This window comes from Puniceibacterium sediminis, from assembly GCF_900188035.1.
GTDB classification, from domain to species: Bacteria; Pseudomonadota; Alphaproteobacteria; order Rhodobacterales; family Rhodobacteraceae; genus Puniceibacterium; species Puniceibacterium sediminis.
Map to the genome: position 1 here is coordinate 1 of NZ_FZNN01000011.1, position 57,671 is coordinate 57,671.

Sequence of the window (57,671 nt, forward strand, 5' to 3'; positions counted from 1 at the left end):
TGTACATCACGATCCATAAGACACCTCCTGCTATGCAGGGCGCATCTCAGACAGTCGGCAGCTTCAAACAATGAGGGCGATGGCGCGGCGCTTACGATCGACGCGCCGCAGGTCGTTGTAGCGTTCCTTGTCCGTGTGCGGCTGGTTCTTCCAGTCGGCCAGCGGGTGGCAGGATGCCGCGATAGGGGACAGATTGAATGTCGCGGCATGTTTTGACACGGCACTGCGCAGACGCCGGAGATCATCGCGGGCTTCGGCAACACCGGCGCAGACCTTGGTGCCGATCTCAATCTGGCATTGCAGGAACTCCGGGCTCACCTGACCTTCGAGTTCGCCCGCACAGGCCTCCATAAGACCCTCGGGCGCGTCGGCGAGGGCGTAGGTCTCCAGATCGACGAGAAGATACTCCTCTTCTATGCCAATCGAAAATGCTGGTTCCTGCATGCCGCCCTCCCGTTCGACCATATCCAGTCAATCGCAAGAACGTTCACAGGGCAAGCGGAGTGCATGTGACGAATCAATACCTCCACGGTGCCCGGAATTGTGGTTCGCGCAACACTTAGATGCACCAATACGATGATTGGTTCCCCAAAAATCAGTAATTTTTCTGAAATAAACGCGAAGGTTGGTTGGCTTGCGTGAACTATTCTGTCGCCGTCAATAACGCGGGCCAAATATCGATAATTTACGTGGGGTAACTAAATAAAACGGTTTGGGTTTTCGCTGATCGCTCATATATGCGCCACAGTTAAGTTTAAGTTGCGATGATCGCGATTGTTGCGAGTAACCAGTGTAAAGTAGTCAGTGATCTAATCGACGTGAATAACAAAAGCGTCAGTTGGAGTGTTTGTGTCGACCTACAGGGAATGTTTCGAGAGTACGGTAGTTGGTAATCGTGTGTAAAGAAAACGGTTAACGAGTTTACCCTAGATGGTTAAATTACGTAGAATAAAAGGTTAATAGTATGAAAATAGGACCCTTGATTAAAACCCTCTCCGTTACTGCTGCCTTGATGTGTGCGGCCGGAGTGGTACAGGCCACAACAGTACAATCCACTAGTGGCTCGGGGTATCCTTCGGTCTCGGGTGGTCATGGATCATCTGACAGTTCATCGGGCTGGGATAGCTCTGTCCGTTCGGGTTCGGGTAGTTCCGACCGTTCCGGTTCGGGTAGTTCCGACCGCTCGGGTTGGGGTAGTTCCGACCGTTCCGGTTCGGGTAGTTCCGACCGTTCCGGTTGGGGTAGTTCTGATCGCTCGGGTTCGGGTAGTTCCGATCGCTCGGATTGGGGTAGTTCCGATCGCTCGGATTGGGGTAGTTCCGACCGCTCGGGTTGGGGTAGTTCCGATCGTTCCGGTTCGGGTAGTTCCGGCCATTCCGGCAGGGGTGGCTCCGACCATTCCGGCCCCGGGCATTACGGTTCTGGCGGCACCTGGGGCGACGGCCCCTCGGGATCGCACGGGGGCAGCAGTTCTGGCGGCGAACTCGGCGGAATTCCGAGCGGCGGTCTAGCATCGGCTGTACCGATTCCTGCGGCCTTATGGATGTTGCTTGCGGGAATCGGGGCACTTGTCGTCGGGCTCCGTCGTAAGTCTGCCTGAAACACCTCGTATTGATATGACAAAGGGCGACGCATCCGCGCCGCCCTTTTTGCTGTCCGCCTGCAAAAGCCGGGCTAGGGTTTTTGTGAATCACTTGCCGTGAGACGCCCTGTGACACGGGACAGCGCAGATACCTGCAGGCGCAGCACGCGAGCTATGCCTGAAAGTTGGTGACGGCGTGATCAGGCGGCTTTTTGAAGTTGCTTGATCCCGTCCTTGAATTCACCCCCCCCCGGATGATCTCAGGCATGCGGTTTGCGCCGTCGAGTTTGCGCCATTTGGTTTGGGCTGACATCATCAGCTTGAACGCCATGGCAAGGCCCGTTTTGCGGCTGAGGCAGCCTTTGGTTTTGCCGGTGCGATGACGAACCGTGGCGAAGGTGCTTTCGATGGGGTTAGTGGTTCTGATGTGTTTCCAATGCTCAGCCGGGAAATCATAGAATGCCAGTAGCACGTCGCGGTCTTTGGTCAATTTGGCGACGGCCTTGTCGTATTTCACACCATATGTCGTGACGAAGAAATCGAATGCAGCCTCAGCGTCGACACGGGTTTCAGCCTGCCAGATGTCGTGCAGATGGCCCTTTGCCTTGACCTGAACCGACCTCGGCATCGCGTTCAGCACGTTGCCCGTTTTGTGGAACCAGCAGCGCTGCTCTTTCGTCGCGCCAAAGACCTCGCGCAGGGCATTCCAGAAGCCCAGGGCACCATCGCCAATGGCCAGGTCAGGCGCATGGGTGAGCCCGCGTCGTTGCAAATCAAGGAGCAATTCGCGCCAGCTTTGGGTGCTTTCACGATAGCCGTCGGCCACGCCGATGATCTCTTTGCGGCCCCATTCATCCGCCCCGATCAGCACCAGCACGCATTGCTTTTCCTCGGCCATTCGGGGCCGGAAATAGACGCCGTCCGCCCAGATGTAGACGAAGCGACGCGCACTCAGGTCGCGCCGTTGCCAACGGTCATACTCATCCCACCAATCGGCTTTGAGCCGCGATATAGTGGTCGAGGACAACCCTGCGGCATTGGGGCCAAGCAGGGCTGCAAGCGCTTCGTGAAAGTCGCCGGTGGAAATACCTTTGAGGTAAAGCCAGGGCAGAAGCTCCTCGATGGATTTGGCTTTCCGCAGGTAGGGCGGCAGGATTGTAGAGGTGAACCGAACTTTCTCGGCGTCGTCGCCCCGGTCCCTCACACGGGGCACCTTGACTGGCACCGCCCCGATCCCCGTGAGCACTTCGCGTTCTGGCAGGTGACCATGGCGCACAAGCCGCGCGCGGCCATCGTCCGTTTTGTCAGAGGCATCCAGCAGAACAGCAAGTTCCGCCTCCACAGCTTGCTCAATCAACCGCTGTGCGCCGGATCGGAGGAGTTCCGTCAGTGGATCAGGCGCAAATCCCTGTGGATCGGGCAGTTGGGTAATGGTATTTGTCGTCATGTGGCATATCCTTTTCTCAGATGAGAATTGCGGCGCGTGAACAACACCATGATATGCCGCCCCTCAGGGCCATCACCAACTTACAGCTATATCTCGCAGCACGCCTCGTCGAGACCATCGCTGGATAGGGACAAGATCTGGGGGGGGGCGTAGCGTGAGTGGAAGTCGTTTTGAATGTCTTTCAACGAGCGGTCTCAAGTGTCTTGGAGCGCTGATTTGAAGCAAAAGTCGCCACTTTTCAAAAAAACACGTAGAAGGCTGCCAAACCGATTGCATTTTGACGTGCTATGCAGTTAACCAAGTTGAGAGTGACATTACTTAAGCGTGTGTTGCGCGCCACGCTTAAGTAATGTCGGCTAGCTGAGGCAATCTGACTAAAATCCACTGTGAAAGGTCGCATGTAGTGAACATTCTCTCCCCTCTTAAGACCATGTCGGCCGCGTTGGCATTTGTCGTTTGCACCGATGCAGCGCTAGCAGCAACAGTCACAACAACTGACTGCGTGGTTGGCAGCGTGAGCGGGGCAACCAGCTGTGAGGGTGTCTTCTCGGGGAATAACTCCAACAGTGATCTGAACGGTCTGTTCGGTAACGCAGACTGGGGAACCGAGTACAAGATCGACGCCAGTTCCGGGTCTGTGTTTTTCGATGGCGCGACTTTGACCGTCTCAGACAGTGATAAAAGCTGGTCCCTGGACACGATTGGCGGTTATGCCAGCCTGATGTTTGTTCTTAAGGGCGGACCGACATATTCGGCCTTTTTGATGGACGTTAGTGTTTTGTCTGGAACGTGGGACAATCTGTCCATGCTGAAAGGCAACGGCAGGGCCGGCGCTGGACTTTCGCACTGGTCGGTTTACACGCAAGGCGCTGCTTTGCTATCGGCAGTTCCACTGCCTTCCAGTATCCTTATGCTGCTGTCGGCATTTGGCGCTGCAGTATTTATGCGTCGTCGCAAAGCGGCTTGAGCCGCGCAGCTATCTGATTTTTGAACTGACAAAGGGCGACACGTTTGTGTCGCCCTTTTTGTTTATTCATAAGAAGGTCGGGCAGGGGTCTCTTGTGAAACCCCTGCCTAGATACGCTTCACTCCATCGGTTTGAAGTTGAACTCGCCGCCATCCTTGATGCCCGAGAACCAGCGCGCCGTGACGGTCTTGGTCTTGGTGTAGAAGCGGAAGGCGTCAGGCCCGTACTGGTTGAGATCGCCAAAGGCCGACTTTTTCCAGCCGCCAAAGGTGTGATAGCTCAACGGTACCGGGATCGGGAAGTTGATGCCGACCATGCCTACATTCACCCGGTGCGCAAAGTCCCGCGCCGTGTCGCCATCGGCAGTATAGATCGCCACGCCGTTGCCGTAGGGGTTGTCGATGACAAGGTTCAGCGCCTCTTCGTATGTTTCCGCACGCACCTGGCTCAGCACCGGGCCAAAGATCTCTTCCTTGTAGATGTCCATCTCTGGCGTGACGTTATCGAACAGCGACGGGCCGACGAAAAAGCCATCCTCATAGCCCTGCAGGCTGAAGCCGCGACCATCGACGACCAGATCCGCACCCTGATCGACGCCCGAATTCACCAGACCTTCGATCCGCTGCTTGGACGCGGCGGTGATGACGGGGCCATAGTCAACATCTTCGCCGGATGTATACGGCCCAACCTTCAGCTTTTCCACACGCGGGACCAGCTTTGCCATCAGCTTGTCGGCCGTTTCCTTACCAACCGGAACGGCAACGGAAATCGCCATGCAGCGTTCGCCTGCCGCGCCGAAACCGGCACCGACAAGCGCATCGGCAGCCTTGTCGAGGTCCGCATCCGGCATGATGATCATGTGGTTCTTGGCACCACCAAAGCATTGCGCGCGCTTACCGTTGTTGGCTGCGCGGCCATAAATATACTGCGCGATCGGGGTCGATCCGACAAAGCCAACAGCCTGAACCGTTTCGTTGTCCAGAATCGCGTCCACGGCTTCCTTGTCACCGTTCACAACCTGCAACACGCCATCGGGCAGGCCGGCCTCGGTCAGCAGTTCGGCAAGACGGAGTGCAGTCGAGGGGCAGCGCTCGGACGGTTTCAGGATCATCGCATTGCCGCAGGAAATCGCCGGGGCCATTTTCCATAGCGGGATCATCGCCGGGAAGTTGAAGGGCGTGATACCTGCAACGACACCCAGTGCCTGGCGCATGGAATAAAGGTCGATGCCGGGGCCGCCGTCATCGGTGAATTCGCCCTTGAGCATCGCAGGCGCGCCCATGCAGACCTCGACCACTTCAAGGCCGCGCTGCACGTCGCCGCGCGCATCCGGAAGCGTCTTGCCGTGTTCGCGGCTTACCAGTTCGGCCAGCTCGTCCATGTGCTCGTTGATCAGGGCTCCGAACTTCATCATGACGCGGGCGCGGCGCTGCGGGTTGGTGGCACCCCAGGTTTTCTGCGCCTCGGCGGCCTTGGCCACGGCCTCGTTCAGCTCGGCTACGGTAGCCAGCGGCACCTTGGCCTGCACTTCACCAGTCGCAGGGTTGAAGATCTCGGTGAAACGGCCAGACGTGCCTTTGACATGGGCGCCGTTGATGTAGTGGGTCAGTTCTTTCATGGAATGGTCCTCCTGGGTTCGCGATACTCTAGCCTTGCAAAAATGTGTCCAAAAGGGGAAATCTGCCAAATAGGCTTTGCAAAAACGCAAGATGGGGGGGCGTCGTGGCCGAAATCTGGGACGATATGCGCATCTTTCTGGCGGTCGCGCGCAGTGAAAGCCTTTCGGGGGCGGGCAGAGTGTTGCGCATGGACCCGGCCACAGTGGGGCGCCGCGTCGCCCGGCTGGAGCAGTCGATGGGCGCGCCTTTGTTTGCCAAGTCGCCGCAGGGTTACGCAATGACCGAGGCCGGAGCGCGCATGCTGCGCCACGCCGAAGAAGCCGAGCAGGCGATGCAGGCGGCTTCGGAATCCGTGGCGGGCGTGACGGAAAGCCTGTCGGGTCAGATTCGTATTGGCGCGCCGGATGGCTGTGCCAACTTTCTGCTGCCGCAGGTCTGCGCCGCCATCGCTGATGAAAACCCCGAACTTGAGGTCCAGATCGTCGCCTTGCCACGGGTTGTGAACCTTTCCAAACGAGAGGCGGATATGGCGATTGCGGTCTCTGCGCCGACGGCCGGACGGCTGAGCGTCCAGAAGGTGACGGATTACCGCCTGCATCTGGCGGCGAGCGAAAGCTACCTCGCGCAACATCCTGCGATCCGCACGCTGGCAGATCTGAAGGGGCACCGCATCGTCGGCTATATCTCGGACATGATCTTTGACAAGGAGTTGGACTATCTCTCAGACCTTGGAGTCACGCGGCATGCGCTTGCGTCGAATTCGGTCGCGGTGCAGTTTCATTGGCTGCGGCAAGGCGCGGGCCTGGGCATCGTGCACGACTTTGCGCTCCCGTCCGCGCCCGGCATGGTCAAGATCCTGCCTCATGAAATCAGCCTGACCCGGAGCTTTTACCTCGTCCGCCATGCCGATGATCGCCGACTTGAACGCATGAACCGTTTTGCGACCGCGCTGGCTGATGGCTTGCGCCACGAGACGGCTCGCCTCGAAGGTCTGACTTGACAGACTCGCCTCCTACGGTGGACGCTGGAAAAAATCGGTTATTTAAGTGGAGGAGCAGAGTGATGCAGGTACACCATATTCTGAAGAGCAAGGCGGATGACGGCGTGATTACCGTCAAACCGGCTGCGCTTGTGTCTGAGGCCGCTGCGATTCTGGCGGAAAAACGCATCGGAACTGTGGTGATCTCCGCCGAAGGCACCACAGCAGACGGTATCCTGTCCGAACGCGATATCGTCCGCCAGCTGGCCAAACATGGCGCCGCCTGCCTGACGGCAGCAGTCAGCGACTACATGACAACCAAGCTGCAGACCTGCACCCGGGATGAAGAGGCGGATGCCATTTTGACACGCATGACCGAAGGTCGGTTTCGCCACATGCCAGTGGTTGAGGACGGCACGCTGATCGGACTCATCACCATTGGCGATGTGGTCAAGGCGCGGTTAAGCGAGTTGTCGATGGAAAAAACCGCCCTCGAAGGCATGATCATGGGGTATTGAGCAGCCGGATTTCAGCGGTGAAGTCCCCTATGGTTCGAATGGGGGTTGCAAAGGTCGGCGCAATATTGTTGCGTGCGCCGAACCAATGACAGGGGGCACCCCATGCAAATCGGTCTGTATCCGGGGACATTCGACCCCATAACTCATGGGCATATCGACATTATCCGTCGTGCCACCGTTTTGGTGGACCGGCTGGTGATTGGCGTTGCGATCAATCGCGACAAGGGACCGCTGTTCCGTCTCGAAGAGCGGGTCAAGATGATTCAGGACGAATGCGTCAGCCTTGCCGAGCAGACTGAAACCGAAATCGTCGTGCATCCCTTTGAAAATCTGCTGATCGACTGCGCCCGCGACGTGGGTGCGCAGATCATCGTCCGCGGACTGCGGGCGGTGGCGGACTTCGAGTATGAATTTCAGATGGTTGGCATGAATCGCGCGCTGAATGACCAGATCGAAACCGTGTTCCTGATGGCCGAAGCGCGCCACCAGGCGATCGCGTCAAAACTGGTCAAGGAAATCGCCCGGCTGGGAGGGGATGTCGGAAAATTCGTGACACCCCCGGTGCGGGACGCATTGCGCGCCCGCTATGAGGCGTCTCAGAAGCCGTAGACGGCGTTACGGGCAACGCGGCGCTCGATCCCGGCGATGTCCAGATCAATACGGCTGTGCAGCGACAGGGCCCGCAGTGCGGACAGAGTCTGGCGATACGTGATTTGCTGGCGGATGCTGGTGAAAAGGGTGGAAAGTACGTTTTTCATTTTTCTGGTCCTATGAGCGGTCTGATCGGTTCTGATCCGCATTGAGTCTGTTCCGTAAGGCGCTGTTTCAGCGGCCGTAAACGGCTTGTTTGGCGATTTTTTCTGCATCGCCCGGATGGATTTCTAGGTCGAGTGCCACATCAAGCGGCATCTGGCGCAGCGCCTTGACGGTGCGGCGGTATTCGGCACGTTTTGCTACGCGGCTCTGAAGGCTGGAGAGCAGGTTCATGGTGTGTCTCCTTGGGTCTGTGTTGTTTCTGTTGCCGCTAACATAGGCTTGCTGCGCTGCAGCACAACTGACGTATCTCCAAGGCCGCCATGCACCAAACGCAAAGCTAAATTTAGAATTTGGTAAAACTTTGGGAGTAATACCGTCGCCACTACGCACAGGAGAATCCTGATGGACAGCTTAAAAATAGGCGAAAGCGCAGGACGGTCGGGTAAAAGCCTGCCCCCCGCGCAACCGGTGGCTCAAACGGCTACCTTTAACCATGAAATGAATTCTATGCAGCCCGCTCGCGGGCTGACGGGCCGAACGCCCGCTGCACACGAACTGCAGTCTGGCGCCGCGATGGCCGCGCAACTCTCCGCTCCTCCAGCAGTTTCCATCACCCCACTCTCCGTTGCGGCGGCAGGGTATGGATCGGCGCGGGCGGCGCTTGGCATCGGCATCGACTAGTAGTCGCGGGGGCGCCCTGAAAGCTTTCATTCATCAGGATCAAAGATCGGATGCATGAGGCTGTTCCGCAAAATGCGGGGCGCAGACGGAACGCTGACGGCGCAAGAGATACTGAAATGGTCGGCGGATGCGTGGAAATCACGTTTCCGCCGATTTTTGATGGGATCACAGGCCAGCGTGAGGTGCCAGCGCACCGACGCGAACCAGCCCGCCCAGCACGGCATCCACGGCGACGGCCGCCAGTATCATGCCCATCACGCGGCTTATGATCGATGCACCGGCATGGCCGATCACCCGGAAGATCGGGTTGGCCAGCAGCAGCATGGCCAGAGTCGCCAACAGCACCAGCGTCATGATTGATGCAGTTACGGCCTGATGCGCGATGGAAAATCGGTCATTATCGGTGAGTACGACCACGGCGAGCATGGCACCGGGTGATGCAATCGACGGAATCGCTACGGGGTGAATTGCGGTCTGGGTGGAAGAGGCGCTATCAGCCAGGTCGGTTTCGGGCTTGGCCGGGCCAAAGATCATGCTGATCGCAAACAGGAAAAGCACCATGCCACCGGCGATCTGAAACGAGGCAAGGCTTAGGCCAAGCGCCTCGAGCACGATCTGACCGGCGAGGATGAAGATGAGAAGGACCCCAAAGGACACCGCGACTGCCTTGAACGCCACCGCCCGACGGGCGGTGGCGCCCATCCCGGCCGTGACAGCCAGAAAGACAGGCAGTGTGCCGATGGGGTCGATCACCACCCAGAGGGTGATGAGTTCGCTTAGAATCTGGTTGTACGACAGCAACGAAGGTCCTCCTGTACTGCCGCACCTGTAATCAGATCAGTTTGCCCATCGCAACGGCGGTATCTGCCATGCGGTTGGAAAAGCCCCATTCGTTGTCATACCAAGTAAGGATGCGGCACAGCGTGCCATCCATGACCTTGGTCTGGTCAGTGGCAAAGATCGACGAATGCGGATCGTGGTTGAAGTCCATGCTGACCAGCTTGGAATCGGTTACGCCCAGAATACCCTTGAGCGGACCCTCGGCAGCTGCGGCGTGGATCGCCTCGTTGATCTCGGCCACGGTGGTTGCGCGCGATGCCTCGAAGGTCAGATCAACGACGGACACGTTCGGTGTGGGGACGCGAATGGCGACGCCGTCGAGTTTGCCTTTCAGTTCGGGCAGCACCAGACCAACGGCTTTGGCGGCACCGGTCGAAGTCGGGATCATGTTCAGCGCCGCGGCGCGTGCGCGATAAAGATCACTGTGCATCGTGTCCAGCGTCGGCTGATCGCCGGTGTAGCTGTGGATCGTGGTCATGAAGCCGCGGTTGATCCCGATCAGGTCATTCAGCACCTTGGCGACGGGCGACAGGCAGTTGGTTGTGCAGGACGCGTTCGAGACGATGATATCGTCCTTGGTCAGAGTGTCGTGATTCACGCCGTATACGATCGTCTTGTCCGCGTCGGTGCCGGGTGCCGAAATCAGTACGCGCGACGCGCCGTTTTGCAGGTGGGCCTGACATTTTTCCTTGCTGGTGAAGATGCCGGTGCATTCCATCACTACGTCGACGTCAGCCCAGGGCAGGTCGGCCGGATTGCGCAGTGCCGTCACCCGGATCGGACCGCGGCCTACGTCGATGGTATCGTCGGTGGTCTTCACCTCAGCGGGGAAACGGCCGTGCACGCTGTCATAGCGCAGCAGGTGGGCGTTGGTCTCGACCGGGCCGAGATCGTTGATCGCGACGACCTCGATATCGGTGCGGCCCGATTCAATGATAGCGCGCAGTACGTTGCGGCCGATACGTCCAAATCCGTTGATGGCAACCTTGGTGGTCATGGAAAGACTCCCTCTTTCTTTCGTTTTCGCGGCCAGATCGGACGGTCCGAATTTCTGTTACCGCTCGCAATCAAAATGGTCCGCACACGCTGGGTGGCGGCCATGCGTCCTCATGTCCGGAACAGCGCCGGAACGCGATCCGGTCCAGTTGGACAAGGCACTTCTTGCCAAGAAACAGCAGATGGTCCAGTGCGTAAAGCGCATAACCCCAATTGATCAGCGCAAACATTGCAATAGCCAGCCATCAGAGGCGTCCTGTCGGCCATTTTTTCCAGATCAAAGGTAAATTGAGCCAAAGGTTGCCAAGAGGGCAGCCCGTTGTCAGGTCTGGGCTGTCGCCGATCGTTCCATCAGGGGTTCGCCCAGAAGATCCTCGATCAGCAGGCTCAACAGGCCGCCGCGACCTGTCACCCCGGCTTTGCGATAGATTGCATTCAGATGCGATTTCACTGTGCCCTCGGCTGATCCTCGCAGGGCGGCAATTTCGCTGATGCTCATGCCCTTTATGGTGAACTGCGCCACATCCTGTTCTGAGGGGGTAAGTGCCCAGAGGCGAAAATGCTCTTGAATGACGTCATGAAAGGCGCCAGCGGCGACGCTTACCTGCCGTTCCAGATGGGCCTTGCGGCGTAACAGATCCATCAGGAACCACGTCTCGATGATCACTGCGACGACAAGGGCAGCTGCGGCGGTTGCCTCGAAGAAGAAATCGCCTTTGATCAGGTTGGCCCAACTGTCCCCTATGCCGTCAAACACGACATCCGCGACGTAAAACGCCGCGCAAAGACTTTGCACGGCGATCACGAGGACCAGAGTGGCCGAAGCGTTGATATCCTTTGGCGTCATGGGACGATGTTAGCATCCTGCGGAATATCTTTGACACCCGTAATCATCGCCCGGGGCAGATTGACGCCGGTACGCAGACTTTCCCAGATCACCGCGCCCACATGAATGCCAGCTGATACACCCGCCCAGATCACCAGAGTCTCGTGCAGACTTTCGACCCAGCCCGCGCCCCAATAGGCATCGGTCGTCAGCATGTATCCGGTGACAGCGATCAGGGCGATGCTGAGCAGCAGGTTCAGGATCATCAGCGCGCCCAGCGGCGAATGACCCAGATGCACCTTCTTGCGGCCCGTGGCGATGTCGGACAGGTGCCCCATGAGCGCGGCGGGAGATGGTATGAAGGATGAGAACTTTGCCGAGCGTGGCCCGAATACCCCCCAGACCAGCCGGAGTGCGATCAGAGCGGCCAGCACGTAGCCCAAATCGTGGTGTAGGGCGCCTTCTGGGTTTGTATACAGAGCGTTGGCGATGAAGCCGACCACAAGCGCCCAGTGAAAGACTCGTAGGAAGGGGTCCCAGATACGGTGATGCAACATGGAGCGGGCTCCTAAACGGTGGGAAAGGCAAAAGGTGGCGTGGCCAGAACCGGGAAGTACGCCCGGTCCCGTGCCGTCGTTCAGTTGCTGATCTTGGCGCGTACAACGGTCAGCGCGGCATCAAGATAAAGTTCCATCTTCTTGCCGTCCTTCATCGCATACACTTCGAACATGCCGTCCTCTACATCCACACGGCGCACCTCATATCCCTGTGCGGTCAGGGTCGAGGTAATCTCGTCAGATTTTGCAGTATCCAGAACGACCGCGTCGGAAGCATGGGCCGCGCCGACCGCGAGCAAGAGAACAAGAGTAAGTATACGTGTCATGAGTGGGGTCCTTTCCCAAATGGGGCCTGCGGGGCGCTTGGCCTTCCGTTGCCTGACATCTGCGCCCACATTGCCAGCCCGCAAATAGGCCCGAAGTTTCAGGAGTGCCTGAAACATGCAGTCTATAACCTGGGTTCAGACCTGCCGGACCCGGGGCCGACCCCATGCGATCTATTCGAGGTTCATGACAAATCGGCTACACAGCGGTCAGTTGCCAGCTCTTCACAAAGATACTCATCTTCCAGGTGTCGTCGGGCGGCTTGTGCTGGCGGCCCACGGCCCGGGGCGTTATGTGTCTTTGGGAACCCGCGCCCCTTGCGAGGGGTTGATCCCAAAGTGGGACAAGAAAGGATTACGCATGAGCGGTTTGCTGGCGCTACTCGATGACGTGGCGGGAATTGCCAAAATCGCTGCAGCGTCAGTCGATGACGTGATGGGGCAGGCAATGAAGGCCGGATCCAAGGCTGCCGGTGCGGTGATAGACGATGCCGCCGTTTCGCCAAAATACGTTCAGGGTTTCCATCCAGCCCGCGAACTGCCGATGGTCTGGAAGATTGCCCGCGGGTCCCTGATCAACAAATTGGTATACCTTCTGCCTGTCGGCCTGCTGCTCGCCAACTTTGCGCCCTGGCTGATATCGCCACTGTTGATGCTGGGCGGCGCCTATCTTTGTTTCGAAGGGGCCGAAAAGATTTTTCACGCTCTGTTTCCGGGCGATGGACATGTCGGGACAGATGGCATGCAGGCCGATGATCCTGCTCATCTTGAGGAACAAAAGGTACAGGGGGCCATCAAGACCGATTTTATCCTTTCCGCCGAGATCATGACCATTGCCCTGTCGGCGATCCCCGAAAGCGGGTTCTGGATGGAAGCGGCGACGCTTGCCGTCGTTGGCGTGATGATCACGGTTGCGGTCTATGGCAGTGTTGCGCTGATCGTAAAGATGGATGACATGGGGTTGTGGCTGGCGCAGGACGGACGGTTTGGGATTACCCGCGCGTTCGGCAGGGGCACCGTCAAAGCCATGCCGGCGCTGATGCAGACGCTCACCGTCGTCGGTACGGCTGCGATGCTTTGGGTAGGCGGTTCGATCATCCTGCACGGTCTGGGTGACCTTGGCTGGCATCTGCCCAAAGAGATCATCCACCACGCAGCTGTCACTGTCGCCGACATGACCTCCGACACATTTCACAACGCTGCCGAATGGATGGCAACTGCCGCGATGGACGGGGTGTTTGGCGTGCTTCTGGGTCTGGTGCTTGTCCCCATCGGGACAAAACTGGTCTCACCACTTTGGGGTGCGGTTTTCGGTGGCAAGAAGAAGAGCGTGACTTCGGGCCATTAGGTTCTGTCGTCGTTCACGCGGGCAAAGCATTCGCGCAAGCGGAGTTACCTGCCGAAGTTTTCACCCGTGGTGACGAACACATGGCCGGGACCTTCAAAGGCAAGGCGCGTTAGCTAGTGCTCCGGAGGTAGGATGGGGATGTCCATCAGGCGTCATCCGGCGTCTTCCTCAAGCTGATCCAACCTTTGTTCGAGCTGGGCCATCACCCGGCGCACTGCCGGGCTCGGCTCGGATTCCCGTCCGCAGATCAGAGAATATGCGGCAACCTGAATATCTTGTGCCACATCCAAAATTCGGATGTTGCTGCCCAGCCGGGATGCACTGGTGTATAGCTCGGCCACCGAGGTTGCGATCGGCGCGATGGCATTGGTGTCGCTGATCAACCCCAGCGTCAGAAGCAGCGATGATGTACTGAGCACCCGGGCGGGCGGGGGCAGACCGCGTTCCAGAAGGTAGGTTTCTGCCGTCAGCCGCATCAACCCCCCCGGCGGTTGCATCACCCAGTCATAGGCAAGACAATCGGCGAGGCTGATGGGCGCGCGCCGCAACAGCGGATGTCCCTGACGAACGGCGAGCGAAATAGGTTCGGTCCCGATCCGGCGCAGCGTCACGGCGCGCGGATCGAGCGCGGCGGGCAGGCGGCCCAGATAGAAGTCCAGATCGTGGCTCAGCAGCGCCTCGGCCAGTTTGTCAGAAGTATCGACCAGGACGTTGAATTCGATTTCGGGATAGGTCACTCGGATTTCGCGGATGATCGGCAGAACGATCTCCAGCCCCGGACCGGTCACCGTGCCGATCCGCACAAGGCCCCGCGCACCTGTTGTCAGCAGCGCGATTTCGTCAAAAGCGCCGTTCAGATCCTGCAGTGTGGCCCGTGCGCGCCGTGCCAGAAGTCGCCCGGCCTCGGTCAGAATGACCCCGCGGGCGTGTCGTTCATACAGCTTCGCGCCCGAGGTTTTTTCCAGTTCACCAAGCAGCCGCGAGGCGGCCGGCTGCGTCATCCCCATCTGTGTCGCAGCAGCCGAGATCTGGCCGGTTTCTTCGATCGCAATCATAAGGCGCAACTGAGGAAGGCGCAGGCCGCGCTGGATCAGTCTTGCGGTGGTGCCTGAACTCATTGTCAGCGTGTTCATCGTCTCGTCCTGAGAAACTGCATATCATTAATGATATACCACTAGGCGAAATGCTGATTTGATTGCAATGGCATTGCTTGTCATCTTTCGCCCAGCAGAGTGCCGGTCAGGGAATCGTATTCAGGATTCGCCGGAACACTTTGCACATAAGGATTGCGCAGGACGAACCGATGGAGACGGTCCGTGACTGCGCCAGGGAGGAAGACATGAACGGATTCAAGACACTACTGGCGACCACAGCTCTGGTTGCCCTCGGCTCGGCTGCCTTGGCGCAGGACGCGGGCTATGTCGGCATTGCGATGCCCACCAAATCCTCGGCCCGTTGGATTTCCGATGGCGAGAATATGGTAAAGCAATTCGAAGCGGCCGGTTACACCACGGATCTGCAATATGCCGAAGACGACATCCCCAACCAGCTGGCCCAGATCGAAAACATGATCACCAAGGGTGTGGATGTTCTGGTGATCGCCGCCATTGATGGCACCACCCTGTCGAACGCTCTGGCCAATGCTGCGGCGTCGGATATCGACGTTGTTGCATATGACCGTCTGATCCGTGACAGCGGCGACGTCAGCTATTATGCCACCTTCGACAACTTCAAGGTGGGCGTGCAGCAGGCGACAACGCTGGTTGACGGGCTGAATGAACGTTTTGCCGACCAGAAACCCTGGAACGTCGAACTTTTCGGCGGCAGCCCGGACGACAACAACGCCTATTTTTTCTATGATGGTGCGATGTCTGTGCTGCAGCCCATGATTGACGCGGGTGATGTGGTCATCGGCTCGGGTCAAATGGGCATGGACAAGGTTGGCACCCTGCGCTGGGACGGCTCGGTCGCTCAGGCGCGGATGGATAACCTGCTCTCGGCCAATTACACCGACAAAAAGGTGCACGCGGTCCTGTCGCCGTATGATGGCCTTTCGATCGGGATCCTTTCGTCGCTCAAGGGCGTCGGTTATGGTTCGGGCGATATGCCGATGCCAATCGTGTCGGGTCAGGACGCCGAGATCCAGTCGGTCAAGTCGATCATCGCGGGCGAACAGTATTCCACGATCTTCAAGGACACCCGCGAATTGGCCCGTGTCACTGTCGGCATGGTCAATGCGCTGCTTTCAGATGCAGAGCCTGAGATCAACGACACGACAACCTATGACAACGGTGTGAAGGTCGTGCCGTCCTACCTGCTGGAGCCACTGCCCGTGACCGTGACCAACTGGGAAGAACGTCTGCTGGACTCCGGTTACTACACCCGCGATCAGATCGAGTAATCTTCTCTCCCATGACGGTGGCGGGGCAATACCGCGCCGCCGTCAACCTGGTCCTCGCTCGCCTATGCGGGCTGGCGGGGATCCTTTTGAAGACGCTCGAAGAGGGGCAAGTCCCGTGTCGGTACTTTTGGAAATGCGCGCGATCACCAAGGAATTTCCCGGTGTGAAGGCGCTTGATCGCGTCAGCCTGTCGGTGGAAGACGGCGAGATCCACGCGTTGGTGGGTGAAAACGGCGCCGGAAAATCGACCCTGATGAAGGTTCTTTCGGGCGTTTATCCGCACGGAAGTTACAGCGGCGACATCGTTTATGACGGTCAGGTCAAAGCCTTCCGTGGCATCGTCGACAGCGAAGCCGAAGGCATCATCATCATCCATCAGGAATTGGCGCTGGTGCCCCTGCTGTCGATTGCCGAGAATATTTTTCTGGGCAACGAACGCAGTACACGCGGCATCATCGACTGGCGAGAAACGAACCGCAGGGCAGGGGAATTGCTGGCCCGGGTCGGGCTCAAGGAACACCCCGAAGCGCTCGTCGATTCACTGGGTCTGGGTAAGCAGCAGCTGGTTGAGATCGCCAAGGCCCTGTCCAAGAATGTCCGCCTGCTGATCCTGGACGAGCCGACCTCGTCCCTGAATGAAACCGACAGCCAGAAACTTCTGGATCTGCTGCTGGAGTTCAAGGCGCGGGGCATTACCTCGATCCTGATTTCGCACAAGCTGAACGAGATTTCCCGCGTTGCCGACACGATCACCGTGATCCGTGACGGTGCGGCGGTCTCAAAGCTCGACTGCCGTCAGGGGATTTCAGAAGATCGCATCATCCGCGACATGGTGGGCCGATCACTGGACGACCGCTATCCGGCGCGGGACCCGAAAATCCGGCCCGAAACGGCGATGGAGGTGCGTAACTGGTGCGTCACCCATCCGCTGCATTCCGACCGACAGGTTGTCCGCGACGTGTCATTCCATGTGAAAAAAGGCGAGGTGGTCGGGATTGCCGGCCTCATGGGGGCAGGGCGTACGGAACTGGCGATGTCGCTGTTCGGGCGCTCATACGGGCAGAACATCACGGGTACCGCAGAGATCAACGGCCACAAGGTCGATCTTTCAAGCGTCCGCAAGGCGATCAACGCGGGGCTGGCCTATGCAACCGAGGACCGCAAAACCTACGGCCTTGTCCTTGACGACACCATCCGGCGCAACGTGCCACTGGCCGACCTCGAAGGGGTAGCAAGCGGCCTTGTCGTTGACCGTGCCAAAGAGGCCGCCGTCGCCAACCGCTACCGGGATCGGCTGAATATCAAGTCATCCTCGATCGAGCAGGAGACGGTGAACCTGTCGGGTGGCAATCAGCAGAAAGTCGTTCTTTCGAAATGGCTGTTCGCCGATCCGGATGTGCTGATCCTAGACGAGCCGACCCGTGGTATCGACGTCGGCGCGAAATTCGAAATCTACACGGTGATCCGCGATCTTGCCGCCACTGGTAAGGCGATCATCGTCATCTCGTCCGAATTGCCCGAACTTCTGGGGATCACGGACCGCCTTTATGTCATGAACGAAGGCCGCTTCGTGGGGGAAATGCCCACCGCTGAGGCGAGCCAGGAAAAGATCATGGCGACCATCATCAGATCGGGGGATCGCACGTGACCCAGACGACCACAAATCCGGAGAATGCCGAACTGCCTGCGGTGCCCGTCAAATCCGCCGGTGCCTTTCTGCGCGGCCATATGAGGGAATACGGCATCCTGTTCGCGCTGATTGCAATCATGGCGTTCTTTCAGGTGGCAACCGGGGGCATCCTTCTCAAACCGGTGAACCTTACCAACCTGATCCTGCAGAATTCATACATCATCATCATGGCCATTGGCATGCTGCTGGTCATCGTCGCGGGTCACATCGATCTTTCGGTCGGGTCGGTGATGGGCTTTGTCGGTGCGCTGGCCGCGGTGATGATCGTCAACTGGGACATCCCCTATTTCATCGCGGCTCTGCTTTGCCTGGTCGCCGGTGGGATCATCGGCATGGCGCAGGGCTTTTGGGTGGCCTATTTCCGCATTCCGTCCTTCATCGTGACGCTTGCCGGAATGCTGGTCTTCAAGGGCCTGACCCTCTGGCTGCTGGCCGGGCAGTCTGTCGGTCCTTTCCCAAAACAGTTCCAGCTGATCTCCTCTGGCTTCATCCCGGATCTTCTGGGCGGAGAAGAGCTCAATCTCTTTTCCCTGCTGATCGGCGTACTGGTGGCCACGGCGATCCTCGTCCTTGCGATCCGCAACCGCAGCGAAGCGGGCAAATCTGGCAGTGTCGAAGAGCCATTTTCCTTCTTTGCCGCCAGGAACGGTCTGATCTTCATCGCGCTTATCTACATGAGCTACCTCATGGCGGACTTCCGCGGTCTGCCCAACGTGTTCATAGTCATGGCTCTGCTGATCGCGATCTATTCCTTTGTCACCTCGCGCACAACGATCGGGCGCAGGGTCTATGCCATCGGCGGCAACGAAAAGGCGGCGATGCTGTCGGGGATCGACAGTCAGAAACTCACCTTCCTGACTTTCGCCAATATGGGTGTGCTGGCTGCACTGGCGGGACTCGTCTTTGCCGCACGGCTGAACACCGCGACGCCCAAGGCCGGTGCCGGGTTCGAACTTGATGTGATCGCGGCGGTCTTTATCGGCGGTGCGTCCATGTCAGGCGGGGTCGGCACGGTGGTCGGGGCGGTGATCGGCGCTTTTATCATGGGTGTCATGAACAACGGTATGTCGATCCTCGGCATCGGTATCGACTGGCAGCAATGCATCAAGGGACTTGTCCTGCTTGCCGCCGTCATTTTTGACGTCATGAACAAGAAGAAGGGCTGAATTCATGCTGCTCTCGCAATTCCGCAGGCCCGATGGGCGCATTCAGATCGTCGCCCGCGACGGCACCGAAGCCTTTGAGGTAAAGACCGACCTGTCGCTCTACGACCTCGCGATGGACTGCGCCGCCACGGGCCAGTCGCTGCGCGACCGCATCTCGGCCCTTGGTCTGAATGGCGCGGTCGATCTGGACGAACTCTATGCGGCGGGCAAATTGCTGCCACCGCTGTTGCATCCCGATCCGGCGCATCTGCATCTCACCGGGACGGGCCTTACGCACCTTGGCTCGGCCTCGACCCGTGCGGCGATGCACGCCAAAGCGCCACAGGACGAGACGGATTCGATGAAGATGTTCCGCATGGGCGTCGAAGGCGGCAAGCCCGCCAATGGCGAAACCGGCGTTCAGCCGGAATGGTTCTACAAAGGCACCGGGCATGCGCTGATCGCCCCGGGCCACGCCCTGACATCGCCGTCATTCGCTGAGGACGGTGGCGAGGAACCGGAACTCGCCGGCCTTTATATCATCGGGCCGGACGGGACGCCTTTCCGCCTTGGGTTTGCGCTGGCCAACGAATTTTCGGACCATGTAATGGAGCGGCAGAATTACCTCTACCTTGCCCATTCCAAACTGCGCCCCTGTTCGGTCGGGCCGGAACTGCTGATCGGTGATCTGCCAGACAGCATTACCGGCACCAGCAAGATCACCCGTCATGGCGCCACGATTTTCGAAAAGCCGTTCCTGTCCGGCGAGGCGAACATGTCCCATACCATCGCCAATCTGGAACATCACCACTTCAAATACGGCGTCTTCTGCCAGCCGGGGGATGTACATATCCACATGTTCGGTACTGCGACGCTGTCTTTTGGCGACGGCATCGCGACCCGGGATGGCGATGTATTCGAAATCAGTGCGCCGTCCTTTGGACTGCCTCTGCGCAATCCGCTGGCCACCACCGCCCCTGCGACCGCGCCGGTCGCCGTGCGCACATTGTAGGAGCCGAGATGACCTTTACCCCCGCCACATGGCCCCGACGCCTGCGCTCTCAGGAATGGTACGGCGGCACATCGCGTGACAACATCTACCACCGTGGCTGGCTGAAGAACCAAGGCTATCCGCACGACCTGTTTGACGGTCGCCCAGTGATCGGCATCCTCAACACCTGGTCCGACATGACGCCCTGCAATGGCCACCTGCGTGAGTTGGCCGAAAAGGTGAAGGCCGGCGTCTGGGAGGCGGGTGGCTTTCCGCTCGAAGTTCCGGTGTTCTCAGCTTCCGAAAACACCTATCGGCCCACGGCGATGATGTATCGCAACCTTGCCGCCATGGCGGTCGAGGAAACGATGCGCGCCCAGCCCATCGACGGGGCTGTCCTGTTGGTCGGCTGTGACAAGACCACGCCGTCGCTGATGATGGGCGCGGCCAGCACCGATATTCCGTCTATCGTCGTCACCGGCGGCCCGATGCTGAACGGCTGGTTCCGCGGTGAACGGGTCGGCTCGGGAACCGCGCTCTGGCAGATGTCCGAGGACATCAAGGCCGGTAAGATGACCCAGGAAGATTTCCTTGAAGCCGAGCAGGCGATGAGCCGGTCATCCGGCACCTGCAACACGATGGGGACGGCCTCGACCATGGCCTCGATGGCCGAGGCGTTGGGGATGGCACTGTCGGGCAATGCAGCCATTCCGGGGGTGGATTCCCGCCGCAGGGTGATGGCGCAACTGACGGGTCGGCGCATCGTGCAGATGGTGAAGGACGACCTGAAGCCATCTGATATCCTGACGAAAAAGGCGTTTGAGAATGCCATTCGCTGCAATGGTGCCATCGGCGGGTCCACCAACGCCGTGATCCACCTTCTGGCCCTCGCCGGTCGGGTCGAAGTCGACCTCACCCTAGATGACTGGGACCGTCTTGGGCGGGATGTTCCGACGATCGTGAACCTCATGCCGTCTGGCAAATATCTGATGGAAGAATTCTTTTATGCCGGTGGTTTGCCGGTTGTTCTTAAACGTCTGGGCGAGGCCGGTATGCTGCACAAGGATGCGCTTACCGTCTCTGGCGAAGCCATCTGGGACGAAGTCAGCGAGGCCAAGAACTGGAATGACGATGTCATCCTGCCGGTGGACAAGGCGCTCGCGGCCTCGGGCGGTATTGCCGTGCTCAAGGGCAACCTCGCGCCCAAGGGGGCTGTCCTGAAACCCTCTGCCGCCAGTCCGCATCTCATGCAGCACAGGGGCCGCGCCGTGGTGTTTGAGGATATCGATGACTACAAGGCTCGCATCGACGATGACGCGCTGGATATCGACGAAAACTGTGTGATGGTGCTCAAGATGTGTGGCCCAAAGGGCTATCCCGGCATGTCCGAAGTGGGCAACATGGGGCTGCCGCCCAAGGTGTTGAAAAAGGGTATCACCGACATGGTTCGCATCTCTGACGCGCGCATGTCAGGGACGGCCTATGGCACCGTGATCCTGCACACCGCCCCCGAAGCGGCAGCAGGTGGCCCGCTGGCCGTGGTACGGACCGGCGACATGATCGAAATCGACGTGCCCGCACGCCGCATCCATCTCGACATCCCGGACGAAGAGCTTGCTGCGCGTCTGGCGGCCTGGGTGCCCCCGGTGCCGCAGTTCAAGAGCGGCTATTCCAAGATGTTCGTGGACAACGTCGAAGGCGCCGACACGGGTGCCGATTTCGAAGTCCTGAAGGGCCAGCGCGGAAACGAGGTGCCCCGTGACAGCCACTAAGGTTGCCATCCTCGGCGTCGGCAAGATCGCCCGCGACCAGCACATCCCGGCCATCGCCGCCAGTGACGCCTTTGACCTTGCCGCGACGGTCAGCCGCTCGGGCGGGCTGGAAGGGGTTGATAACCATCCTGACATCGATGCGCTGGTCTTAGCCAGACCGGATATCCCGGCTTTTTCACTGTGCATGCCGCCGCAGCCGCGTTTCGAGATCGCGAAAAAGGCGATTTTGGCAGGCAAACACACCATGCTGGAAAAGCCGCCCGGGGCGACAGTTTCCGAGGCGTTGACACTTGCCGATCTGGCCCGCGCGCAGGGCGTCACCCTGTTTGCAACATGGCATTCGCGTTATGCCGCTGGTGTTGCGCAGGCCCGGGAATGGCTTGCCGACAGGACGCCCACCAAGGTCGAGATCATCTGGAAGGAAGACGTTCGGCGCTGGCACCCCGGTCAGGACTGGATTTGGGAAGCCGGGGGTATGGGCGTCTTTGATCCCGGTATCAACGCGCTGTCGATCATGACCGAGATCCTGCCGGACCCGCTACACGTGATCGCCGCCACACTATCCTTTCCGGAAAACCGCGCCACGCCCATCGCGGCCGATCTGACCTTTGCCGGACCTCGCGGCTTGCAGGTTAGCGCCGGTTTCGACTGGCGGCAGGAGGGGCCGCAAACCTGGGACATCACGGTGCAGACGGACAACGGCACACTGCGTCTGTCGGATGGCGGGGCGACGCTTCACATCGACGACGCGAAGCAAACCCTACAAGACTCCGGCGAATATCCCGGGCTTTACGCCCGGTTTGCCGACCTTATCGCTGCTGGCCAGTCCGACGTGGACCTGCGCCCGCTACAACATGTGGCCGACGCATTCATGCTTGGCCGTCGCGAAACTGTCGCGGCTTTTCACGACTGAACAAGGACTGACCATGACTGATCTCACTGGACGCCATCTGATTGCAGGAAAATGGGTCGGGGGCGGCGACACCTTCCAATCTGATCCGGCCAGCGGCACACCGCTGACAGTTCTGTCTGCCGGCGCGCCTGAGGTCGATGCCGCGATGAAAGCCGCCGAGGAGGCTTTCGAGACCTATGGTTGGACCAGCCGTGCTGAACGCGCCGCCTTCCTTGAGGCCATCGCGGATGAGATCGAGGCACGCGGCGACGCCCTTACTGCCATGGGCCACGCAGAGACGGGCCTGCCCGAAGCGCGCCTGAGCGGAGAGCGTGGCCGTACCTGCGGACAGCTGCGCCTGTTTGCCGATCATATCCGCAAAGGTGACTATCTCGACCGCCGTCATGACGTGGCCCTGCCAGACCGCGCGCCGCTGCCGCGCCCCGATCTGCGGATGATCCAGCGTCCTCTGGGTCCGGTTGGCGTCTTTGGTGCGTCGAACTTTCCACTGGCGTTTTCGACAGCCGGGGGCGACACGGCCTCGGCGCTCGCCGCCGGGTGTCCTGTTGTCTATAAGGGTCACCCCGGCCACCCCGGCACGGGCGAGATCGTGGCACAGGCCATTGCTGCGGCCATCGAAAAGACTGGTATGCCCGCTGGCACTTTCGCACTGGTCCAGTCCAACTCCAACGCGGCAGGCGAGGCACTGGTGAAACACCCGCTGACCCGCGCCGTCGGTTTCACCGGGTCCTACAGGGGCGGCAAGGCCCTGTTCGATATTGCAATGTCGCGGCCCGAACCGATCCCGTTCTTCGGCGAACTTGGCGCGATCAACCCGGTTTTCGTGATGGATGCGGCGCTGAAAGCGCGCGGCAATGGTATTGCCAAAGGCTGGGCCGCTTCGCTGACGATGGGCGTGGGTCAGTTCTGCACCAATCCGGGTGTCGTGATCCTGAAGGCGGGGCCAGAGGCCGAAGCCTTTGCCGAGACAGCCGCAGCGGCCCTTGCTGACACCGGTGCGCAGGTCATGCTGACCGCAGGCACGGCACAAGCCTATCAGTCCGGGGTTGAGACGCTGAGCAAGAGCGTCGCCACCCAGCTGACCGCGAGCACAGAAGCCAAACCGCGCTGCGCCAACCCGGCGCTGTTCCGCGTGTCGGGGCAGGATTGGCTGAGCCATCCGGATCTGGCGCATGAGGTGTTCGGGCCTGCCGGGATGATTGTCCTTGTCAGCGATGACGCGGAACGTATGGCCATCGCCCGTGGGCTTGACGGGCAGTTGACCGTGACGCTGCAAATGGACGCCGCCGACACCGATGCGCTGCGGCCCCTGATCCCGGTGCTTGAGCGCAAGGCAGGCCGACTGCTGGTCAACGGCTTTCCGACGGGGGTCGAGGTGGCCGATGCCATGGTCCACGGCGGCCCGTTCCCCGCCAGCACGAATTTCGGCGCAACCAGCGTCGGCACTCTGGCGATCCGCCGCTTTCTGCGGCCGGTCTGCTATCAGAACATGCCAGACGCACTGCTACCCGCAGATATCACAGAAAAAGGAGGCGCGTGACACAGCCACAGGAATAGGGAAACGGTCCGCAAAAGTGGGCCGAATGAGAGATTTATTTAGGGCAGCAACGTGCTGCTGAAATCTGGGAGGATTACCAAAATGACACTCAAGACCCTTATGTTGACCACCGTTGCCACGCTTGGCCTTGCTGCTGCTGCACAGGCGCAGACCGTCGGCTTTTCGCAGATCGGTTCAGAATCCGGCTGGCGCGCTGCTGAAACCACGCTGACCAAGCAGCAGGCACAGGAACGCGGCATTGACCTCAAGTTCTCGGACGCCCAGCAGAAGCAGGAAAACCAGATCGCCGCACTGCGGACCTTTATCGCGCAGGGCGTTGATGCGATCCTGATCGCCCCGGTCGTTGCCACCGGCTGGGACAGCATTCTGGAAGAAGCCAAAGAAGCGGATATTCCCGTTGTGCTGCTAGACCGTCAGGTCGATAGCGACAAGGAACTGTACCTGACAGCCGTCGGTTCGGATCTTGTCCACGAAGGCGAAGTGGCCGGCAAGTGGCTGGCTGAAGCTGTGGGAGACAAGAGCTGCCGCGTTGTGGAACTGCAAGGCACCACGGGTTCGTCCCCCGCGATCGACCGAAAGACCGGTTTCGAGAAGGGCATCGCAGGCCATGCCAACATCGAGATCGTGCGCAGCCAGACTGCCGACTTCACCCGATCAATCGGCAAGGAAGTGATGGAGAGCTTCCTTCAGGCGGAGAATGGCGGCGCGGATATCTGCGCGCTTTATGCCCATAACGACGACATGGCCGTGGGTGCCATTCAGGCGATCAAGGAAGCTGGTCTAAAGCCGGGCGAAGATATCCTCGTGGTGTCAATTGATGCCGTGCCGGACATCTTCAAGGCGATGGCAGATGGCGAGGCGAATGCAACCGTCGAACTGACGCCGAACATGGCCGGTCCGGCCTTTGACGCGCTTGCGGCCTACTGGAAGGACGGCACTGTACCGCCGAAATTCATCCAGACCGACTCGGCGCTTTATACCATGTCCGATGATCCGGCAGGTCAGTATCAGGCTCGCAAGGGGCTCGGTTACTGAAAACCTGACAGCTGATGACTGTCCGGGGTGCAATGCTTGCACCCCGGTTCCTGACAGATATTCCGAATGAAACCGGCCCCCTAGGGCGCTGGCAGGCGGGCCATGACATGCTTCTGACCATTCGATCCCTGACCAAGAGCTTTCCCGGCACCAAGGCCCTTGATGGGGTCGACTTTGACCTTGCAGCGGGCGAGGTGCACGCCCTGCTGGGGGAAAACGGCGCCGGTAAATCGACGCTGATCAAGTGCTTGACCGGTGCCTACAGGCGGGACGCAGGCGAAATGCGCCTTGAGGGGCGCGCTATCTCTCCGAGTTCAACGTCAGAGGCGCAGGAGCTGGGCATCGGCACGGTCTATCAAGAGGTTAACCTGCTGCCCAATCTAACCGTTGCGCAGAACCTGACCTTTGGCCGCGAACCGCGCCGGTTCGGACTGGTGAATGGACGTCTGCAGAAATTGCAGGCGCAGGAGATGGTGCAGGGTTATGGCCTGAACATCGACGTTGGCCGCGATCTGTCGACGTATTCCGTGGCAATCCAGCAGATCATCGCCATCGCCCGCGCGGTGGCCCTGTCGGGCAAGGTGCTGATCCTGGATGAACCAACCGCGAGCCTTGATGCCGCCGAGGTGCGGATGCTGTTTGACGTGGTGCGAGGCCTGCGCGACCGTGGGTTGGGGATCGTGTTTGTGTCGCATTTCCTTGATCAGGTGTTCGATCTGACGGACCGCCTGACCGTGCTGCGCAACGGCCAGCATGTGGTGACGGAACGGACGACGGATGTGGATCGGTTGCAGCTGATCCACCACATGCTGGGCCGGGATCTGGAAACGGTCGAGACGCCGGGACATACAGAGGCAGGCGACGTGGTTCAGCGCCCGGAAATGCTGCGGTTCAGCGGGATTGGGCGGGCAGGGGTGGTGGACCCCTTTGACCTGACCGTGCACAAGGGCGAAGTGATCGGCCTTGCCGGATTGCTGGGGTCCGGGCGCACCGAAAGCGCTGAATTGCTGTTCGGTTTGCGCCGCGCCCAGACCGGCGAGGCGCGCGACGCCAATGGCCCGGTTGCGATCGACACACCACAGGCCGCGATTGCCGCCGGGTTCGGCTTTGCCCCCGAAGATCGCAAGACCGACGGCATTGTCGCCGACCTGTCGGTTCGCGAAAACATCATTCTTGCCCTGCAGGCCAAGCGCGGCTGGGCACGTCCGCTGCCACGGGCCGAACAGGACCGTCTGGCGGCGGATTACATCAAACGGCTGGATATCCGTACCCCGGATGCGGAAAAGGCGATCGGGGATCTATCGGGTGGCAACCAGCAAAAGGTCGTTCTGGCACGGTGGCTGGCGATGAACCCGCGTTTCCTGATCCTGGATGAACCGACCCGCGGTATTGACGTGGGTGCCCATGCCGAGATCCTCAAACTGATTGACCGGTTGACCGAAGATGGCATGGCGGTGCTTGTCATCTCGTCCGAACTGGACGAATTGGTGGTCGCGGCTGACCGCATCATCGTTGTGCGGGATCGACGGCATGTCACCGAACTGACCGGTGCCGCAGTCACCACAGATACGATCATGCAGGCCATCGCGGCCGAAGATACCCCGCCCCTGCGTGAGGGCGTCCTATGAAACGGGCCCTGCGCCGTGTGGCACCGCAACTGATGACTCTGATCGTTCTGGCTGCGCTGGTCAGCTGGTTTTTCCCGAGTTTCCTTCAGATAGACCTGTCGGACGGGCGGCTTGTCGGGCCGGTGATCGACATCGTGAAACGCGGCGCGCCGGTGGCCATTCTGGCGGTGGGCATGACCCTTGTGGTTGCGACCGGCGGCATCGACTTGTCCGTCGGGACAGTCATGGCGATCACCGGCGCGGTTGCGGCCTCGGCCCTTGTCAGCGGATGGGGCGTGCCGGTGGCACTATTGCTGGCCTGCGGCGCGGGGCTGACGGCGGGGGTGTGGAACGGTGCCTTGGTGGCTGTTCTGGGCATCCAGCCGATTGTTGCCACGCTGATCCTGATGACCGCTGGACGCGGCATCGCACAGCTGATCACCGAAGGCAGGATCCTCACCTTCAGCGACACCGGTTTCGCCTTTCTAGGGTCGGGCAGCCTGATGGGCATACCGGTGCCAGCGCTGCTTTGGGTGCTGACTGGGGTTCTGGTGGCGCTTTTGATGCGGCGCACCGCCCTTGGTCTGCTGGTTGAATCGGTGGGCATAAACCAGCGTGCCAGTGCGCTGGCCGGGGTCAATGCGCGCGGGTTGATCATTGTGGTCTACATGGCATCGGGTCTTTGCGCGGCTCTGGCGGGGATTATCGCAACGGCGGATATTCGTGGTGCGGATGCCAACAACGCCGGGCTGTGGCTGGAACTGGACGCGATCCTTGCGGTGGTGATTGGTGGCAATTCGCTGCTGGGGGGGCGGTTTTCCATTGCCGCGTCGGTTCTGGGCGCGATGATCATCCAGACCATCGACACCGGCATTCTGCTGGCGGGGTTTCCGTCTGAATACAACCTTGTGATCAAGGCGGTGCTGGTGCTGGCGATCCTGATGATCCAGTCGCCGCATCTGGCCAGCGAATGGGCGCTGATCCGGATGCAGATCGCCAGACGCCGCGCCGCGCGCGGACAGGAGGGGTAGGAATGGTACTGTCAGAAGGCTCAAACCTTACCCCGAAAAGGCCATCCGAATGGGGCGGCTGCCCGGCATCAGGGGGTATCCCGTTGCAATCCATCGCACCACCAAAGGCGGCACAATGAACCCGCGCACCTTTCCCCTGCTGGCAACAATCGCCATCTTCCTGATGGCCTATGCTATCTGTTCGGCCCAGTATCCGACGATCTTTTCGACACGGGTGGCGGGCAACCTTCTGACCGACAACGCATATCTGGGCATCACGGCCGTCGGTATGACGCTGGTGATCCTGTCGGGGGGCATAGATCTTTCGGTCGGGTCGGTGATCGCCTTTTCGGGCGTGTTCATCGCCGTGATGCTGCGCGATACCGGGCTGCACCCCTTGATCATCTTTGCGCTGCTTTTGTTGGTGACGACCGCCTTTGGCGCAGCGATGGGCGGGTTGATCGATATTCTTGCCATGCCGCCGTTTATCGTCACGCTGGCGGGAATGTTTCTGGCGCGTGGGGTGGCCTATATGCTGACCATCGACTCTGTGCCGATCAGCCACGACTTCTACACCTACCTGCAAAAGGCCTACTATCTGATGCCCGGCAAGGGTCGGTTGACCTTTATTGGCGTGCTGATGCTGCTGACCGTGCTGGTTGGCATGATCGTCGCGCATCGCACGCGATTCGGGGCCTCGGTCTTTGCGCTTGGGGGCGGTGTTGCGACGGCGCGGCTGATGGGGGTCAGGGTGCGGCGCACAACGGTACAGATCTATGCGTTTTCCGGGTTCATGTCGGGCCTCGCCGGGATCGTCTTTTCGATTTACACCGGTTCGGGCTATCCGCTGGCTGCTGTGGGCACGGAGCTGACAGCCATCGCGGCCGTGGTCATTGGCGGCACGCTTCTGGCGGGTGGTGCAGGTTATATGTTCGGAACCCTGATCGGTGTGCTGACCATGGGCCTGATCCAGACCTACATCGTTTTTGATGGCAGCCTGTCCAGCTGGTGGACCAAGATCGTCATCGGCGTTCTGCTGCTGTCCTTTATCCTGTTGCAAAAGGGGCTGGTGCATCTATCCACCCGCCGACAAGGAGTGCGGACATGAGCGGAGCAAACGATCTGTCGGCCTTTGGGCGGGTAAGAAACGGGCAAGAGGTTTTGCGGATCGGGTTGCGGGGCGGCGGGTTGCGCATGTCCCTGCTGACACACGGCGCCCGGGTGCAGGATCTGCGTCTCGACGGAGTCGCGCATCCGCTGGTCATCGGCGCGGATACCCTTGGGCCCTATCTGGATCAGATGGGCTATCACGGGGCGATTGTCGGCCGTTTTGCCAACCGCATCGCCGGGGCGGGCTTTACGCTGGACGGGCAGGAGGTTCGGACCGATGCAAACGAATTCGGGCGGCAGACCCTGCACGGCGGCGTGGATGGGGCCTCGTCCCAGATATGGGCGGTGCAGTCGGCTGACGCGGATACGGCGGTGCTGACGCTGGAGTTGCCCGACGGGCATATGGGTTTTCCGGGCAACCTGCGGGTCACCGCGACCTATGCGCTGCCGGGTGATGGTACACTGGCGCTGGACATCAACGCGACATGCGACGCGGCGACGGTGTGCAGCTTTGCGCATCACGGCTATTTCGCGCTGCAGGACGGCGGATCAGTGGCGGATCAGACGCTCTGGATCGATGCAGACCGCTATTTGCCAGTGGATGATACGATGATCCCGACGGCAGATGCGCCCGCGCCGGTTGACGGCACGCGGTTTGATTTTCGCAAACCCCGGCGGATCGGGACCGCTGGGCTGGATCACAATTTCTGCCTGAACAACGCGGATGGCGGCCTGCGTCGGGTGGTGCAGGTGGTGGTGCCGGACGGTCTGTCGCTGGAGGTGCTGACCGATCAGCCGGGGCTGCAGATCTATGACAGCGCGCGCCAGCCGGAATTGATCGGGCTGGAGGGGCGCAGACACGGTGCCTTTGCCGGGATCGCGCTTGAGACACAGGCTTGGCCCGATGCGGTCAACCGTCCGGATTTCCCAACGGCAGTGCTGCGTCCCGGTGAAGTTTATCGTCATGCGGTACGCTACAGGTTTACCCGCTGAGGGCGTTTACCGGGCAGGGCGAACCTCGTATCCCGGTTCCTCAGGTTCGTCGTCAATCAACTCGTGGGGAAAGCCATCGGCCTCGACCCGCAGGCCGGTGGCCTGTTCAAGGCGCTCGATAATCCGGTCAGACTGGGCGCGGTTGCCATAGCGACGCTGGCCGTCCTGCATGATCGCGATGATTTGTGGCGAGAGTTCCAGCGGAACGCCCGCCTGATCCGCAAGGTCCTGAAACAGGCCAATGTCCTTGAGCACGAGGTCCATCGTGAAATCCACGTCCCGGGCACCCGACAGGATCAGCTGGCTTTCGGTTTCATGCACAAAGGACGTACCCGAGGAAATTTTGATTGCCTCATAGGTGGTGGCCATGTCCAGGCCCTGCGCCTTCATCGTCACCAGCGCCTCGCAGAGGGTCAGCAGGTTGGCGGTGGCCAGGTAGTTGGTCATGACTTTCAGCTTTGACGCCGTGCCGATGGGGCCGGTGTGCAGAACGCGACGACCCAGAATGGTCAGCAGGGGCAGGACGCGTTCAAAGGCCTCACGCTCGCAACCTGCAAAGATCGAAATATTGCCTGTGGCCGCCCGGTGGCAGCCGCCCGAGACCGGACATTCCACGGCCAGTGCGCCGGTGGCGGCGACCCGGGCAGCCTGATCCACGATCTTGGTGGGGTCGGTGGTCGACATCTCCATCCAGATCTTGCCTTTGGTCATTTCCGGCAGAAGCTGGGTCAGCACCGCTTCGGATGCGGCGGGGCTGGGCAGGCTGGTGATCACCACGTCACAGGCGCGCATCATCGCGGCGGGGCCCGTCGCGGTTTTGGCACCGCGGGCGGTGAAGCTGGCAACCGGGGCAGGGTCGAGATCGTGCACCGTCAACGAAATGCCATTGCGCAAAAGACTGCCAGCCAGCTTGGCACCGACTGCGCCCAAGCCGATAAATCCCACTTGCATCACGAACTCCCTGTGACCATTACCTTCTCAGGCTGGCTCGTCGGCGGCGGCAGTGTCGCTTCCAAAACCGACGCCGGGCGGGGCGAAATTGGTAACTTGGGCTTTGGCAAGGCGCGCCCTGGAACGATCCTTGCCTGTACTTCAAACCTGAAACGCGTGCATTTCAGCGTGGTCAGAAACTGTGCCAGATAATGGAGAAACATCCATTCAGGATGGCCGCACACCGCGGCCTATATTTTTGATGTGCGTGCTTCTGCGACTGCCTTGTTGAGTATATCCACAAGCATGGCCCGGCTGACGGGTTTCATCAGGTGCCCGACAACATTTGTAAGGGTTTGACCGTTCAAATCGATGTCGTTTGCGTAGCCCGACATAAAGACAACGCGCAAATTTGGGTATGTCTCGGTCATCTTGGCGGCCAGTGTCATGCCCTGAAGTTTGCCCGGCATCACAACATCGCTCAGCATTACGTCGATTTCGTCCGCATCCTGCCCGAATTTTTCATATGCCGCATCCGCAGTCGGACAAAGCAGCGCTTTGAATCCGGCAGAGGTCAGCATCTTTTCAAGCATGCTTAGAATGCCTGGCTCGTCTTCTACGACAAGAACAGTCCCGGAACCTTCCATTTGTGCTCCATCCTTCCTTTCCTGTAGAGAATTTCCGCCTTCGGCGGGCTCGCCGCTTGACGGTAGAAATATGCTGATCTTCGTACCTTGGCCCATCACACTATCAATCAGCAACATGCCTGCAGATTGCCGCGCAAATCCATGCACCATGGCAAGCCCAAGACCCGTTCCCATATCCGGGCCTTTGGTCGAAAAGAACGGTTCGATCACCTTGACGATGTTCTGGGGCGGGATACCGACACCCGTGTCTGAGACCGTTATCACGACATAGTCGCCACCTGAGATACCTTCGGAAATAACCACCGGGTCATTTTCGGCGAGGTGCACGTTCCTGGTTTCGATCGTCAGTCTGCCCCCTTCGACCATCGCGTCGCGGGCGTTTATGCACAGATTGAGAAGCGAATTCTCAAGAAAGTTCTTGTCCGCATATGATTGCCACAGGCCGGGCTGGGTTTTCGTCTCGATCAGGATGGATTCAGGGATGATCCTTGAAATCAGTATGTTCAGCTGCGCGACCACTTCATTGGCATTCAGGAATTCCGGCTCAAGCCGCGATTTCCGGGCAAAGCTAAGGAGCCTGCGGGTCAGTTCACCGCCCCGGATACAGGCCGTGACGATGGCGTCCAGGCATTGGGCGTCTTCTGGGTCCACATCTTGCAGTTCCAGCAACTGGGCATTGCCAAGCACAATCGCCAGAAGGTTGTTGAAGTCATGTGCGATCCCGCCGGCGATGCGCCCGATCGCATCCATCTTCTGCACTTGGGCAAGGATCTCCTGATGCTTGAGGATCTCTTCGCGAAGGGCTTGTTCTTCGGATACATCAACGACCATGACGTACCAGACGATCGATCCGTCCTCGAGGTATCTTGGCATCGCCCGACCTTCGAGTGGCTTGATCTTGCCCGACGGGGTCCTGATCCGCCAGCTATGGGTCCAATACTGCATCTTCTCGGCTGACAGCAGGCCTGACTGCTGCAAATCGGCGAGATCGTCATCTATGACAAGCTCCCAGATCAGAGACGGGTTTTTCTCGATCTCCTCGGGGGTGAATTCCCAGATGTCCTTGGAGCCGGAGCTCATGTGTTCGATGTAAGAGACCCCATGCGGCGTGACATGGTACTGAAAGAGGGCGCCCGGCACGTTGTCAGACAACGCCTGAAAGGTCTGCTGCCTGTTTGCCAATTTTTCGGATGCTTCGACCTCTTCGCTGAGATCGGTAATGATACCGATCATTTCGATGGCTATACCGTCCGCGTCGTAGACTGCGGTGCCTTGACTGAGCAACGGGATATAGTGCCCATCCGCGTGACGAACGCGGTATCGAAAACGGTAGGGAATACCACTGGCAAGAGATGTTTCGACCTGCTGCCTGTAGTCAGCGGCGTCATCCGGGTGAATCATCGTTGCAATTGTGTCTATGGATGGGAAATAGGTTTCGCGGGTCAACCCCAGCACTTCCAGCAAGTGATCGCTTAATTGAAGGCGGTCGCTTGTCAATTGCCATCGCCACATTGGGACATGTTTACCAAGAACATCGATGGCTTTTGCTGGATCGCCCCACTCCATACCGATGTTCATTAAAAACGCTCCACTAGGTAGTCAGAAAAATTGGCATTGCTTTAGTTTAAGGCGAAATTTGAATTTCGCGAAATCTTTTAGCGATTTTCGCTATTTGCCTACCGCGAGGGAACCGTCAGCCGGGCCCAAGCCCAGTTCACACGACGCCGAAGCGGCCGACTGGTTGATCGGTGCGTTCTGAGCGGATCCGTCTTGGGGTGTTCAAGCCGATTGGAACCCGAAACTCAGCGCAGGAATGAGGGTTGTCGCAGGCAACGGCCAGGGCTGTTTTCATCCCGTATGGTGGCGACGATTCAGCGGGCCGTTTACTGGCTGGGCCGCCAGTAATTTGTTTACTGTCAATGAGTTGTAGTGATTTGGAGCGGGTAACGAGAATCGAACTCGTAACTAAAGCTTGGGAAGCTGCCGTGATACCTTTTCACCATACCCGCGCTCACTGTGCGACCAACTACGCCGGGGGCGCTTTGGCGTCAAGTCTCTCTTGCGGCTTGGGCAAATCGCTCAGGTCGTTGTGTTTGATCTGGTCATCGGACCGGGTGGGCGGCGCCTAGCGCCGCCGCCGTCTGCGTCCCTCGCGGTCGCCGCCGGTGTTGAACGAAACATCCGGCAGGGTCGCGATCTTGGCGAGTTCGGCAAAGGGATCGGTCTTGTGCGGGATGGCGTTGGCGGCAACAAAATGTTCCTGAAAGCGCGGTTCGATGGCGGTTTCGACCTTGGTGATCTGGCGCACCACGCGTTCGATTTCGGCCCGGGCGCCAAGGTTACAAAGCGCGATACGGGCACCTGTGCCGGCGGCGTTGCCTGCGGATGTCACCTTGCCCAGCGGCACGTCGGGGATCATGCCCAGAACCACCGCGTGTTTCGCCGAGATATGCGCCCCAAACGCGCCGGCCAGCACCACGCGATCCACGGTTTCGACACCCATTTCGTCCATCAGCAGGCGCGCACCGGCGTATAGCGCGGATTTGGCGAGCTGAATGGCGCGGATGTCGCCCTGGGTGACTGTGATCAGCGGGCCGCCCGTCGCGGTGCCGTCAAAGATCACATAGGAATGGGTGCGCCCTTCGGGGATCATGCGGGGGGTGCCGGTCTGTTCGGCGGACCCCAGAAGGCCAGAGCTGTCGAGCAATCCGGCAAGGCGCAGTTCGGCGACGGCTTCGATGATGCCGGACCCGCAGATGCCGGTGATGCCGCTTGCTGCGGCGGCGATGTCAAAGCCTTCTTCATCCGACCACAGATCCGAGCCGATGATGCGATAGCGCGGTTCCTTGGTTTCCGGATCAATGCGGATCGCCTCGATCGCGCCGGGGGCGGCACGCTGGCCGCTGGAAATCTGCGCACCCTCAAAGGCCGGACCGGTGGGCGAGGAACACGCCAGAACCCGCGTGGTGTTGCCAAGCAGCAGTTCGGCATTGGTGCCCACGTCGACGATGAGGACAAGGTCCTCGGACTTGCCGGGTTCTTCGGACAGGGCCACGGCGGCGGCGTCGGCACCCACGTGACCGGCGATGCAGGGCAGGATGTAGACGCTTGCAGACGGCGGCAGGCTGGTGAGGCCCAGTTCGCGCGCCTCGAGGTTCAGGGCGTTCGATGTGGCAAGGGCAAAGGGTGCCTGACCCAGTTCCACCGGGTCGATGCCCAGTAGCAGATGGTGCATCACCGGGTTGCAGACAAAGACGGTTTCGAGGATCAGACTGGGGGCTATGTCGGCTTCTTTGGCGATATCCACCGCCAGCGCGTTGATCGCCTCGCGCACGGCGGCGGTCATTTCACGGTCGCCGCCGGGGTTCATCATGGCATAGGACACGCGGCTCATCAGATCCTCGCCAAAGCGGATCTGCGGGTTCATGATGCCGGAGGAGGCGACCACAAGGCCGGTTTCAAGGTCGGTCAGGTGGGCGGCGATGGTGGTCGACCCTAGGTCGATGGCAAGGCCGTAAAGGCCGGATTCATGCAAGCCCGGCCAGACGGCAACAAGACGTGGCACCGCTGTTTCGCTGGCCTTGTGCAGGGCAACGGTCACCTTCCATCCGCCTTTGCGCAGCACCGGCTGGAGGCGGGACAGGGTGGCGAGGTCAGTGGTCACATCTGGAACGTTCCACTGGGATTTCAGCGCGCGGGCCACGCGTTCCAGATCGCCGGTGGGGGTGTGCATGTCGGGTTCATCCACCTCGATGTAGTAAAGGCGGGTGGCGGGGTCCATGACGATGGTACGGGCCGAGGCGGCCTTGCGCACGACCTGGCGGTGGACCTGGCTTTCGGGGGGGACGTCGATCACCACATCGCCCATCACGCAGGCCTGACAGCCAAGGCGACGGCCTGCTTTCAGCCCGCGCTTGTCGTCATAGCGCTGTTCGACCGAATTCCATTCGCTCAGCGCGTCGGGGGCAACGGTGACGCCATGTTTGGAAAATTCGCCATAGGACGGGGTGATCTGACATTTCGAACAGATGCCACGCCCGCCGCAAACCGAATCCAGATCGACGCCCAACTGCCGCGCGGCGGTCAAGACGGGCGTACCCTTTGGAAAGCGGCCGCGTTTACCCGAGGGTGTGAATACGACGAGGGGGTCGGTGGTCATGTGGCGATCCTATGGTCTTTTGGGGGGCAACATAGAGGTTGTGGCGAGAGTTGGAAGGCGGCAACCGGCACAGGGGCGACTGTCTGCGCCAAGTTGCTGCCTCAGACGGTCCAGGGCAGGATTCCGGGGCCGAAGAACCAGACCAAAAGGGGGATGGGCGCCGTACCGATCACGAAGGTTAAAAGCGTGGCACCCGGCGCAAAGATCCGGCTGAGCCCGGCGAGCATGGCAAGCCCGCCACCACCGCCAACAACAGCATTGCCCGGCAGGTTCATCAGCAGCGCCAACGCGACATAGCGCCAGTCGCGCAGGATCCGCCCCAGCCAGTTCGGCGCGCGCTGGCAAAGATAGTGCAGGCGCAGCTCCGGGGGCTCACCGCTGATGCGGGTGACGGTGTCCGCGAGGCCGTTCAGCCGCAGGTCGCGCAGCGCCGAGATGATCCATGGCGTGGGCAGCCAGCGGCCGAAAGCCCAGGCAAGGGACAGGCCGACAATCGTGGCAGCCCAGACAAACGGCGCAGCATCGGCGCCTTTCATCGCAAGGATGGCAAGGCCGATTTCGACGCCCGGCATGAAGGGCGTGGCCAGAACCAGCATATAAATCAGCAATAACAGCGCCAGCGCCGTCATGCCCGCAGGTCCGGTTTCCATGCGCAGCCAGTCCAGCGCGTGAAGCGCCATCCAGACCAGCGCGCCAATCACCACAAGGCGGGCCAGATTGCGCAGAAGGGCGGTCAGTGACACGGCGGCGCTCACCCGAAGATGTCGCAAGGATGGGTAAAGGATCGGTTACGGGGACGCCCGGAGCGTGCCGTCATGACCCGTCGAGCCAGCGCAGGATTTCGCCCCGGTTGCCATCAAGGTCAGGGGCGGGCGTGCGCGTGGTGCGGTCTTCGGACCCACTCATCTTGATCGGATTGCCGGCGGCGGTGAAGGCGGCGCGACCGTTCTTGTCGAGCACGTCCACAACCATGTTGCGCGCCAGAATCTGCGGATCGCGCAGCACCTGATCAACGCTTTGGATCGGGCCAGTGGGAATGCCTGCGGCGGTCATTTTTGCGATCCAGAAAGATTTGGTGTTTTCCAATGTCACGGCTTCGATCAAGCGCTTGAGAAGGCGGGTATTTTTCACCCTCTCGGGGTTTGTTGCAAAGCGCGGATCGTTGGATATGGGCAGGTCGAGGAGCAGGCAGAGCTTTTCGAACAGCACATCGTTGCCGCAGGCGATCACAAACAGACCGTCCGAGGCATGAAAGGTTTCAAACGGCGCGATCGAGGGATGGCGCGCGCCGGTGGGGCCGGGGGCCTTGCCGGACACGGTGGTAAGCGCGATGGCGTGTTCCAGCAGGGTGACCTGAGCGTCGAGCATGGAGATGTCGATGCGCCGTCCCTTGCCCGTCCGGGTGCGGTCCAGCAGGGCGGCGAGGATCCCCTGAGCGAGGTACATGCCGGCCACGATATCCCCGATGGACGCGCCGACGCGGACAGGATCGCGGCCCTTTTCACCGGTGATCGACATGACCCCGCCGCGGGCCTGAACGACCATGTCGTAGGCGGGACGTTTCGCATCAGGGCCGGTTTGACCAAAGCCGGACACCGACCCGTAAACCATTGACGGATATTGGGAATGCACTGTGTCCCAGCCATACCCCAGACGCTCCATCACCCCGGGACGGTTGTTTTCCAAAAGCACATCGGAACGTTCCAGGAGTTTGTCGAATACCGCGCGATCGGCTTCGGATTTGAGGTCGAGAGCAATGGATTTCTTTGAGTGGTTTATGGCGGCGAAATAGGCGCTTTTTCCATCCTTGAAGGGCGGGAAGGAACGGGTGTCATCGCCGGTGCCGGGGCGTTCCACCTTGATCACTTTTGCGCCTAGATCGGCAAGTGTCAGTGAGCAGAATGGCCCGGCAAGCACATGAGTTAGGTCAAGTATCGTGGTGCCGGCAAGGGGGAGAGACATGTCTGATCCTGATTCTTTGTGCATGTGCAGCACAACCTTTAGACGTGTGGTGCGGTCTGTCTGCAAGCGTCTTTGTCGGCGTATGGAAACCGTATGGGTCGCGTATGGAAAGCGTATGGCTGCGATATGGCTGATCCTCACACAAAATTGGTTAACGATTTCCACATTCTGATCGTGCGTGGAATATAAAGCCCAGCAGGTTCATCAGCACCTGCGCCGCAAGGATGGTGGTTGAGCCGGTGGGATCGTAATCCGGGGCCACTTCGACCAGATCGATCCCCACCACCTCGTGCCGTTGGGCGACGGCCTGTAACAGTTCCAGCACCTCGTAATACAGAAATCCGCCGTGGCTGGGCGTGCCGGTGCCGGGGGCGATGGAGGGGCAGAAGGCGTCGATATCGAGGGTGATGTAGACCCGTGCGCCCGCCGGAATCCGTTCTGCCAGCGCCTGGGTTCCAAGGGCGCGGGACTGGCGGACCGACAGGATGTCAGACCCCATGCGACGGGCGTCTTCGTAGCCGTCGCGGGCGGTCGAGCTGACATTACGGATACCGATCTGGGTCAACCCGGTGACAAAGGGCAGCTCGGCGGCGCGACGCATCGGGTTGCCGTGGCCCACGCGCACGCCGTGGCGTTCATCGACAAAATCCAGATGGGCATCGATCTGGAGCACATGGATGTCGCCCTGATCGTCAAAGGCGCGCAGGGCAGGGATGTTCACCGAATGGTCGCCGCCGATCACCACAGGCAGCGCCCCGGCGGCAAGAATGGCGCGCACGCCGGTTTCGATGTTGGCATGGCTCTGGATCGTATCGGTGTGCACGATGTCGGCATCACCGATATCGACGATGCGCACATCCGAACCCAAGTAGGTGGCGTCATCTTCGTGATCGTAGGCACCCGCGTGGCCAAAGGAGAACAGCGTCGACGCCTCGCGGACGCCGCGCGGGCCAAAGCGCGCACCGGCGCGGTACTGGGTGCCCGCATCGAAAGGCGCGCCAAGGATGGCGGCATCGGCGTCAATGGCGGCCCAGTCTTCGACATAGGGTTTCTTGGCAAAGGTGCAGATGCCGGTGAAAGGCAGGTTCAGGCGGCCGGTCTGGTAGCTGTGGGTCATGGGCGGGGTCCTGTCGGTTCGGGGCAGGATGGCGGGCTTTGCAGGAGTGGTAAAGGGCGGTTTCCTGCCTGTCGGAAAGACAGGCCTTTGCGATTGTTAATTTCCCTATGCCGCTTTTGGTTGGGTCGCAGCGATGGGTGGTCGCGTCGTCGCACGACCATTCCTGGCGTCGGGCAGAGTGTTCGTACTGCTGCGGTCGATCGTTGGAAAATGCGAAAGGTAACCAGAGGTCAGCCTGGAAATTAATCGTTTGTTAACGTTTTAGGGAAAACAGGGGAGCCTTCGGGCGATGCGATTCCCACCACCCGATTTGGTACGGTTTGTCACGAGGAAATCATCGATGGCGGTCAGGATTTTTACATGCAAATCATGTAACTATGAGATGAGGCTTGGCGCGTCTGATTGTCGGTATTGCTTCAAGCCTGCGCCGTTTCTGAATCGTCGGAAATCATTGATTGGTCTGGCCGTGATCACAGTTCTCGCGTTCGTCTGGGTCGTCCTGGGCCCGGCGGGATGATTCGGCTTTCGCAGAAAGTGTTCCGTAAGGCGTGAGGTAATTCCCCCTTGGCCGACCCGCGAATGTGGGCGGAAACCGAACAGTCCCACAGGCGCATTGGCAGCGATCTGGGGCTTGGCGCGCTATTGGGGTTTCCCTTGGGGGACAAAGGTGCGATAGCGACGCGCCAAATGATGTTTCCTGAGGAAGGTTGTTCCATGGAGATTCGCGAGGCTCTCACTTTCGATGACGTACTGCTCGTTCCGGCCAAATCGAGCGTACTGCCCAGCACGGCGGATACACGCACCCGCGTGACGCAGGCGATCAAGCTGAACATACCGTTGCTGAGTTCGGCGATGGATACGGTGACCGAAAGCCGTATGGCCATCGCCATGGCCCAATCGGGCGGCATGGGCGTGATCCACCGAAATCTGGATATCGAAGTTCAGGCGCGTGAAGTGCGCCGGGTCAAGCGGTTCGAGAGCGGGATCGTCTACAGCCCCGTTACCCTGACCGCCAACCAGACGCTGGCGGATGCCAAGGCGTTGATCGAGCGGTATAATTTCACAGGCTTTCCGGTGGTGGACGAAAAGGGCCGTGTGGTCGGGATCGTGACAAACCGCGACATGCGCTTTGCCGAGCACGACGACACGCCGGTCAGCGTCATGATGACGACCGACAATCTGGCGATCCTTCAGGAACCCGCCGACCGCGATGAGGCCAAGGGCCTGATGCGTGCGCGGCGGATCGAAAAGCTGCTGGTGACGGACAAGAACGGCAAGCTGACGGGCCTGCTGACGCTGAAGGACACCGAACAGGCGGTTCTGAACCCGACGGCCTGCAAGGACGGGCTGGGGCGGCTGCGGGTCGCGGCAGCCTCGACCGTCGGGGATGCGGGATTTGAACGCAGTCAGGCGCTGGTCGATGCCGGGGTCGACATGATTGTGATCGACACGGCGCATGGCCATTCCGAAGGCGTTGCAATTGCAGTCGAACGCGCCAAGCGGCTGTCCAACGATGTGCAGGTTGTGGCGGGCAACGTCGCCACGGGCGAAGCAACGCGCGCGCTGATCGGGGCTGGCGCGGATGCGATCAAGGTCGGCATCGGCCCGGGATCGATCTGCACCACGCGGATGGTCGCGGGTGTGGGCGTGCCGCAACTGACGGCGATCATGGATTGCGCAGCGGCGGCCGGTGATGTGCCGGTGATCGCGGATGGCGGCATCAAGTTCTCGGGCGATTTCGCCAAGGCGATTGCGGCGGGGGCATCCTGTGCGATGGTCGGATCGATGATCGCGGGCACGGATGAATCCCCGGGCGAGGTGATCCTGTATCAGGGCCGGTCGTTCAAGGCTTATCGCGGCATGGGCAGCCTTGGCGCCATGGCGCGCGGATCTGCCGACCGGTATTTCCAGAAGGACGCGGCCAGTGACAAGCTGGTTCCCGAAGGGATCGAGGGGCAGGTGCCCTACAAGGGATCCGCCACGGCCGTGGTGCATCAGTTGGTCGGCGGCCTGCGGGCGGCCATGGGATACACCGGCAATGCAACCGTCGAAGAGATGCGTCACAACTGCACCTTTGTGAAGATCACCGGCGCGGGCCTGAAGGAAAGCCACGTGCATGACGTTCAGATCACACGGGAATCGCCGAACTATCGTATCGGATAATTGCTTCTGCATAACGGGTTACGAAGGCCGGGGCGAGAAATCGCTTCGGCCTTTTGCTTGGAGCGCAAGGTGAACTGGGCGGAACCTGCCCAGAGCCGGACACTGCATCAGTGCCCGAGCTGATGCAAAACCGATAGGGTTGCGGGGCAAATGATGCAGACTTGCGACTGTGCCAGTCGGCCCTGTAATTGCGGGATTTGGACAAGCCTGTTGCCATGTCCGTGCCGGGGGCCTGATCCTGCTGGTGGTCATGGCCCATGTCGATGTTCGGGGCGGGCACATCATGGTGCCAAGCATTGGTGAGTGATACATGCCTGAGGCGGCCAGCACTGAGCAATTCAAACCCGTCTTTGCGCAGCGCATGCGTGAATTACGCGGCACTTTTCCATTTTATCGGGGTGACGTAAACGACGCTGTCATCGACGCTGACCATCACATCGCCGTCCTGAATATTCACCTGAAGCTTCATCGCGCGGCTTGCCAGTTTTGCCAGTGCGCCTGTGTCGGTCTCGGAAAAATTCACCACCTGAAGATTGTCAAAACGGGTGGTGCTGTTCTTGATCTTGTCCCACCACATCTCGGCGGTTCTGCCGCCATAGGGATAGACAATCACCCTGTCGGCTTTGCCACAGGATTGACGCATCACCTTCTCGCTTGGGAGGCCCAGAGCCACCCAGACATCAAGCTCACCGCTAAGGCTTTTTTGCCAGATGTCCGGTTCGTCATCCGTTGAAAGGCCCTTGGTCATTTCCAGATGCTCATGGGCATTCAGCGCAAAAGCGACAATGCGCACCATCAGCCGTTCATCCGTCTCTGAGGGATGTTTGGCAACGGTCAGTTTATGAGTTTCATAATAGTGACGATCCATGTCGGAAACGGAAAGTTCAACTTTATAAATAGTGGCTTTTTGCGCCATGATTTGTCCTGGAATTACGAAGATAGGGATGCCTAATGCGTCTGGTGACCTTGTGAAAGCAGATAACGGAAAGCCCACAAATAAAAGGGCGCCAGACAGGTTTCGTCAGGTTGTTTGACCTGCCGAGGCAGGGCGGTTGGCCCGCATGACAAAAGCACCCGCATTGCCGTGGCGCGGCCGTTTCAGGGACCCGGCGGTGTGCTGTTTCTGAGGGATCTTTGTGTGGGACTGCCCAGATCGGCCATTGCGCCACTGGCTGGGATCATCGGCGAACGGCGCATGCCATATGCGTGGTCGGCGCAATCATCCCAACCCTTGATATGCGTCAACGCGCGGCGGGGCTGCGCGGCTTAGCGTGGCGCATATCGGAGTTCGATGGGTCCCAGGCGGAGTGCCATGAGTAGCCGGACCTGACTGAGGTCTGGCCCACAAAGTCTGGGGAAAATGCCCGTGAGCATCGGCATATCAACGTTGATCGAAGGATTGCGATTATGAGCGTTACAGAAACGACTCAGTCTTCAGTGGCGGCAGAAAAGACCCCCCGAAAACTGGGTTTGGTGCCATTGGCCGCGTTGGTCGTTGGATCGATGATCGGCGGCGGTATCTTCAGCTTGCCGCAGAACATGGCCAAAGGTGCCTCTCCGGGCGCCGTTATCATTGGCTGGTTGATTACTGGCATTGGCATGCTGGCGCTGGCCTTTGTCTATCAGGGCCTGTCAACGCGCAAACCGCAGCTTGATGCCGGGCCATATGCCTATGCGCGCGCCGGTTTTGGTGATTTCGTCGGTTTCAACAGCGCGTGGGGCTATTGGCTGAGCGCTTGGCTGGGCAACGTGTCCTATGTCGTGCTGATCTTCGGTGCGATGAGTTATTTCTATCCGGCCTTCGGCGAGGAAGGAAACACGGTGCAGGCCATCATCGGTGCGTCGGTTGTCCTTTGGGTCACCCATGCGCTGGTCCTGATGGGCATCCGGCAGGCGGCGATCATCAACGTTGTCACCACCATCGCCAAGCTGGCGCCAATCGCGCTGTTCGTGGTGCTTGTGGCCGTCGCATTCAACATGCCGAAATTCAGCTTTGACTTCTGGGGTATGCAGACGCCGGATCTGGGCGGCATCATGGCGCAGGTCCAAAGCACCATGCTGGTCACGCTTTGGGTTTTTATCGGGATTGAGGGGGCCAGCGTCGTGTCGGGGCGTGCCGCGAACCGCGCAGATATCGGTCGCGCCACGATCATCGGCTTTGTTATTGCCCTTTCGGTCTACCTGCTGGTGTCGCTTTTGTCGTTTGGCCTGATGAGTCAGGCGGAACTGGCGGGCCTTCCGGCTGCGGCCTCGATGGCAAATGTGCTTGAACAAGCGGTCGGTCCCTGGGGTTCGGTCGTCGTGCGCATCGGGCTTGTGGTCTCGGTCGCGGGGGCATTCCTGAGTTGGACGGTGTTTGCTGCGGAAATCCCCTTTCGCGCGGCCAAGGAGGGCATGCTGCCGGCCGTGTTTGCCACCGAGAACAAGCATGGCTCGCCCGCCGGGGCGCTGTGGATCACCAACATATTCGTGCAGATCTTTTTGATCGTCACGCTCTATGCAAACTCAACCTACCTTGCGCTGTTCTACATCGCCTCGACTGCCATTCTGGTGCCCTATGTGCTGTCGGGTGCTTATGCGTTCAAACTGGCGCTGAGTGGTGAGGGCTACAACGCAGGTGAGCGCCGTGGCCGCGACATGTTCTATGGTGGGCTGGCCACGGTTTACGGCGCATGGCTGGTCTATGCGGCGGGCCCGGCCTACCTTTTGATGTGTGCCATTCTATATGCCGCGGGCGTGCCGATCTATTGGTATGCGCGCGCCAAAAACGGCGAAAAGGCTTTCTCGGGCATCGAAGCCTGGCTCGGCGTTGGCATCGTCATCGCAGCGCTCATCGCCGCATATGAAATGTGGACGGGCGCGATCAGTGCGCTGTAATCCCGGACAATTTGGAGCAACAAGATGACGAGCAATACGACTCTGGGTGTCCATTCCGAAACCGGCAAGTTGCGGCAGGTCATTGTCTGCCGCCCCGGTCTGGCGCACCGTCGACTGACGCCGTCGAACTGCCAAGAGCTATTATTTGACGACGTTTTCTGGGTGAAGCAGGCTCAGAAGGACCATGACGTCTTTGCCGGCCTGATGCGCGATGAAGGGGTCGAGGTGCTGGACGTCAACGATCTTCTGGCCGAAACGATGGAGATTGCAGCGGGGCGTGCCTTTGTGCTGGATCATCGGGTGACGCCGGATCATGTCGGCGTGGGCATGCAAAGGGAATTGCGGGTCTGGATGGACTCGCTTTCCGGTGCTCAACTGGGGGAATATCTGCTGGGCGGGTTGGCGACCGATGATTTGCCATTCACGCCCAAGAACCTGTTTGGCAGCTATCTCGGGCATCACGGCCTTATCCTGCCACCGCTGCCCAACGCGCTGTTCACGCGCGATAATTCTGCCTGGATCTATGGCGGCGTGACGGTCAACCCGATGTATTGGGCCGCAAGACGGCCCGAGACATTGCTCAATACCGCGATCTACAAATACCACCCGAAATTCGCAGGCAAAGTGACCATCCACTGGGGCGACCCCACAAGGGAGCATGGTCTGGCGACGCTGGAGGGGGGCGATGTGATGCCGGTAGGCAACCGCACCGTGCTGGTCGGGATGGGTGAACGTTCATCGCCACAGGCGATCGGCCAACTGGCCGAGGCGCTGTTTGCCAAAGGGGTCGTGGACCGCGTGCTGGCGTTCCGCATACCGAAATCACGCGCGGCGATGCATCTTGATACCATCTTTACCCTATGTGGAGGCGATGTGGTGACGACCTTCAAGGAGGTCGCGGATGAGCTGATCTGCTACGATATCCGACCCGGCGAGGGTGACGCCCCGTTGGCCTTTCGCCACGACCCGCGCCCGATCTTTGACATTGTCGCTGAGGTGCTGGGCTACAAGAAACTGCAAATCGTGCCGACTGGTGGCAACACCGAAGAAGAGCGCGCCCGCGAACAATGGAACGATGGAAACAACGTGCTGGCGCTGCGTCCCGGCGTGGTGGTCGGCTATGACCGCAACGATGATACCAACGCAGCCCTCAAGGCCGCCGGGATCGAGGTTCTGGCGATGCCGGGGGCCGAGCTTGGCCGGGGCCGGGGCGGTGGGCATTGCATGAGCTGCCCGACCATCCGCGATGCCGTCTGATTTGAAAGGATCGCTCACATGGCGTTCAATCTGAAAAACCGCAGCCTTCTGACATTGCGCGATTATACTCCGCGCGAAATCGGATTCCTTCTGAAACTGGCGGCGGACCTCAAGACCGCAAAATACGCCGGTACCGAGGTGCCGCGTTTGCAAGGCAAAGACATCGCCCTGATTTTCGAAAAGGATTCGACCCGCACCCGAGTGGGATTTGAGGTGGCTGCCTATGACCAGGGCGCGCGCGTCACCTATCTTGGTCCGAGTGGCAACCACATTGGCCACAAGGAATCTGTCAAGGATACCGCGCGGGTTCTGGGCCGGATCTACGACGCGATCGAATATCGCGGTTTCGGTCAGGAGATTGTGTCAGATCTGGCGAAGTATTCCGGTGTTCCGGTCTATAACGGGCTGACCAACGAATTTCATCCGACCCAGATTCTGGCAGATTTCCTGACCATGCAGGAACATATCGAAAAGCCGCTGCACCAGGTCTCTTACGTATTTATCGGCGATGCGGGCAACAACATGGGCGACAGCCTGCTGATTGGCGGTGCCAAGATGGGCATGGATGTGCGGCTGTGTGCGCCCAGGGAATGCTGGCCCACGCAGGCGATCCAAGACGAGGCGCATGCCTTGGCCAAGGAGACCGGCGCGCGGATCATGATCAGCGATGACATCGACACGGCGGTGAAGGGCGTTGATTTCGTCTACACCGATGTCTGGGTCTCGATGGGCGAGCCGAAAGAGAAATGGGCCGAGCGCATCAAGCTGCTGACACCTTATCAGGTGAACGCGGAGTTGATGGCGAAAACCGGAAATCCGCGGATACGCTTTATGCATTGTCTGCCGGCCTTTCATAATACGGAAACGACGGTGGGTGCCGAAATCGAGGCCGAGTTCGGCATCTCTGCCATGGAAGTGACCGAGGAGGTGTTCGAAAGCCCCGCATCGATCGTATTCGATCAGGCCGAGAACCGGTTGCACACGATCAAGGCGGTGCTGGTCGCCACGCTCGGCGCCTGAGATGCTGGTGGTGGCGGCTCTTGGGGGCAACGCCTTGCTTAGACGCGGCGAGCCCATGACGGCGCAGGCGCAGCGTGCCAATGTGAAACGCGCGGCCGTGGCCCTGGCCGCGGTCGTGCGCGCGGGGCATCAGCTGGTGATCACCCACGGTAACGGGCCTCAGGTCGGGCTGCTGGCACTGCAGGGGGCATCTTACAAACCCGACGAGGCCTATCCGCTGGACGTGCTGGGGGCCGAAACCGAGGGCATGATCGGTTACATGATCGAACAGGAACTGGAAAATGCTCTTGGCCATGATCGGCCGGTGGCGACGCTTTTGACGCAGGTTCTGGTGGATCGCAGCGATCCGGCCTTTGGCAAACCGACGAAATTTGTCGGACCGGTTTATGAGCGCGAAGAGGCCGAAGCGCGCGCCAAGGCCGCGGGCTGGGCGATTGCCGCGGATGGGAGCAAATGGCGCCGTGTCGTCGCCTCGCCCAGGCCACTCAATATTCCCCACATACCTGTGCTGAAGCTGCTTTTGGATCAGGGGGTCATTATCATTTGCGCGGGCGGCGGGGGCATTCCCGTCATCCAGCGCGATGATGGCAGCCTTGTCGGGGTCGAGGCGGTGATCGACAAGGATGCCGCCAGCGCCTTGCTGGCGCGGCAACTGGGCGCGGATGCGCTTTTGCTGCTGACCGATGTCGACGGCGTTTATCGCGATTTCGGCACCGATTCGGCCAGGCGCATCGCCCATCTGACCCCGCCCGAGGCCGATGCGCTTGGTGCCCCTGCCGGTTCGATGGGCCCGAAACTTAGCGCAGGGTGTGACTTTGCACTTGCCGGTGGCTTCACTGGAATCGGGCAGCTTGAAGATGCCTTGGGCATTCTCGATGGCCAAGCCGGCACGCGGATCGAGAGCGCGAAGTAAAGGAAAACGGCTTTCTCCTCCGCCAAATTATGTCGCCCCCCGATTTTCATGATGGGACCGCCCCCCGACGGCATCGATGTGCCAAGCTGGGTCTGCAATGATCCACAAAGGAGGACGGCCCTGTCACCAGAGCCGACGGTCGACGCGCAGGACAGCGGGGCGAGGCTGTGGGCAAAGGGCGCGCGACCCAAGGACCGCAAAAGTGGTTTCATCTGTTAGCCGAGGGTTCTGGGCGATGTGCCCGGCGATGCCCGCGTGATGCAGGAAGAACCCTTTGGTCCCATTGCGCCGATCACCGGATTTTTGTCATATGACGAGGTGATGACCCGCGCCGCTGCGCTGCCGTTCGGGCGTGCCGGGTATGTGTTTTCCAACAGCCTGAGCGTGGCGGCGCGCGCGACCGAGGATCTGGAGGTTGGCGTGGTGGGGGCAACGAAATGCTGCTTGCCACAGCAAAGGCGCCGTTCGGCGGCATCAAGCAAGGCGGTGTGGGCGGGGAAGCTGGTTCAATTGGCCTGCACGACGACCCTGAACCGGAGTATATCAAGATGAAACTGGCCGCGGTGGAGTGAGCAACATGGATGAGCAGGACGCACAGGGCTTTGCACGGGGCCTGACGAATTATGGCGACAAGGATTTCTCGGTCTATCTGCGCAACTCTTTTGCGGCGTCGATGGGGTATTCGCGTGAGGTGCTGAAAAAGCCCATCGTCGGCATCGCCAATTCGTTTTCCGGCTTCAACAACTGCCACCGGCATTTCCCCGAACTGCTGGAGGCGGTGAAGCGGGGCGTGTTGTTGGGTGGCGGGCTGCCGATTGAATTCCCCACCATATCGCTGGGCGAGGTGTTCCTGTCGCCGACATCACTAAAATTCCGCAACCTGATGGCCATGGACACCGAAGAGATGATCCGTGCCCAGCCGATGGATGCGGTGGTGCTGATGGGGGGCTGCGACAAGACGGTGCCGGCACAGTTGATGGGGGCCGCATCGGCCGATCTGCCTGCCGTGCAGCTGGTGGCCGGACCGATGATGACATCGCGCTATGGCGAGGAACGTCTGGGGGCCTGCACCGATTGCCGCCGTTTCTGGGGCAAGTATCGCGCGGGCGAGGTGTCAGCCGAACAGATCGATGATATCGAGGGGCGGCTGGCCACCACATCCGGCACCTGTGCCGTGATGGGGACCGCATCGACCATGGCCTGCATCGCCGAAACGCTTGGCATGAGCCTGCCGGGGACGGCGGCGATTCCGGCGGTTCATGCAGACAGGTTGCGCGCCGCCGAAGCATCGGGGCGGGCGGCTGCGCAGATGATCGGATCGCCGATCAGACCCAGCCAGATCATCACCGAAAAGTCTGTGGAAAATGCCCTGCGCGTTCTGCTGGCGCTGGGTGGGTCGACCAATGCCATCATCCACCTCACGGCTATCGCGGGGCGTCTGGGCATCAAAATATCGCTAGACCGGTTGAATGCGCTTAGCGACGACACGCCGGTTCTGGTCAACCTGAAACCGGTCGGTGCGCATTACATGGAGGATTTCTTTTTCGCCGGGGGCGTCGGTGCGGTGCTGCGTGAATTGCGCCCCTTGCTGCATCTCGACACGATCTCGGTCACCGGTGAAACGCTGGGGGACCGGCTGGAGCAGGACCCGGGGTATATTGATCGGCGGGTGATTGCGACCGCCGAGGCACCGCTGGAACCGCAGGGCGGGCTGGTGGCGCTGTTTGGCAATCTCGCGCCGCGCGGGGCGATTCTGAAACGGTCCGCCGCTGACAAGACCCTGTTCGAGAAGGAGGGCCGGGCCGTGGTATTTTCCTCGCTCGAAGATCTTGCCGCCCGGGTAGACGACCCTGACCTCGACATTACCGCTGACGACATTATGGTGCTGCAGAACGCCGGACCGAAAAGCGCGTCTGGCATGCCCGAGGCCGGTTATCTGCCGATCCCGAAAAAACTGTCGGCGCAGGGGGTGAAGGACATGATCCGCATTTCCGATGCGCGCATGTCCGGCACCGCCTTTGGGACCATCATCCTGCACGTTGCGCCCGAAGCTTCGACCGGCGGGCCGCTGGCGCTGGTGCGCAATGGCGACCGGATCCGGCTGTCGGTCAGCGGTAAGCGGATCGAACTGCTGGTGGATGAGGACGAGTTGGCGCGGCGCCGGTCTGAATGGAGCAGCCCCCTTGTCCCGCCCGAACAGCGGCGCGGCTATGACCGGCTCTATGCATCCGAGGTGCTGCAGGCGGATGAGGGATGTGATTTCGCATTCCTGCAACCGATCGCGGAATCCTGAGCGGTTACAGATACGCGCGAATTGCCAGGTCACAGAGCGTGGTTGATCTGATCACGGTCATTTGCGGCAGAGTGCTGCGCATCCGCCGGTCCACGGTTGCGCCTGTGAAATGCCGTTGGTTTGCCTTGGCAGGGCACCAAAGCAGTTCTGGATTTAAGGTAGGGTTTGCACAAAGGCGCCGCTGGCTGAATGATGAAAATGGTCCCTCGAATCGCAGCCATACAATGGAGTAACGCGTCATGTCCGCACCGGATTACGAAAGCCCCCTGCAGATCGAAAACCGGATCAGACGTGGGTTTCGCATCACCGGTGTGATCTTTGCCGCACTGGGGCTGGCGGCCATTGTCGCACCCGGCGTCGCCACGATGGTTGTGGAACAGCTTGTCGCCTGGCTGCTGATCGTCTGGGGACTGGCGGGCCTGATGTTTGCCAGCAGCTTTCGTGCCTTTTCCGAATGGCGGTTGATCGCGGCCGGGTTCGTCGCTGTGCTGGTTGCGGGAATTGCCTTTGTCCTGCTGCCCGGAGCCGGGGCGGCGGTTCTGACGGGGGCGCTGATCACTGTCTTTCTGCTCGAAGGCATCGTGACCATCCTGTTGGGCCTGCGTCTGCGCGGGCAAGTTAGCAACTGGCGCTGGATCATCTTCAGCGGCGTCTGTTCCTTTGTTCTGGGCATGGCCCTTTTGATCGCCTGGACCGACGCGGCACGTTGGGTCATCGGCTTCATGGTTGGCCTGAACTTCCTGTCCACGGGGCTGTCGCTGCTTCTTCTGGCGCGGTTCCCGGTCGCACGATGAACACCCCTGCGGTAAAGCCGAAAATCACCTGTCATATTTGCGGTGGATCCTTTGCGCCGGTGGACACACGTCCCTTTGGCGCGGTGCGGCCCGGCGTTTCGGATCTGATCGCCCAGGCATATCCCGGCTGGGAGCTGGGCAAGTCAATCTGCCGCAATGATCTGTCGACCTTTCGCAGCGCCTATGTCGAATCCCTGCTGGAACGTGAACGTGGGGAGCTGGGCGCGCTGGAGCGTGAGGTGGTCAACAGCCTGAAGACCGGGCAGCTCATCACCCAGAACCTTGCCGAAGAGGATGACACAGAAGCGAGTTTCGGTGAACGTATGGCTGACCGTGTGGCCAGCTTTGGCGGCAGCTGGACATTCATCATCCTTTTCGCGGTCGTCCTGATCGGCTGGATGACGCTGAATGCGGCCAGCCTGTTGGCGCAACCGTTCGATCCCTATCCTTTCATCCTGCTGAACCTTGTCCTGTCGAGCATAGCAGCAATACAGGCGCCGATCATCATGATGAGCCAGAGACGGCAGGAGACAAAGGACCGGCGGCGGTCGGAGAATGACTATCGCGTCAACCTCAAGGCGGAACTGGAAATTCGTCAGTTGCACGAAAAGATGGACCACGAACTGGCCGAACAATGGGATCGTCTGGCGGAAATGCAGCGGATCCAGATTGAACTGCTTGAGGAACGCGCCGACGACCGCCGATGACCGGGCCGAGATTTTGCGTGTTGTCTTCGGTGTCTGAGATGGTCCCGACGAAAAACGGGCAGGGGGGCGGTTTTGCCAGGCTTTGCCCGCAGAACACTTTTCTGAAAGGGGGCATTGTGTGCTCGCCTTCAGGCCGTATCGCCATGCGCTGCCGGTAACTTCCGTAGGTGGTGTGGGACTCGAACCCGCAACCAAAGCGTTATGAGCGCTCTGCTCTAACCAATTGAGCTAACCACCCACGGAGTGTGGATCTGTTAAACCGAGCCGAGGCCGAGGCCAAGTGAAAATTCGGATACGCTGCACCTTTGGCTGTCGCCCGGTCGGTAGGCAAGGGACGGGGTAGGGTGCAAACAGGGGGGGCAGTCTGCACCTTCGCTGTTTCCTTTGGTCGCGTCGCGGGGTAAAGCAGCGCAAAATCTGTCGAAAGGTGCGTCATGAGCGACGAAGAGAACGGCAAGAACGGCATCACCTATGCCGATGCGGGTGTGGACATCGACGCGGGCAATGCGCTGGTCGAACGGATCAAGCCCGCAGCTAAGCGCACAGTGCGCCCGGGTGTGATGTCGGGTCTTGGCGGCTTTGGCGCGTTGTTCGACCTGAAAGGGGCCGGCTATTCCGACCCGGTTCTGGTTGCCGCAACCGACGGCGTTGGCACCAAGCTGCGCATCGCGATCGACACCGGCCATGTGGATGGCGTCGGCATCGACCTTGTTGCGATGTGCGTCAACGATCTGGTGTGTCAGGGCGCTGAGCCACTGTTTTTCCTGGACTATTTTGCTACAGGAAAGCTCGACACGGAGACTGCCGCGCGCGTGATCGAGGGCATTGCCGAAGGCTGCGTACGCTCGGGCTGTGCCCTGATCGGTGGCGAGACGGCCGAGATGCCGGGGATGTATCCTGCCGGTGACTTTGACCTTGCCGGTTTTGCGGTCGGCGCGATGGAACGCGGGAGCGACCTGCCCGCCGGGGTTGGCGAGGGTGACGTTCTGCTGGGGCTTGCCTCGGATGGGGTGCATTCCAACGGCTATTCGCTGGTGCGCAAACTGGTCGAGGTTTCAGGGCTGGGCTGGGATGCGGATTGCCCATGGTCCGATCAGAGCCTTGGCGCGGAACTGCTGACCCCGACGCGGCTATATGTCCGTCAGGCGCTGGCTGCGGTCAAGGCGGGCGGCGTTCATGCGCTGGCCCATATCACTGGTGGCGGTCTGACCGAAAACCTGCCCCGTGTCCTGCCCGAAGGTCTGGGTGCCACGATCTATCTGGACGCCTGGACGCTGCCACCGGTCTTTGCCTGGATGGCGGAAACGGGTGGCATGGCACAGAGCGAACTGCTCAAGACCTTCAATTGTGGCGTTGGCATGATCGCGGTGGTTGCTGCGGACCGTGCCGAGGCGTTGACCGCGCTACTGGCCGAAGAAGGTGAAACCGTCATACCGCTGGGCTATGTCACCGCGACGCCGGGCGTGCAGTATTCGGGCGATCTTGGGTGAGCAAACGGGTTGCGATTCTGCTTTCGGGCGGCGGCTCCAACATGGTGGCCCTTGCCCAGAGCATGACCGGTGATCATCCGGCGCGCCCGGTGCTGGTGATGGCCAACAGCGCGGATGCGGGTGGTCTGGACAAGGCGCGCGCGATGGGGATCGAGGCGGATTTCATCGATCACCGCCCGTTCAAGGGCGACCGCGCCGCGTTCGAAGATGCCCTGCATGAACGGCTGCTTCTGGCCAAGCCGGATATCATCTGTCTTGCCGGGTTCATGCGGGTGCTGACCGAAGGATTTGTGCGGCGCTGGCAGGGTCGGATGCTGAACATCCACCCGTCACTGCTGCCGAAATATCGCGGGCTGCATACCCACGCGCGCGTGCTTGAAGCGGGCGATGCGCAGCACGGCTGTACTGTGCACGAAGTGACGCCGGAGCTGGACGAAGGTCCGATTCTGGGTCAGGCGATCGTGCCGGTGAAAGCGGATGACACGCCCGAAACCTTGGCCGCGCGTGTCCTTGTCATGGAGCATTTGCTCTATCCGGCTGTCCTGCGCCGGTTTGCGGCCGGTGACCGGACGCTGGTCCGTCTGCCTTAGCGCAGGCTGACGGACGCGGCTGCGTTGCCGTGCCACCCGTCTGCCGCGATTTCCGAGGCAGGGGCGATCAGGGCGGGAACACCCATCAACAGAACAAGAGCGACTGCGGTCAGGACGGCAGTCACGGTCGAGCGATCCACAGAGGTGTGGGTCGGGCGGGCGATGTGAAGATCAAGAGTGGTCATGGGGGTATCTCCGAAACCATGAATTTATGATCCGGATATAGCAAGCGGAAAGATATTAGGAAAATGAATACTTGGTGTATAGTAAATCACAAATTGTGATGTGACGGTGCGGTCTGCGAAATGCACAGGACGGACCATTTCCGAGTGTTACGCCCTGCGGAAGCAGCACCGATACTCGTGATTATTTCAGACATGTACCAACGACCGCTTTCTGCGCATGGGCGAAAATAAACCATGAACCTTCAACGATGTGCGTCGCTTTCCCAGCACAGTGCTTTGATCTATGGGCAACAAGGGTATAGGACGGGTTTGTAAACGAAAAAGACAACCGGCCGGAGCCCGAATGAAGACGATAACGACGACGACGGATCTGGCAGCTTTCTGTGAGAGCGCCAAAGGTCAGCCATATGTGACCGTGGATACGGAATTTCTGCGCGAACGGACCTATTATTCCAAGCTTTGCCTTGTGCAGCTGGCTCTGCCCGGAACCGATGACAGCAATGCCGTGCTGGTCGACCCGCTGGCAGATGGCCTGTCGCTTGAACCCTTGCTCGACCTGTTTCGGGATACGTCGATCATCAAGGTATTTCACGCAGCGCGGCAGGATCTTGAAATATTTTACGTTGATCATGGCGTCATCCCTGATCCGATGTTCGACACTCAGGTTGCGGCGATGGTCTGCGGCTTTGGCGAACAGGCGGGATACGAGACTCTGGTCAAGCGGATTGCAAAGCAGGGCGTGGACAAATCCTCGCGCTTTACCGACTGGACGCGTCGTCCGCTGTCGGATGCGCAAAAAACCTATGCTTTGGCTGATGTCACCCATCTGCGGCAAATCTATGAATACCTTGCTGCCCAGCTGGAAAAATCTGGACGTCATCGCTGGGTTGAGGAAGAAATCAAGCTGCTGACCAACCCGGAAACCTATATCACACGTCCCCCCGAAGCCTGGAAACGCATCAAGACGCGTTCGACCGCGCCGCGGTTTCTGGCGATCGTGCGCGAACTGGCCACTTTTCGCGAAATCTATGCGCAGGAACGTAATATTCCGCGTAGTCGGGTCTATAAGGACGACGCGCTGGTCGAACTGGCGTCGACCAAGCCACAGAGCTTCGAGGATCTGGGACGGTCCCGCCTGCTGCTGCGCGAAGCCCGCAAGGGTGAGATTGCCGACGGCATTCTGGCTGCGGTCAAGCGTGGCGTCGACTGTCCGAAAGAGAATCTGCCCGAAGTGGACCTGAGTCATGAGAAGATGCAGGTGAACCCGGCGCTGGCGGATCTGCTGCGGGTGCTGCTCAAGGCCAAGACCGAAAGTTCGGGGGTGGCGTCAAAGCTGATCGCGCCGGCGGCGGATCTGGATGCCATTGCGGCGGGCCTGCGGGACGTGCCTGCGCTGACGGGTTGGCGGCGCGAAGTCTTTGGCGAGGATGCGCTGAGGCTGTGCGAGGGGCGCATCGCGCTGGCGGCCAAGGGCAAGAATGTGGAAGTGATCGAGATCTGATCATAGCGGCGCAGACAAAGCAGCCGTATTTTCAGGAGAGCGAACAAGAACCTACGGCGCTTTGCTGCCGTAGGTTCTTGTGTTTAGCGGCGTGTGACCATTTCGTTCGTGCGGCCGACGACGCGAATCGTGCGGATACCGGCAAGTTCCTGATCCGTCAGCCAAGTCGCGACTGTGACCGTGCGTGACCAATCGCTGGTATTGCGTGGGCCGTTTGTCTGCAGCGCGCTGAGCATGAATGCGAGCGTTCCGGGCTGATCATCGGGCAGGGGCAAAAGACGCACATCAAACGGGCCAAGGCGATCCGCGACGCCGTTTGCCGTGATGATTGCCCCGCCAGGCCGCCGCTCTATCAAAAGCTCGGACACTTCTGCGATGGGTTGGCCGAGATATGGGCCGACGGGTTTCTTGGTGCTCAGCAGGCTGTTGCCCCGCTTGGCCGGGATCAGCGGGTTTGTTGTACTGTCCGCGTCCTGAATCGCAGCGGGTTGGGAACGCGCGCCGCCGAACCAGTTGAACGGATTGACCCGGGAGTCGCGCACGGTGGCGCAACCTGTCAGCAGAACTGCTGAAACCGTCAGGATCATGAGGGATTTGATCATGCAACTACTGCCTTTTTCCTGCTGGTCGAGGGATAGCGCAGTGCGCGCCGGTTGAAAAGCCTCCGCGCGGGGCTGGACCTTTTTCGGGGCGGTGCTTAGGTCACTGATTAGCATACAGGAGAGGTTTCATGGCCCAGGCAGCATTCGAGGACGTGGTCGAGGATTTCGAGTTTCTTGAAGACTGGGAAGACCGCTATCGGCACGTGATCGAGCTGGGCAAGGCCATGCCGCCTTTGCCGGATGCTCTCAAGGTGCCCGCGACCAAGGTGGATGGCTGCGCGAGCCAGGTCTGGCTGCATCCGACGGTGAGCGGTGGTGAATATCATTTTCAGGGGGACAGTGATGCGATGATCGTGCGCGGTCTGATCGCCGTGCTGCACCGGCTGTATGACGGGCTGCCATTGGACCAGGTCGGCCAGGTCGATGCCGCTGCTGAGTTGGGGCGGCTTGGGCTGAACGATCACCTGTCAGCGCAGCGGTCCAATGGGCTTCGGGCGATGGTTGAACGCATCCGCATGCAGGCGGCCGAGGCCGTCTGAGCTTCGCGCGTCGCGCTTGTTGAAGGCACGTAAGTAGAGGGGGCGCCCGTCACACTCCCTGCCGTATTTTTAAAGCCGTATGTGGAAAGAGAAGAAGCGTGGGCCGGGCTTTCGTCGGTCCGGCGTCGCGCAGGAACGCTATGCGTTTGGCGTGGACTCAGCCGTTGCCGCCGCCTGTGAAGCGCGCCGCATCGGCTGCTGCGCGGCGGATGGCGTTGGATTTGTGCACGGTTTCCTGATACTCGGCCTCTGGGTCGCTGTCATAGACAACGCCGCCACCTGCCTGAATATAAAGCTTCTGATCCTTCAGGATCGCCGTGCGCAGGGCGATGCACATGTCCATGTCGCCGCCCGCGCTGAAGTATCCCACGCCGCCGCCATAGACGCCGCGCTTTTCGGGCTCCAGCTCATCGATGATCTGCATCGCGCGAACCTTGGGCGCGCCGGAAACGGTGCCGGCTGGCATCCCCGCAAAGAAGGCGGACAGGGCGTCCTGATCCTCGGCCAGTTCGCCGGTCACGTTGGACACGATGTGCATCACGTGGCTGTAGCGTTCGATGATGAACTGCTCGGTCGGTTTTACGGTCCCGATCTTGCTGACCTTGCCGGTGTCGTTGCGACCCAGATCCAGCAGCATGAGGTGTTCGGCCAGCTCTTTCTTGTCGGCCAGCAGTTCCAACTCGTTGGCTTTGTCCTCGGCTGGCGTCGCGCCACGGGGGCGGGTGCCGGCAATGGGGCGGATCGTGACTTCGTTGCCGAAGACGCGGACAAGGATTTCGGGTGAGGCGCCGATGACCTGAAAGCCGCCAAAGTTGAAGTAGAACATGAAGGGCGACGGGTTTGTGCGCCGCAACGACCGGTACAATGTGAAGGGCGGCAGTGGAAAGTCCTGCGTCCAGCGTTGGGATGGGACCACCTGAAAGATGTCACCCCGGCGGATATACCCCTTTGCCGTCTCAACGGCGGCCTTATAGGCGGCGTGGGTAAAGTTCGATACCGGGGCGCCGACTTCCTGTGCTTCGCCCAGATCGCGGCTGGCCTGCGGCATGGCGCGTTCCAGATCGCGCATGGCATCCATCACACGTTCAGCCGCCTGTGCATAGGCGGCGCGGGCCGAAAGACCATCGTTCACCCATGCGGGGGAAACCACAGTGACTTCGCCTTTGACGCCGTCGAGAACCGCCACGACAGACGGGCGCATCATCACCGCATCCGGCAGGCCCAGCGGGTCCGGGTTCACATCCGGCAGGTGTTCGATCAGCCGGATCATGTCATAGCCGAGATAGCCAAAGAGGCCAGCCGCAGCCTGCGGCAGATCCTCGGGCAGTTCGATGCGCGATTCGGCAATCAGTGCGCGTAGTGACGTCAGCGGATCGCTATCCTCAACCTTATAGGCATCCGCGTCATAGCGCGCCTCACGGTTGAGCCGGGCCGTGGTGCCGTGGCACTGCCAGATCAAATCCGGCTTCATCCCGATGATCGAATAACGCCCGCGCACCTCGCCCCCGGTCACGGATTCGAGCATGAAGGCGTCCTTGGCCGCGCCCGTCAGCTTCAGCATCAGGGACACGGGCGTGTCCAGATCGGCGGCGAGGCGGGCATAGACGACCTGGTTCTGACCGGCCTCATAGGCCTTGGCAAAACTGTCGTAATCGGGTGTGAGAGCCATAGGTCCTACGGTATCTGCGTGTGTACGGCGTTCAACGCCTGCTGATTGATCTGCACCCCTGCGCGGGTCTGGATGTCGGCAGACAGCGCGCGGAAAAGATCCTGCGCCACATCGTTCGCCGCCTGTTCGCGCAGCTGATCGGCAAGGGCCTTGCTTTCTTCGGCTTCGGGGTCAACGGCGATCACTTCGTCCAGTCGCACCAAAGTCACCTGACCATTGCCGGGCAGAACACGGATCTGTGCGGGCTCCATTTCGAACACAGCCGAAAGCAGGCCCGGGGGCAGATCCGTCACCCGCGCGTCGCGGGTCAGGCCGGCCTCTGTGGTGGTGTTCAGGCCGAGGTCGGTGAACGTCTGACCATCACCGACCTGATCCACGAGCATTTCGGCGGCTTCGGTCAGCGATTCCGTAGCCTTTTCACGATCCCAGCCGGTACGGACACGATCGATGACATCCTCCAGAGGCAGCGGCGCTTCGGGAAGCACCTCGTCCAGACGCAGGGCAAAAACACCGCCGTCGCCCAAGGGTTCGATGACGGGGAAATCGCCGTCCTGAACCGCCTGCGCGGCTTCGCGGAAAGCGTCGTATCCGG

General features: G+C 60.2%; 52 protein-coding genes, 2 tRNA genes and 3 pseudogenes (1 of these 57 running past the window's edge). 33 read left to right on the forward strand and 24 right to left on the reverse strand.

From position 1 onward, the window contains the following. Positions 1 to 102 precede the first annotated feature (102 nt). Positions 103 to 444 (reverse strand): annotated as a pseudogene (locus CHB75_RS12500) (glutamate-cysteine ligase family protein); the annotation flags it as partial. Positions 445 to 1,012: 568 nt separating this feature from the next. Here CHB75_RS12500 and CHB75_RS22495 point away from each other — a divergent pair. After that, the gene (locus tag CHB75_RS22495) at positions 1,013 to 1,600 is read left to right on the forward strand and encodes a VPLPA-CTERM sorting domain-containing protein (RefSeq protein ID WP_425439501.1); all 588 of its coding nucleotides are present in this window, start codon (positions 1,013 to 1,015) and stop codon (positions 1,598 to 1,600) included. Between the two features lie 182 nt (positions 1,601 to 1,782). Here CHB75_RS22495 and CHB75_RS12505 read toward each other — a convergent pair. After that, positions 1,783 to 3,029: pseudogene (locus tag CHB75_RS12505) on the reverse strand (IS256 family transposase). Between the two features lie 403 nt (positions 3,030 to 3,432). On the opposite strand from CHB75_RS12505, the gene CHB75_RS12510 reads away from it, so the two are divergent. Beyond that, positions 3,433 to 3,996 (forward strand): VPLPA-CTERM sorting domain-containing protein, encoded by a 564-nt coding sequence (locus CHB75_RS12510; protein WP_141135108.1) that lies wholly within the window; start codon positions 3,433 to 3,435, stop codon positions 3,994 to 3,996. A gap of 118 nt (positions 3,997 to 4,114) precedes the next feature. Here CHB75_RS12510 and CHB75_RS12515 read toward each other — a convergent pair whose 3' ends face one another. Then, positions 4,115 to 5,614, reverse strand: a complete 1,500-nt coding sequence (locus CHB75_RS12515) for a CoA-acylating methylmalonate-semialdehyde dehydrogenase (protein ID WP_089270969.1) — start codon at positions 5,612 to 5,614, stop codon at positions 4,115 to 4,117. Positions 5,615 to 5,718: 104 nt separating this feature from the next. Between CHB75_RS12515 and CHB75_RS12520 the strand changes: the two genes are divergently transcribed. From CHB75_RS12520 to coaD, 3 genes are all read left to right on the forward strand, one after another. Continuing rightward, positions 5,719 to 6,615: a LysR family transcriptional regulator gene (locus CHB75_RS12520; RefSeq protein ID WP_089270971.1), complete on the forward strand. Its 897-nt coding sequence runs from the start codon at positions 5,719 to 5,721 to the stop codon at positions 6,613 to 6,615. Between the two features lie 62 nt (positions 6,616 to 6,677). After that, entirely contained in the window at positions 6,678 to 7,112 is a 435-nt protein-coding gene (locus CHB75_RS12525; RefSeq protein ID WP_089270973.1) for a CBS domain-containing protein, read from the forward strand. A 102-nt stretch (positions 7,113 to 7,214) separates the two neighbouring features. Continuing rightward, positions 7,215 to 7,721 (forward strand): pantetheine-phosphate adenylyltransferase, encoded by a 507-nt coding sequence (gene coaD / locus CHB75_RS12530; RefSeq protein ID WP_089270975.1) that lies wholly within the window; start codon positions 7,215 to 7,217, stop codon positions 7,719 to 7,721. Here coaD and CHB75_RS21355 read toward each other — a convergent pair. The 7 genes from CHB75_RS21355 to CHB75_RS12560 form a co-directional block, all read right to left on the reverse strand. Then, a complete protein-coding gene (locus CHB75_RS21355) occupies positions 7,709 to 7,870 on the reverse strand; it encodes a glyceraldehyde-3-phosphate dehydrogenase (protein ID WP_141135109.1) in 162 nt (53 codons plus the stop codon). The genes coaD and CHB75_RS21355 overlap by 13 nt on opposite strands. 67 nt (positions 7,871 to 7,937) lie before the next feature. After that, entirely contained in the window at positions 7,938 to 8,099 is a 162-nt protein-coding gene (locus tag CHB75_RS21675) for a hypothetical protein (protein WP_176439129.1), read from the reverse strand. Positions 8,100 to 8,714: 615 nt separating this feature from the next. Further along, positions 8,715 to 9,350, reverse strand: a complete 636-nt coding sequence (locus CHB75_RS12540; protein ID WP_089270979.1) for a MarC family protein — start codon at positions 9,348 to 9,350, stop codon at positions 8,715 to 8,717. Positions 9,351 to 9,381: 31 nt separating this feature from the next. Further along, positions 9,382 to 10,386, reverse strand: a complete 1,005-nt coding sequence (gene gap, locus CHB75_RS12545) for a type I glyceraldehyde-3-phosphate dehydrogenase (RefSeq protein WP_089270981.1) — start codon at positions 10,384 to 10,386, stop codon at positions 9,382 to 9,384. Between the two features lie 321 nt (positions 10,387 to 10,707). Beyond that, positions 10,708 to 11,232: a helix-turn-helix transcriptional regulator gene (locus tag CHB75_RS12550; RefSeq protein ID WP_089270983.1), complete on the reverse strand. Its 525-nt coding sequence runs from the start codon at positions 11,230 to 11,232 to the stop codon at positions 10,708 to 10,710. Beyond that, positions 11,229 to 11,768: a cytochrome b/b6 domain-containing protein gene (locus CHB75_RS12555; protein ID WP_089270984.1), complete on the reverse strand. Its 540-nt coding sequence runs from the start codon at positions 11,766 to 11,768 to the stop codon at positions 11,229 to 11,231. The genes CHB75_RS12550 and CHB75_RS12555 overlap by 4 nt, the downstream gene beginning before the upstream one ends. Positions 11,769 to 11,848: 80 nt before the next feature. Then, positions 11,849 to 12,094 carry a PepSY domain-containing protein gene (locus tag CHB75_RS12560; protein WP_089270986.1) on the reverse strand — a complete coding sequence of 82 codons (246 nt, stop codon included), beginning with the start codon at positions 12,092 to 12,094 and terminating at the stop codon, positions 11,849 to 11,851. Between the two features lie 358 nt (positions 12,095 to 12,452). On the opposite strand from CHB75_RS12560, the gene CHB75_RS12565 reads away from it, so the two are divergent. Next, a complete protein-coding gene (locus tag CHB75_RS12565; RefSeq protein ID WP_089270988.1) occupies positions 12,453 to 13,439 on the forward strand; it encodes a DUF808 domain-containing protein in 987 nt (328 codons plus the stop codon). 152 nt (positions 13,440 to 13,591) lie between these two features. Here the strand turns inward: CHB75_RS12565 and CHB75_RS12570 are convergent, their stop codons facing one another. Then, on the reverse strand, positions 13,592 to 14,572 hold the full coding sequence (locus CHB75_RS12570; protein ID WP_089270990.1) for a LysR family transcriptional regulator: 981 nt from the start codon (positions 14,570 to 14,572) through the stop codon (positions 13,592 to 13,594). A 206-nt stretch (positions 14,573 to 14,778) separates the two neighbouring features. Here CHB75_RS12570 and chvE point away from each other — a divergent pair, with 206 nt between their 5' ends. The 12 genes from chvE to CHB75_RS12630 all read left to right on the forward strand — a co-directional run bounded on the left by chvE (position 14,779) and on the right by CHB75_RS12630 (position 29,664). Next, positions 14,779 to 15,840: a multiple monosaccharide ABC transporter substrate-binding protein gene (gene chvE, locus CHB75_RS12575; protein WP_089271220.1), complete on the forward strand. Its 1,062-nt coding sequence runs from the start codon at positions 14,779 to 14,781 to the stop codon at positions 15,838 to 15,840. A gap of 115 nt (positions 15,841 to 15,955) precedes the next feature. Further along, positions 15,956 to 17,488 carry a multiple monosaccharide ABC transporter ATP-binding protein gene (gene mmsA, locus CHB75_RS12580; RefSeq protein ID WP_089270992.1) on the forward strand — a complete coding sequence of 511 codons (1,533 nt, stop codon included), beginning with the start codon at positions 15,956 to 15,958 and terminating at the stop codon, positions 17,486 to 17,488. 80 nt (positions 17,489 to 17,568) lie between these two features. Next, the gene (gene mmsB / locus CHB75_RS12585) at positions 17,569 to 18,696 is read left to right on the forward strand and encodes a multiple monosaccharide ABC transporter permease (RefSeq protein WP_089271222.1); all 1,128 of its coding nucleotides are present in this window, start codon (positions 17,569 to 17,571) and stop codon (positions 18,694 to 18,696) included. Positions 18,697 to 18,700: 4 nt separating this feature from the next. After that, positions 18,701 to 19,687: an AraD1 family protein gene (gene araD1, locus CHB75_RS12590; RefSeq protein WP_089270994.1), complete on the forward strand. Its 987-nt coding sequence runs from the start codon at positions 18,701 to 18,703 to the stop codon at positions 19,685 to 19,687. A gap of 8 nt (positions 19,688 to 19,695) precedes the next feature. Further along, on the forward strand, positions 19,696 to 21,438 hold the full coding sequence (gene araD, locus CHB75_RS12595; RefSeq protein WP_089270996.1) for an L-arabinonate dehydratase: 1,743 nt from the start codon (positions 19,696 to 19,698) through the stop codon (positions 21,436 to 21,438). Beyond that, positions 21,425 to 22,351 (forward strand): Gfo/Idh/MocA family protein, encoded by a 927-nt coding sequence (locus CHB75_RS12600; RefSeq protein WP_089270998.1) that lies wholly within the window; start codon positions 21,425 to 21,427, stop codon positions 22,349 to 22,351. Before araD ends, CHB75_RS12600 begins: the two co-directional genes overlap by 14 nt. Positions 22,352 to 22,364: 13 nt before the next feature. Next, complete coding sequence (locus CHB75_RS12605) at positions 22,365 to 23,891, forward strand: aldehyde dehydrogenase (NADP(+)) (protein WP_089271000.1); 1,527 nt, start codon at positions 22,365 to 22,367, stop codon at positions 23,889 to 23,891. 99 nt (positions 23,892 to 23,990) lie between these two features. After that, a complete protein-coding gene (ytfQ, locus tag CHB75_RS12610; protein ID WP_089271002.1) occupies positions 23,991 to 24,944 on the forward strand; it encodes a galactofuranose ABC transporter, galactofuranose-binding protein YtfQ in 954 nt (317 codons plus the stop codon). A gap of 32 nt (positions 24,945 to 24,976) precedes the next feature. Continuing rightward, positions 24,977 to 26,572 (forward strand): sugar ABC transporter ATP-binding protein, encoded by a 1,596-nt coding sequence (locus CHB75_RS12615; RefSeq protein WP_245840951.1) that lies wholly within the window; start codon positions 24,977 to 24,979, stop codon positions 26,570 to 26,572. Further along, positions 26,569 to 27,582 carry an ABC transporter permease gene (locus CHB75_RS12620; protein ID WP_089271004.1) on the forward strand — a complete coding sequence of 338 codons (1,014 nt, stop codon included), beginning with the start codon at positions 26,569 to 26,571 and terminating at the stop codon, positions 27,580 to 27,582. Before CHB75_RS12615 ends, CHB75_RS12620 begins: the two co-directional genes overlap by 4 nt. Positions 27,583 to 27,697: 115 nt before the next feature. Then, entirely contained in the window at positions 27,698 to 28,669 is a 972-nt protein-coding gene (gene yjfF, locus CHB75_RS12625; RefSeq protein WP_089271226.1) for a galactofuranose ABC transporter, permease protein YjfF, read from the forward strand. After that, positions 28,666 to 29,664 carry an aldose epimerase family protein gene (locus CHB75_RS12630; protein ID WP_089271006.1) on the forward strand — a complete coding sequence of 333 codons (999 nt, stop codon included), beginning with the start codon at positions 28,666 to 28,668 and terminating at the stop codon, positions 29,662 to 29,664. The genes yjfF and CHB75_RS12630 overlap by 4 nt, the downstream gene beginning before the upstream one ends. Before the next feature lie 6 nt (positions 29,665 to 29,670). Here the strand turns inward: CHB75_RS12630 and CHB75_RS12635 are convergent, their stop codons facing one another. Continuing rightward, on the reverse strand, positions 29,671 to 30,615 hold the full coding sequence (locus tag CHB75_RS12635) for an NAD(P)-dependent oxidoreductase (RefSeq protein WP_089271008.1): 945 nt from the start codon (positions 30,613 to 30,615) through the stop codon (positions 29,671 to 29,673). Positions 30,616 to 30,627: 12 nt separating this feature from the next. On the opposite strand from CHB75_RS12635, the gene CHB75_RS21360 reads away from it, so the two are divergent. Beyond that, positions 30,628 to 30,807, forward strand: a complete 180-nt coding sequence (locus CHB75_RS21360; protein ID WP_141135110.1) for a hypothetical protein — start codon at positions 30,628 to 30,630, stop codon at positions 30,805 to 30,807. A 38-nt stretch (positions 30,808 to 30,845) separates the two neighbouring features. On the opposite strand, the gene CHB75_RS12640 is transcribed toward CHB75_RS21360, so the two are convergent. From CHB75_RS12640 to speB, 6 genes are all read right to left on the reverse strand, one after another. Continuing rightward, entirely contained in the window at positions 30,846 to 32,738 is a 1,893-nt protein-coding gene (locus CHB75_RS12640) for a hybrid sensor histidine kinase/response regulator (protein ID WP_176439130.1), read from the reverse strand. A gap of 438 nt (positions 32,739 to 33,176) precedes the next feature. After that, positions 33,177 to 33,250 (reverse strand) — tRNA-Gly (locus tag CHB75_RS12645). A 116-nt stretch (positions 33,251 to 33,366) separates the two neighbouring features. Further along, a complete protein-coding gene (locus tag CHB75_RS12650; protein ID WP_089271011.1) occupies positions 33,367 to 35,400 on the reverse strand; it encodes an ASKHA domain-containing protein in 2,034 nt (677 codons plus the stop codon). Between the two features lie 101 nt (positions 35,401 to 35,501). Then, entirely contained in the window at positions 35,502 to 36,143 is a 642-nt protein-coding gene (locus CHB75_RS12655; protein WP_141135111.1) for a hypothetical protein, read from the reverse strand. A 70-nt stretch (positions 36,144 to 36,213) separates the two neighbouring features. After that, entirely contained in the window at positions 36,214 to 37,362 is a 1,149-nt protein-coding gene (locus tag CHB75_RS12660) for a CaiB/BaiF CoA transferase family protein (RefSeq protein WP_089271015.1), read from the reverse strand. Positions 37,363 to 37,513: 151 nt separating this feature from the next. Further along, positions 37,514 to 38,479, reverse strand: a complete 966-nt coding sequence (speB, locus tag CHB75_RS12665) for an agmatinase (protein WP_089271016.1) — start codon at positions 38,477 to 38,479, stop codon at positions 37,514 to 37,516. 714 nt (positions 38,480 to 39,193) lie between these two features. Here speB and guaB point away from each other — a divergent pair. Further along, positions 39,194 to 40,642, forward strand: coding sequence for an IMP dehydrogenase (gene guaB, locus CHB75_RS12670; protein ID WP_089271228.1), 1,449 nt, complete (start codon positions 39,194 to 39,196; stop codon positions 40,640 to 40,642). A gap of 370 nt (positions 40,643 to 41,012) precedes the next feature. On the opposite strand, the gene CHB75_RS12675 is transcribed toward guaB, so the two are convergent. Next, positions 41,013 to 41,558 (reverse strand): YaeQ family protein, encoded by a 546-nt coding sequence (locus CHB75_RS12675; RefSeq protein WP_089271018.1) that lies wholly within the window; start codon positions 41,556 to 41,558, stop codon positions 41,013 to 41,015. A 491-nt stretch (positions 41,559 to 42,049) separates the two neighbouring features. On the opposite strand from CHB75_RS12675, the gene arcD reads away from it, so the two are divergent. The 9 genes and pseudogenes from arcD to CHB75_RS12715 all read left to right on the forward strand — a co-directional run bounded on the left by arcD (position 42,050) and on the right by CHB75_RS12715 (position 50,503). Next, positions 42,050 to 43,519, forward strand: a complete 1,470-nt coding sequence (gene arcD / locus CHB75_RS12680) for an arginine-ornithine antiporter (protein ID WP_089271020.1) — start codon at positions 42,050 to 42,052, stop codon at positions 43,517 to 43,519. 24 nt (positions 43,520 to 43,543) lie between these two features. Further along, a complete protein-coding gene (locus CHB75_RS12685) occupies positions 43,544 to 44,776 on the forward strand; it encodes an arginine deiminase (protein WP_089271022.1) in 1,233 nt (410 codons plus the stop codon). Positions 44,777 to 44,794: 18 nt separating this feature from the next. After that, positions 44,795 to 45,796, forward strand: a complete 1,002-nt coding sequence (locus tag CHB75_RS12690) for an ornithine carbamoyltransferase (RefSeq protein ID WP_089271024.1) — start codon at positions 44,795 to 44,797, stop codon at positions 45,794 to 45,796. Between the two features lies 1 nt (position 45,797). Further along, complete coding sequence (gene arcC, locus CHB75_RS12695; RefSeq protein WP_089271026.1) at positions 45,798 to 46,709, forward strand: carbamate kinase; 912 nt, start codon at positions 45,798 to 45,800, stop codon at positions 46,707 to 46,709. Between the two features lie 228 nt (positions 46,710 to 46,937). Then, a pseudogene (locus CHB75_RS22500) lies at positions 46,938 to 47,132 on the forward strand (aldehyde dehydrogenase family protein); the annotation flags it as partial. Positions 47,133 to 47,146: 14 nt separating this feature from the next. Beyond that, a complete protein-coding gene (locus tag CHB75_RS22365; protein ID WP_281253217.1) occupies positions 47,147 to 47,281 on the forward strand; it encodes a hypothetical protein in 135 nt (44 codons plus the stop codon). A gap of 5 nt (positions 47,282 to 47,286) precedes the next feature. Then, a complete protein-coding gene (locus CHB75_RS12705) occupies positions 47,287 to 49,002 on the forward strand; it encodes an IlvD/Edd family dehydratase (RefSeq protein WP_089271030.1) in 1,716 nt (571 codons plus the stop codon). A gap of 239 nt (positions 49,003 to 49,241) precedes the next feature. Next, on the forward strand, positions 49,242 to 49,796 hold the full coding sequence (locus tag CHB75_RS12710; RefSeq protein WP_089271032.1) for an HdeD family acid-resistance protein: 555 nt from the start codon (positions 49,242 to 49,244) through the stop codon (positions 49,794 to 49,796). A 59-nt stretch (positions 49,797 to 49,855) separates the two neighbouring features. After that, positions 49,856 to 50,503 carry a DUF1003 domain-containing protein gene (locus CHB75_RS12715; RefSeq protein WP_245840952.1) on the forward strand — a complete coding sequence of 216 codons (648 nt, stop codon included), beginning with the start codon at positions 49,856 to 49,858 and terminating at the stop codon, positions 50,501 to 50,503. 164 nt (positions 50,504 to 50,667) lie between these two features. Here CHB75_RS12715 and CHB75_RS12720 read toward each other — a convergent pair. Beyond that, positions 50,668 to 50,741: transfer RNA gene (locus CHB75_RS12720), tRNA-Ile, on the reverse strand. A gap of 196 nt (positions 50,742 to 50,937) precedes the next feature. On the opposite strand from CHB75_RS12720, the gene purM reads away from it, so the two are divergent. Beyond that, complete coding sequence (gene purM, locus CHB75_RS12725) at positions 50,938 to 51,993, forward strand: phosphoribosylformylglycinamidine cyclo-ligase (RefSeq protein WP_089271036.1); 1,056 nt, start codon at positions 50,938 to 50,940, stop codon at positions 51,991 to 51,993. Continuing rightward, positions 51,990 to 52,583, forward strand: coding sequence for a phosphoribosylglycinamide formyltransferase (gene purN / locus CHB75_RS12730; RefSeq protein ID WP_089271038.1), 594 nt, complete (start codon positions 51,990 to 51,992; stop codon positions 52,581 to 52,583). The genes purM and purN overlap by 4 nt, the downstream gene beginning before the upstream one ends. Here purN and CHB75_RS12735 read toward each other — a convergent pair. Next, complete coding sequence (locus CHB75_RS12735) at positions 52,580 to 52,768, reverse strand: hypothetical protein (protein WP_089271040.1); 189 nt, start codon at positions 52,766 to 52,768, stop codon at positions 52,580 to 52,582. The two genes, purN and CHB75_RS12735, sit on opposite strands and share 4 nt — an antisense overlap. A 343-nt stretch (positions 52,769 to 53,111) precedes the next feature. Here CHB75_RS12735 and rnd point away from each other — a divergent pair, with 343 nt between their 5' ends. Beyond that, positions 53,112 to 54,269, forward strand: a complete 1,158-nt coding sequence (gene rnd / locus CHB75_RS12740; protein ID WP_089271042.1) for a ribonuclease D — start codon at positions 53,112 to 53,114, stop codon at positions 54,267 to 54,269. 83 nt (positions 54,270 to 54,352) lie between these two features. Here the strand turns inward: rnd and CHB75_RS12745 are convergent, their stop codons facing one another. Then, positions 54,353 to 54,871, reverse strand: a complete 519-nt coding sequence (locus CHB75_RS12745) for a hypothetical protein (protein WP_089271044.1) — start codon at positions 54,869 to 54,871, stop codon at positions 54,353 to 54,355. A 128-nt stretch (positions 54,872 to 54,999) separates the two neighbouring features. Between CHB75_RS12745 and CHB75_RS12750 the strand changes: the two genes are divergently transcribed. Further along, positions 55,000 to 55,410 carry a SufE family protein gene (locus CHB75_RS12750; protein ID WP_089271046.1) on the forward strand — a complete coding sequence of 137 codons (411 nt, stop codon included), beginning with the start codon at positions 55,000 to 55,002 and terminating at the stop codon, positions 55,408 to 55,410. 157 nt (positions 55,411 to 55,567) lie between these two features. On the opposite strand, the gene trpE is transcribed toward CHB75_RS12750, so the two are convergent. After that, positions 55,568 to 57,079 carry an anthranilate synthase component I gene (gene trpE, locus CHB75_RS12755; protein ID WP_089271048.1) on the reverse strand — a complete coding sequence of 504 codons (1,512 nt, stop codon included), beginning with the start codon at positions 57,077 to 57,079 and terminating at the stop codon, positions 55,568 to 55,570. Positions 57,080 to 57,084: 5 nt separating this feature from the next. Continuing rightward, a protein-coding gene (locus CHB75_RS12760) for a peptidyl-prolyl cis-trans isomerase (RefSeq protein WP_089271050.1) crosses the window boundary here: on the reverse strand, positions 57,085 to 57,671 show its final stretch. The gene runs 1,261 nt beyond the window's last position; 587 of the gene's 1,848 nt are visible here — the last part of the coding sequence; its start codon lies beyond the right edge, outside the window; its stop codon occupies positions 57,085 to 57,087.

Coding starts and splice junctions, on each gene's coding strand:
- CHB75_RS22495 (WP_425439501.1), top strand. CDS start 1,013: ATGTGTGCGGCCGGAGTGGTACAGGCCACAACAGTACAATCCACTAGT.
- CHB75_RS12515 (WP_089270969.1), bottom strand. CDS start 5,614: ATGAAAGAACTGACCCACTACATCAACGGCGCCCATGTCAAAGGCACG.
- CHB75_RS12525 (WP_089270973.1), top strand. CDS start 6,678: ATGCAGGTACACCATATTCTGAAGAGCAAGGCGGATGACGGCGTGATT.
- coaD (WP_089270975.1), top strand. CDS start 7,215: ATGCAAATCGGTCTGTATCCGGGGACATTCGACCCCATAACTCATGGG.
- CHB75_RS21355 (WP_141135109.1), bottom strand. CDS start 7,870: ATGAAAAACGTACTTTCCACCCTTTTCACCAGCATCCGCCAGCAAATC.
- CHB75_RS21675 (WP_176439129.1), bottom strand. CDS start 8,099: ATGAACCTGCTCTCCAGCCTTCAGAGCCGCGTAGCAAAACGTGCCGAA.
- gap (WP_089270981.1), bottom strand. CDS start 10,386: ATGACCACCAAGGTTGCCATCAACGGATTTGGACGTATCGGCCGCAAC.
- CHB75_RS12550 (WP_089270983.1), bottom strand. CDS start 11,232: ATGACGCCAAAGGATATCAACGCTTCGGCCACTCTGGTCCTCGTGATC.
- CHB75_RS12555 (WP_089270984.1), bottom strand. CDS start 11,768: ATGTTGCATCACCGTATCTGGGACCCCTTCCTACGAGTCTTTCACTGG.
- CHB75_RS12560 (WP_089270986.1), bottom strand. CDS start 12,094: ATGACACGTATACTTACTCTTGTTCTCTTGCTCGCGGTCGGCGCGGCC.
- CHB75_RS12565 (WP_089270988.1), top strand. CDS start 12,453: ATGAGCGGTTTGCTGGCGCTACTCGATGACGTGGCGGGAATTGCCAAA.
- CHB75_RS12570 (WP_089270990.1), bottom strand. CDS start 14,572: ATGAACACGCTGACAATGAGTTCAGGCACCACCGCAAGACTGATCCAG.
- chvE (WP_089271220.1), top strand. CDS start 14,779: ATGAACGGATTCAAGACACTACTGGCGACCACAGCTCTGGTTGCCCTC.
- mmsB (WP_089271222.1), top strand. CDS start 17,569: ATGAGGGAATACGGCATCCTGTTCGCGCTGATTGCAATCATGGCGTTC.
- araD1 (WP_089270994.1), top strand. CDS start 18,701: ATGCTGCTCTCGCAATTCCGCAGGCCCGATGGGCGCATTCAGATCGTC.
- araD (WP_089270996.1), top strand. CDS start 19,696: ATGACCTTTACCCCCGCCACATGGCCCCGACGCCTGCGCTCTCAGGAA.
- CHB75_RS12605 (WP_089271000.1), top strand. CDS start 22,365: ATGACTGATCTCACTGGACGCCATCTGATTGCAGGAAAATGGGTCGGG.
- ytfQ (WP_089271002.1), top strand. CDS start 23,991: ATGACACTCAAGACCCTTATGTTGACCACCGTTGCCACGCTTGGCCTT.
- CHB75_RS12615 (WP_245840951.1), top strand. CDS start 24,977: ATGCTTGCACCCCGGTTCCTGACAGATATTCCGAATGAAACCGGCCCC.
- CHB75_RS12620 (WP_089271004.1), top strand. CDS start 26,569: ATGAAACGGGCCCTGCGCCGTGTGGCACCGCAACTGATGACTCTGATC.
- yjfF (WP_089271226.1), top strand. CDS start 27,698: ATGAACCCGCGCACCTTTCCCCTGCTGGCAACAATCGCCATCTTCCTG.
- CHB75_RS12630 (WP_089271006.1), top strand. CDS start 28,666: ATGAGCGGAGCAAACGATCTGTCGGCCTTTGGGCGGGTAAGAAACGGG.
- CHB75_RS12635 (WP_089271008.1), bottom strand. CDS start 30,615: ATGCAAGTGGGATTTATCGGCTTGGGCGCAGTCGGTGCCAAGCTGGCT.
- CHB75_RS12650 (WP_089271011.1), bottom strand. CDS start 35,400: ATGACCACCGACCCCCTCGTCGTATTCACACCCTCGGGTAAACGCGGC.
- CHB75_RS12660 (WP_089271015.1), bottom strand. CDS start 37,362: ATGTCTCTCCCCCTTGCCGGCACCACGATACTTGACCTAACTCATGTG.
- speB (WP_089271016.1), bottom strand. CDS start 38,479: ATGACCCACAGCTACCAGACCGGCCGCCTGAACCTGCCTTTCACCGGC.
- guaB (WP_089271228.1), top strand. CDS start 39,194: ATGGAGATTCGCGAGGCTCTCACTTTCGATGACGTACTGCTCGTTCCG.
- CHB75_RS12675 (WP_089271018.1), bottom strand. CDS start 41,558: ATGGCGCAAAAAGCCACTATTTATAAAGTTGAACTTTCCGTTTCCGAC.
- arcD (WP_089271020.1), top strand. CDS start 42,050: ATGAGCGTTACAGAAACGACTCAGTCTTCAGTGGCGGCAGAAAAGACC.
- CHB75_RS12685 (WP_089271022.1), top strand. CDS start 43,544: ATGACGAGCAATACGACTCTGGGTGTCCATTCCGAAACCGGCAAGTTG.
- CHB75_RS12690 (WP_089271024.1), top strand. CDS start 44,795: ATGGCGTTCAATCTGAAAAACCGCAGCCTTCTGACATTGCGCGATTAT.
- arcC (WP_089271026.1), top strand. CDS start 45,798: ATGCTGGTGGTGGCGGCTCTTGGGGGCAACGCCTTGCTTAGACGCGGC.
- CHB75_RS22365 (WP_281253217.1), top strand. CDS start 47,147: ATGCTGCTTGCCACAGCAAAGGCGCCGTTCGGCGGCATCAAGCAAGGC.
- CHB75_RS12705 (WP_089271030.1), top strand. CDS start 47,287: ATGGATGAGCAGGACGCACAGGGCTTTGCACGGGGCCTGACGAATTAT.
- CHB75_RS12710 (WP_089271032.1), top strand. CDS start 49,242: ATGTCCGCACCGGATTACGAAAGCCCCCTGCAGATCGAAAACCGGATC.
- purM (WP_089271036.1), top strand. CDS start 50,938: ATGAGCGACGAAGAGAACGGCAAGAACGGCATCACCTATGCCGATGCG.
- CHB75_RS12735 (WP_089271040.1), bottom strand. CDS start 52,768: ATGACCACTCTTGATCTTCACATCGCCCGCCCGACCCACACCTCTGTG.
- rnd (WP_089271042.1), top strand. CDS start 53,112: ATGAAGACGATAACGACGACGACGGATCTGGCAGCTTTCTGTGAGAGC.
- CHB75_RS12745 (WP_089271044.1), bottom strand. CDS start 54,871: ATGATCAAATCCCTCATGATCCTGACGGTTTCAGCAGTTCTGCTGACA.
- CHB75_RS12750 (WP_089271046.1), top strand. CDS start 55,000: ATGGCCCAGGCAGCATTCGAGGACGTGGTCGAGGATTTCGAGTTTCTT.
- trpE (WP_089271048.1), bottom strand. CDS start 57,079: ATGGCTCTCACACCCGATTACGACAGTTTTGCCAAGGCCTATGAGGCC.